General features: G+C 41.6%; 39 protein-coding genes and 1 tRNA gene. 10 read left to right on the top strand and 30 right to left on the bottom strand.

Annotated elements, in window-relative coordinates; all coding sequences use genetic code 11:
• Positions 1-549: 549 nt before the first annotated feature.
• The 3 genes from NDN60_RS08415 to NDN60_RS08405 form a co-directional block, all read right to left on the bottom strand.
• Positions 550-2,157, bottom strand: coding sequence for a bifunctional aspartate transaminase/aspartate 4-decarboxylase (locus tag NDN60_RS08415; RefSeq protein ID WP_056947364.1), 1,608 nt, complete (start codon positions 2,155-2,157; stop codon positions 550-552).
• A 93-nt stretch (positions 2,158-2,250) separates the two neighbouring features.
• The gene (locus NDN60_RS08410) at positions 2,251-3,795 is read right to left on the bottom strand and encodes an ABC-F family ATP-binding cassette domain-containing protein (RefSeq protein WP_011374015.1); all 1,545 of its coding nucleotides are present in this window, start codon (positions 3,793-3,795) and stop codon (positions 2,251-2,253) included.
• A gap of 314 nt (positions 3,796-4,109) precedes the next feature.
• On the bottom strand, positions 4,110-4,460 hold the full coding sequence (locus tag NDN60_RS08405) for a hypothetical protein (RefSeq protein ID WP_056947362.1): 351 nt from the start codon (positions 4,458-4,460) through the stop codon (positions 4,110-4,112).
• 298 nt (positions 4,461-4,758) lie between these two features.
• Here NDN60_RS08405 and NDN60_RS08400 point away from each other — a divergent pair, with 298 nt between their 5' ends.
• Positions 4,759-5,868 carry an SLC13 family permease gene (locus NDN60_RS08400; RefSeq protein WP_099947613.1) on the top strand — a complete coding sequence of 370 codons (1,110 nt, stop codon included), beginning with the start codon at positions 4,759-4,761 and terminating at the stop codon, positions 5,866-5,868.
• A gap of 47 nt (positions 5,869-5,915) precedes the next feature.
• Here NDN60_RS08400 and NDN60_RS08395 read toward each other — a convergent pair whose 3' ends face one another.
• From NDN60_RS08395 to gnd, 4 genes are all read right to left on the bottom strand, one after another.
• Entirely contained in the window at positions 5,916-7,094 is a 1,179-nt protein-coding gene (locus NDN60_RS08395; protein ID WP_099947612.1) for a GNAT family N-acetyltransferase, read from the bottom strand.
• A gap of 136 nt (positions 7,095-7,230) precedes the next feature.
• Positions 7,231-8,583, bottom strand: coding sequence for a gluconate:H+ symporter (locus tag NDN60_RS08390; RefSeq protein WP_056947356.1), 1,353 nt, complete (start codon positions 8,581-8,583; stop codon positions 7,231-7,233).
• Between the two features lie 90 nt (positions 8,584-8,673).
• Positions 8,674-10,230, bottom strand: a complete 1,557-nt coding sequence (gntK, locus tag NDN60_RS08385; protein ID WP_025016194.1) for a gluconokinase — start codon at positions 10,228-10,230, stop codon at positions 8,674-8,676.
• Positions 10,231-10,267: 37 nt separating this feature from the next.
• The gene (gene gnd, locus NDN60_RS08380; protein WP_076631982.1) at positions 10,268-11,167 is read right to left on the bottom strand and encodes a phosphogluconate dehydrogenase (NAD(+)-dependent, decarboxylating); all 900 of its coding nucleotides are present in this window, start codon (positions 11,165-11,167) and stop codon (positions 10,268-10,270) included.
• Positions 11,168-11,315: 148 nt separating this feature from the next.
• Between gnd and NDN60_RS08375 the strand changes: the two genes are divergently transcribed.
• Positions 11,316-12,158, top strand: coding sequence for a MurR/RpiR family transcriptional regulator (locus NDN60_RS08375; protein ID WP_011374006.1), 843 nt, complete (start codon positions 11,316-11,318; stop codon positions 12,156-12,158).
• Between the two features lie 55 nt (positions 12,159-12,213).
• Here NDN60_RS08375 and NDN60_RS08370 read toward each other — a convergent pair whose 3' ends face one another.
• Positions 12,214-12,567 carry a hypothetical protein gene (locus NDN60_RS08370; protein WP_011374005.1) on the bottom strand — a complete coding sequence of 118 codons (354 nt, stop codon included), beginning with the start codon at positions 12,565-12,567 and terminating at the stop codon, positions 12,214-12,216.
• Entirely contained in the window at positions 12,564-13,160 is a 597-nt protein-coding gene (locus tag NDN60_RS08365; RefSeq protein ID WP_025016195.1) for a DUF4767 domain-containing protein, read from the bottom strand. The genes NDN60_RS08370 and NDN60_RS08365 overlap by 4 nt, the downstream gene beginning before the upstream one ends.
• 203 nt (positions 13,161-13,363) lie before the next feature.
• Between NDN60_RS08365 and NDN60_RS08360 the strand changes: the two genes are divergently transcribed.
• Positions 13,364-13,675: a helix-turn-helix domain-containing protein gene (locus NDN60_RS08360; RefSeq protein WP_011374003.1), complete on the top strand. Its 312-nt coding sequence runs from the start codon at positions 13,364-13,366 to the stop codon at positions 13,673-13,675.
• Between the two features lie 50 nt (positions 13,676-13,725).
• Here NDN60_RS08360 and NDN60_RS08355 read toward each other — a convergent pair whose 3' ends face one another.
• The 8 genes from NDN60_RS08355 to NDN60_RS08320 form a co-directional block, all read right to left on the bottom strand.
• The gene (locus tag NDN60_RS08355; protein ID WP_011374002.1) at positions 13,726-14,496 is read right to left on the bottom strand and encodes a (S)-acetoin forming diacetyl reductase; all 771 of its coding nucleotides are present in this window, start codon (positions 14,494-14,496) and stop codon (positions 13,726-13,728) included.
• 71 nt (positions 14,497-14,567) lie between these two features.
• Entirely contained in the window at positions 14,568-15,590 is a 1,023-nt protein-coding gene (locus NDN60_RS08350; RefSeq protein ID WP_056947351.1) for a sugar kinase, read from the bottom strand.
• Between the two features lie 134 nt (positions 15,591-15,724).
• Positions 15,725-17,212 (bottom strand): glutamate--tRNA ligase, encoded by a 1,488-nt coding sequence (gene gltX, locus NDN60_RS08345; protein ID WP_056947348.1) that lies wholly within the window; start codon positions 17,210-17,212, stop codon positions 15,725-15,727.
• Positions 17,213-17,494: 282 nt separating this feature from the next.
• Positions 17,495-19,858, bottom strand: coding sequence for a phosphoketolase family protein (locus NDN60_RS08340; RefSeq protein WP_011373999.1), 2,364 nt, complete (start codon positions 19,856-19,858; stop codon positions 17,495-17,497).
• A 174-nt stretch (positions 19,859-20,032) separates the two neighbouring features.
• Positions 20,033-20,764, bottom strand: coding sequence for a GntR family transcriptional regulator (locus tag NDN60_RS08335; protein ID WP_011373998.1), 732 nt, complete (start codon positions 20,762-20,764; stop codon positions 20,033-20,035).
• Between the two features lie 131 nt (positions 20,765-20,895).
• Positions 20,896-20,967, bottom strand: a tRNA-Gln gene (locus NDN60_RS08330).
• A 101-nt stretch (positions 20,968-21,068) separates the two neighbouring features.
• Positions 21,069-22,304 (bottom strand): NupC/NupG family nucleoside CNT transporter, encoded by a 1,236-nt coding sequence (locus NDN60_RS08325; RefSeq protein ID WP_011373997.1) that lies wholly within the window; start codon positions 22,302-22,304, stop codon positions 21,069-21,071.
• Between the two features lie 144 nt (positions 22,305-22,448).
• Complete coding sequence (locus NDN60_RS08320) at positions 22,449-23,636, bottom strand: LCP family glycopolymer transferase (RefSeq protein ID WP_099947230.1); 1,188 nt, start codon at positions 23,634-23,636, stop codon at positions 22,449-22,451.
• Between the two features lie 199 nt (positions 23,637-23,835).
• Between NDN60_RS08320 and pepF the strand changes: the two genes are divergently transcribed.
• A complete protein-coding gene (gene pepF, locus NDN60_RS08315) occupies positions 23,836-25,635 on the top strand; it encodes an oligoendopeptidase F (protein WP_172952570.1) in 1,800 nt (599 codons plus the stop codon).
• A gap of 36 nt (positions 25,636-25,671) precedes the next feature.
• Here the strand turns inward: pepF and NDN60_RS08310 are convergent, their stop codons facing one another.
• From NDN60_RS08310 to guaB, 9 genes are all read right to left on the bottom strand, one after another.
• The gene (locus NDN60_RS08310) at positions 25,672-26,448 is read right to left on the bottom strand and encodes a metal ABC transporter permease (RefSeq protein ID WP_011373994.1); all 777 of its coding nucleotides are present in this window, start codon (positions 26,446-26,448) and stop codon (positions 25,672-25,674) included.
• 34 nt (positions 26,449-26,482) lie between these two features.
• The gene (locus NDN60_RS08305; RefSeq protein WP_056947332.1) at positions 26,483-27,163 is read right to left on the bottom strand and encodes a metal ABC transporter ATP-binding protein; all 681 of its coding nucleotides are present in this window, start codon (positions 27,161-27,163) and stop codon (positions 26,483-26,485) included.
• Entirely contained in the window at positions 27,160-28,047 is an 888-nt protein-coding gene (locus tag NDN60_RS08300; RefSeq protein ID WP_056947329.1) for a metal ABC transporter solute-binding protein, Zn/Mn family, read from the bottom strand. The genes NDN60_RS08305 and NDN60_RS08300 overlap by 4 nt, the downstream gene beginning before the upstream one ends.
• 149 nt (positions 28,048-28,196) lie before the next feature.
• A complete protein-coding gene (locus NDN60_RS08295; RefSeq protein WP_056947326.1) occupies positions 28,197-28,817 on the bottom strand; it encodes a hypothetical protein in 621 nt (206 codons plus the stop codon).
• A gap of 23 nt (positions 28,818-28,840) precedes the next feature.
• Positions 28,841-30,382, bottom strand: coding sequence for a UDP-N-acetylmuramoyl-L-alanyl-D-glutamate--2,6-diaminopimelate ligase (locus NDN60_RS08290; RefSeq protein WP_099713111.1), 1,542 nt, complete (start codon positions 30,380-30,382; stop codon positions 28,841-28,843).
• A gap of 149 nt (positions 30,383-30,531) precedes the next feature.
• Complete coding sequence (locus tag NDN60_RS08285; RefSeq protein WP_231953059.1) at positions 30,532-31,845, bottom strand: serine hydrolase; 1,314 nt, start codon at positions 31,843-31,845, stop codon at positions 30,532-30,534.
• 11 nt (positions 31,846-31,856) lie between these two features.
• Positions 31,857-33,056: a sensor histidine kinase gene (locus tag NDN60_RS08280; protein ID WP_056947319.1), complete on the bottom strand. Its 1,200-nt coding sequence runs from the start codon at positions 33,054-33,056 to the stop codon at positions 31,857-31,859.
• Positions 33,056-33,742, bottom strand: coding sequence for a response regulator transcription factor (locus NDN60_RS08275; RefSeq protein ID WP_011373987.1), 687 nt, complete (start codon positions 33,740-33,742; stop codon positions 33,056-33,058). Before NDN60_RS08275 ends, NDN60_RS08280 begins: the two co-directional genes overlap by 1 nt.
• Before the next feature lie 158 nt (positions 33,743-33,900).
• Entirely contained in the window at positions 33,901-35,382 is a 1,482-nt protein-coding gene (guaB, locus tag NDN60_RS08270) for an IMP dehydrogenase (RefSeq protein ID WP_076631972.1), read from the bottom strand.
• Positions 35,383-35,630: 248 nt separating this feature from the next.
• Here guaB and NDN60_RS08265 point away from each other — a divergent pair, with 248 nt between their 5' ends.
• From NDN60_RS08265 to NDN60_RS08250, 4 genes are all read left to right on the top strand, one after another.
• Positions 35,631-36,428 carry a tyrosine-protein phosphatase gene (locus NDN60_RS08265; protein WP_056947313.1) on the top strand — a complete coding sequence of 266 codons (798 nt, stop codon included), beginning with the start codon at positions 35,631-35,633 and terminating at the stop codon, positions 36,426-36,428.
• 442 nt (positions 36,429-36,870) lie between these two features.
• Positions 36,871-37,818: a UvrD-helicase domain-containing protein gene (locus NDN60_RS08260; RefSeq protein WP_099947227.1), complete on the top strand. Its 948-nt coding sequence runs from the start codon at positions 36,871-36,873 to the stop codon at positions 37,816-37,818.
• Positions 37,787-38,440 carry a UvrD-helicase domain-containing protein gene (locus tag NDN60_RS08255; RefSeq protein WP_099947226.1) on the top strand — a complete coding sequence of 218 codons (654 nt, stop codon included), beginning with the start codon at positions 37,787-37,789 and terminating at the stop codon, positions 38,438-38,440. The genes NDN60_RS08260 and NDN60_RS08255 overlap by 32 nt, the downstream gene beginning before the upstream one ends.
• A 3-nt stretch (positions 38,441-38,443) precedes the next feature.
• On the top strand, positions 38,444-38,920 hold the full coding sequence (locus tag NDN60_RS08250) for an ATP-binding domain-containing protein (RefSeq protein WP_099947225.1): 477 nt from the start codon (positions 38,444-38,446) through the stop codon (positions 38,918-38,920).
• Between the two features lie 176 nt (positions 38,921-39,096).
• Here the strand turns inward: NDN60_RS08250 and NDN60_RS08245 are convergent, their stop codons facing one another.
• Together NDN60_RS08245 and NDN60_RS08240 are read right to left on the bottom strand one after the other, a co-directional pair.
• Entirely contained in the window at positions 39,097-40,890 is a 1,794-nt protein-coding gene (locus NDN60_RS08245) for an ABC transporter ATP-binding protein (protein ID WP_056947304.1), read from the bottom strand.
• Positions 40,891-40,893: 3 nt separating this feature from the next.
• Positions 40,894-42,606, bottom strand: coding sequence for an ABC transporter ATP-binding protein (locus NDN60_RS08240; protein WP_099947611.1), 1,713 nt, complete (start codon positions 42,604-42,606; stop codon positions 40,894-40,896).
• A gap of 142 nt (positions 42,607-42,748) precedes the next feature.
• On the opposite strand from NDN60_RS08240, the gene NDN60_RS08235 reads away from it, so the two are divergent.
• Complete coding sequence (locus NDN60_RS08235) at positions 42,749-43,420, top strand: TetR/AcrR family transcriptional regulator (RefSeq protein ID WP_056947300.1); 672 nt, start codon at positions 42,749-42,751, stop codon at positions 43,418-43,420.
• Positions 43,421-43,472: 52 nt separating this feature from the next.
• On the opposite strand, the gene NDN60_RS08230 is transcribed toward NDN60_RS08235, so the two are convergent.
• The gene (locus NDN60_RS08230) at positions 43,473-44,609 is read right to left on the bottom strand and encodes a multidrug effflux MFS transporter (RefSeq protein ID WP_056947296.1); all 1,137 of its coding nucleotides are present in this window, start codon (positions 44,607-44,609) and stop codon (positions 43,473-43,475) included.
• 644 nt (positions 44,610-45,253) lie between these two features.
• Positions 45,254-45,523 (bottom strand): 30S ribosomal protein S14, encoded by a 270-nt coding sequence (gene rpsN / locus NDN60_RS08225; RefSeq protein WP_025016208.1) that lies wholly within the window; start codon positions 45,521-45,523, stop codon positions 45,254-45,256.
• Positions 45,524-45,727: 204 nt separating this feature from the next.
• On the opposite strand from rpsN, the gene NDN60_RS08220 reads away from it, so the two are divergent.
• A complete protein-coding gene (locus NDN60_RS08220; RefSeq protein WP_056947293.1) occupies positions 45,728-46,261 on the top strand; it encodes a PadR family transcriptional regulator in 534 nt (177 codons plus the stop codon).
• The last annotated feature ends 251 nt before the right edge of the window (positions 46,262-46,512 follow it).

Here is a 46,512-nt window from a genome sequence, read left to right as displayed (position 1 = left end):
TTCGTCCTGAGCCAGGATCAAACTCTCGATTAAAAGTTTGTAGCTCTTGTTTTGTTACTTAATTTATTTGCTAGCGAAATTGACTTCGCAAATATGTTGCGCCCCGAAGGGCGACCCTACACATTTGGTTTATCAAAACTTTGTTCAGTTTTCAAAGATCTACTGTGTTGAAACAGCATTTTAATTATATCATATAACTAATCGTCTGTCAAACACTTCTAAAAATTATTTATCACTTAGAAGTTATAGCTCCGTAAGCAACATATAACATGTTATCACGATTAGAAATAAATAACAAGTGTTTTTCAAAAACATTTTAATTATTTATTTCCTTACTCATTACTGAGTGACTCGCTTTTGACAACTTTTATATCTTACCAACTTAATACGGCTAGGTCAAGCACTTATTACTAAAAAATTGATTAAATGATTAATTTATTCCTATAAGCATTAAATCCAACTAATACCTTCTATATAAAATTCTACTGAACGGGACACAAAAAGGGCGTTAGAACAACTTATCATTGTTCTAACGCCCTTCATTACAACTTACCGTGCTTTAGATTGCAAGTATTTAGTATAGTAGCTTGCGAGTAAGTCAGAAATCCGACCGCCGACTGTTTCATAGTCCTTATCTGGACGGTTAGCAAGCGAGATTCTTAAGTACCCCGCCTTGGTTCCCATCCCAGCACCATCCATTACAACAACCCCATATTCCGCTGCGAGGCGCCATTCAAATTCAAGATGATTACAGTTTTGTTCGAGATATGCTCTAAAATCTTTAGAATATTTCGATTCCGCTAATTTATAGATACTAAAAACAGTATAGTATTCTGCATTTTCCTCACTTGTCTTAACGACTAACCCTAACGATTCCCAAAAAGCCTTGTAACGGCAGCTAACAATTTTCTTGGATGCTGTCACATACGGATCTTCTTGCCCTTCATAAATCAGATTCGTCAAACTAAAGAGTGCCATGGTAATTTGTTGCGGTGTTGATAACCCGGCTGCATGGTATAACCCAATGTTTCGACTATCCGCTACCGTTCGATCGATAAAACTCATTTCGTGCGGTTTATTTGTAACGTACGAATATCGTTTTCGGAAAGCTTCTCTAATAACAGGATCTTCTGCTGTCATTTCTTCAATCAACTTATCGAAAATATTATCGTCATGCATCGCGATTAAACCAATCCGTTGACCAGTTGCCCCATATAATTTAGAGAATGAGTACACTAACAATGTATTATGTGGCACAACTGAATAGATAGTCTTAAAATCATCGACAAACGTGCCATAAACATCATCCGTAATAATCACGAGGTTCGGATTGGCTTCAACGACTTCTTTCAACTTATCTAGTGCATGGTCACTAAAAGCTCTAGAAGTTGGGTTGGTTGGGTTCACCACGAAAAAGGCTTTAACATTTGGATCCTTCAACTCTTCAAATTTATGATCGACCAATTGCCAGTCATCAGATTCATCAGAACTAACGTTAAACTCTTGTAGTTTAAATTCATTTAGTTCTGGAATCTGCAAGTACGGTGTAAAGATTGGCGTATTAATCGCAATCGTATCACCCGCCTCTAAAATATGGCTGACCTTTAGCTCATTAAAGAGATAGACCATCGCAGCTGTCCCACCTTCAGTTGGAAAGACCTTCGTCTTATCTGATAGATGTTCACCGCGATAGAGATTCACTTCTAGATACCGGTTTAAAATCTTTTCAACATTCACTAAACTGCGTGATGGTTCTGGATAATGGTTGCCAATAACGCCATCGACCCATTCAAAGACCAGCTCATCTTGGTTGATATGCATGACGTCTCGGGTGTAAGCCAAGGCCTGCTTCAAAAAAGCATCCACCGGATTATCACCATCTAAGAACTGATTGAAGCGTTCCGCGATACCTGTTTGATCGGTGTAGCCAGCAAGATTACCATCGTCTAAGTTAATTGTTTGTAAGGATTCTTTCATCCCAAATTCAACAATCCGATTAAAGGCAAATCTTGCTTGTGTATTAATCCAATTCGGATTGCCGCGCCCGACATTAATCGCCCGTAAACCACGACTGTTTGTCAGTGCATATTTATAAAAGAGCGCTGCGACTTCAAAGTTCGACATCTGGGTTAATTTTGTTACATCAATTTTATCCATATGACCTCCGCCAATATTAGTTAAGTTAGTCATTTATCCCCATAAGCTTAACACTTGTCTGTTATAGATACAGTATATATTAAAAATAAATCATCAAGATTTAATCAAGGACTCAACATCCAGCACTTTATCGATCCAATCGCCTTGATAAAAGTCCTCTTCATGGGTCACTAGCAAGACGCCGCCCTCAAATTCTTGGATGGCTTTGCGCAATGCGTTCTTCGTATCATCGTCTAAATGGTTCGTTGGTTCATCTAATAGAAGGAAGTTACTTGAGGTTAAGAGCAATTCGGCGATTTTAACCTTTGATTGCTCGCCACCGCTGAGTTGTTTCAACGGCTTCATCGCCTCTTCAGCAGTTAGTCCTGTCCGGGATAATACTTGGCGAAGTTCCTTTTGCTTTTGCTCTGGATATTCACCTTGTAAATATTGGAGTGGGGTTGCCATGTTGTTAGGCCACTTCAAGTCCTGCTTGAAGTAACCAAACTTGACCGTGCTGGCAATTTCAAAGTCACCGCTAATCGCTGGAATTTCTTTAATGATAGTTTTAATCAGCGTTGACTTACCAATCCCATTAAACCCTTTGAGGACCACTTTTTGATCCCGACCAATTGAGAAGTTTAAGGCTGGCAATAGCGCATTTTCGTAACCAATCTCTAGATCATTGGTCGTCAATAGAATCTGACTGGCTGTTGCGTGGTATGGAAAACGGAAGTTAGCCTTCACGCGATTACTTGGGGGCGTCAAAATATCCATATGGGCTAATTGCTTTTCACGACTCTTGGCAATTGTTGACCGTGAACCAGCTTTATACTTACGGATATAAGCCTTTGTCTTTTCAATTTTCTTTTGTTGATTCTCATAAGCCTTCATATAGCTAGCTTGGTTATCGGCTTTTTGGCGGAAGGCCTGTTGGAGCGTTCCGGTATATTTGGTAATCTTCCCAAATTCGATATCGGCAATACAGGTTGTTACCCGTTCTAAGAAATCATAATCATGGGAAATTGTAATGAAGGCCCCTTCGAAGTTATTCAAATAATCACTGAGCCAATCGATATGATTGGTATCCAAATAATTGGTTGGTTCATCCAATAACAACATATCCGGTTCTTCTAATAGTAACTTCGCTAAAATAATCTTCGACCGCTGGCCCCCACTAAGTTGTGAAACGTCATGGTCCATCCCCAGCGCATCAATCCCCAAACCAGTTGCAACTTGCATAACCCGCGTATCAATTTCATAGAAGTTCTTGGCTTCTAGTAACTCTTGAATCGCACCCGCTTTTTCGAGTAGTTGGTCATCTAAACTCGTTGCGTAGTCGGCGTAGTATTGACTCATCCGTTCTTCCTGAGCATACAAATCTGCAAAAGCTGTTTTTAGGAATTCAAAAATGGATAAACCCGGCGCTAATTTGGCGTATTGATCCAAATAACCAATCTTGATGTTCTTTTGCCAGGTTACTTTACCCTCATCTGGTAAAATAGCGCCTGTTAAAATGTTAATCAAGGTACTTTTACCGACCCCATTTTGACCGGTAATCCCCATGTGTTCGCCTTTATTGACCTGGAACCCGGCGTCATCATAAAGTTGTTTGTCTAAAAATTGTTGACTTAGTCCTTCGACTTTTAAAATGCTCATTGTCTTTTCCTACTTTCTTTCCAATAAAAAACAGGGGTAGCATCTAGCTACCCCTGTCGCGATTACAATCACTGACTTTATCGACCGCCATCTATAAAAGACACCACAAAATAAGCAACCCAAAAGTCGCATATTACCGTGAGCATTCTTCTATAGATGACTTTTAATCAATATTAGGCTCTACACGCTGTGTCATCTTCAAATGTGTAGAGCAAAGCTTCATAATTAATGGCCGTTCAATTGTCATTGTTCTCGACACCTTTTCAATAAGTTAGGTTAATGTTAACACAGTTCTAATTGGGAAGCAAAATCGCTTAGCCTACCCGATCACGTAGCTTAGCCAATAATTCCGCACGTTTCCGCCGTGGAATAATCAAGCGTAAATCACCACGAATAATAGGATAGTCCTTGGCATTCCCGTGCATCAATTCAGCTAAATCCTTGCTGTCCAAGCCTTGATTGATAACCTCAATTTTAATCATTTCGGCTAAATAGGTACTATAAAAAGTGTTATAGCCTAGATAGAGTCCAATAATGACACTCGCTAAAATTGAAAGCCACAAACTGATGTGTAAAATACTGTACAAAATTAACATACCACAGATGATTGAAATCACTGCAGCGACAATTCCTAATATGACCGTATGTCTTGGGGCATCTTTCATGTGCGCCACCTTCTTCTTAAATAATCAATAATAATCCTAATATAGCGGAGTTGCGCTCAAGAAGCAATCAAAAATTAACCGCTTCCTTCTATTACTATTATACTGAATTACGCAGCACTTTAGCAGTTAAATGACTTAAAAATTGCTTAAATAGTCATCCGCCTTTAGTAAAATGGGATTCTAGCTATTGTAAAAATTATGTATATATTGTAAATTTTTCTGTTTTTATCGCCAAAAACAGTCTAGAATTGGAGTAGTGCTTTTTTAATCTTAATATAAAGAGGATAACTTAAACGATATGAAAAACATTGCTTTGAACATCCGAGATTTTTTCTTAGATGACAAATTACTTCTCGCCGCAACGATTGCAGCTATTGTCACCTCATTTTTCAATCGACCCCATCTTAGTTATGTTAATTTTCACGTGATCGTCAGCGTCTTTTGTATTATGACACTCGTCCAAGTTTATCAACGACTACATGTGCTCGATTACTTCGCACGGGAACTGATTATTAAGAGTCATTCCAAACGTGCTTTAATGCAGATGCTTTTAGCACTGACCTTTGTTGGGGCAATGTTTCTAACCAATGATATGACGGTCTTAACTTTTGTACCGTTGTTCATCCTAATTGCGCGGCAACTTGATTTTTCACCGATTTTACCTGTCACGTTAATCACGATTTCGGCTAATCTCGGTTCATCCCTCACACCATTTGGGAGCCCGCACAATATTTTCCTCGTATCGTTCTACCATATGACGATTCGCCATTTCTTTGAATATTCAATCCCGGTCTTAATTGTTAGTATCATTATGTTGACCGCCACAACGTTTCTTTTTCCAAAGGAACCCATCAAACTCCATGGTCTCCATCCAGTTGAAGTTGAAAAAGGGCCTTTATGGTATTTCGTCCCCCTCACAGTGGTTGTTTTCTTAGCAGTCTTCTCATTGATTCCATTATGGGTCACACCTATCTTGGTCATCATTGCGATTTTAGTATTTGATGCGAAGCTTTTCAAAACAGTCGATTATGGTTTATTGTTAACTTTCTTCTGCTTCTTCATCGCAGTTGGTAACTTAAGCCACATCCCAACAATCGCAACTTTCATGCGTTCGCTTGTTGGTACTGCTAAACAAACCTATCTTACAGGCCTCATTAGTTGTCAATTAATCGCTAATGTCCCAACTGAAATTTTACTATCAAGCTTTACCAACCACAGTCACGCAATGTTCTTAGCCATCAACATCGGTGGGGTCGGCACAATGTTCGCCTCACTTGCTAACTTAATTGCTTACAAACGTTTCAAAAAAGGCTGGGGTAAAGATATTGGTAAATTCTTAGTCGTCTTTACTGGTATGAACTTCTTGTTCTTAATCATCTTAGGAACATTTGGCTACTTCTTAATCTAATCACAAAGAGCACCAAGACATTAGTCTTGGTGCTCTTTTTATTTGTGTTAAAAATAGTCCCACAACATCGGTTGCGTCTGATTGAAGGCCGCGCTTAACTGAGCGATTTTAGCCGCATCACCACTGAACTGACCGTAATGCGCTTGCGATGCCAGTGTGCGATAGCCCATCATCGCCTTGGTGAGCTGTTGAATAATTACCGTGATATCCGCCGTTTGGCTCGCCAATTTCGTTACCGTCGGTTGGCCCGCGTGTAAACTTAATTGCCAAACACCACTATTCTCGGGTAAAAAGTCATCGCTAACAGCAATCTTCACTGCCTCAAGGTCTGCTACTTCATACGGATAACGTGCTAAGAAATCAGCCAACGACACAATCCGCGCCATCATATAGGGTATCGTTGTTGTTTCAACAATTGTCGGATCCGGTAATAAATCACCCAAGTTAGTTGTCAAACCACTCTCGTAGCGAATGGTTTGATAGGCCGATTGATGTTTAAAAATGAACTTAACCAGTTGTTCCTGACTGGCAACCGTTGATGTCAATAACTCTTGAATCTCTAAAGTTGTCGCCTGACGGCTATAAATCACATAGCCTGCTACTTTTTGGTCGCCGTCAGTATAAACGGCTACTTCCCAATCAATATGCTTCAAACAATTATACTGCCACCACCACGCGGCCCGTTGGATACCGCCAACCTGGTTATGCGGATGTTGCTGTTGGAAGACACTGATTAATGGCACAGCGGCGCTTAACGATAATCGTTCAACGTGCCCTTGATCCGGCGCAAATTTAAGACGCGGCAAGTCCGCCGTTTTAATCTGATAACAAGTTTGCTCGAAAGCTTGTTCATAACCAAACCGCCGATAAAAAGGATACGAAAAAGGCGCTAAATAAGATAACGTGACGCCATCTGCTTGCATCCGCTCAAAAGCTAAGTGCATTAAATCAGAGATGCCACCTTGGCCCGAAAATTCTGGGTAACTGGCAACATAACCAATACCACTCATCTTAAATGTTTGTCCCTTGAAATTAACATTAAACGGCGTCGCTAATAAACTACTCTTCAAATGACCCTGATCAAAAACGCCAAAACCGACACTGTTCTGATACAGTTTTTGGAAGAATAACCGCCGTTGCTCACTATCCGGTTTATTAAAGGCGTATTGGGCGAGGTTGTAAAATGCTGGTTCATCAGTTGCTGAGAGTACTCTTTTTTCAATCATACAATAACCCTCCTGAGTTTACTTCTCCTTAACTATAGGGGAGCGTGCCACTCGTTGCAAGCGCTACCGCTTAATCGTAAAAAAAAGAGCTGGGCTAAAATGAATTTTGCCGCAACTCTTTTGAATAATAACTTTTTTAGACAACTAAACTCAATAGTAAGACGCCCACTAAACCGACAATTGAAATTAATGTTTCTAAGACGGTCCACGTTGCCAATGTTTCCTTAACGCTTAAGTCGAAGTATTCCTTAAACATCCAGAAACCAGCATCATTAACGTGTGATGCTGCTAAACTACCAGCACCGATTGAAAGCACCATCAAAGCAGGGTTCACGCCTGCTGATTGCATCAATGGTAATACTAAACCGGCTGCTGTTAATGAAGCAACGGTTGCTGAGCCAAGCGCGATCCGCAAGACAACGGCGATTAACCAACCTAAGACAAGTGGTGATAAGCTCGCATGCGCGAATAATGTTGTCACGCTATCGCCAACACCGCCATCGATTAAGATTTGTTTGAAGGCCCCGCCCCCACCAATTACTAAGAGTAACATAGCGATTGATTTAACCGCTTCTTCAATTGTTTTCATGATTGCTGGTGTCTTAATACGACGACCCCAGCCCATTGTGTACATCGCTAATAGCAATGAAATGGTCATTGCAATCGCTGGTGTGCCGATAAAACCAATGATTGAATCTAATAAGGTTGGGTTCTTTGGTAGTGAACCACCGTTGAATAACATTTGGTAAACCGTTGTGATCGCCATTAAGATTACTGGGAATAATGAGGTCACAACACTAATACCGAAACTAGGTGTTTCTTCTAATTTAAACGTTTTCTGAGGACCAAGTGCCGTCAAGTTCCCTTGACGTGCAAAGGCGTCTGGAATCATTTTCCGCGCCACTTTTGTAAAAAGTGGGCCTGCAATAATCACAGATGGAATCGCAATAATGACACCGTACAATAAAACATGTCCCGCATTAGCACCTAAAGCAGATGTAATCGCAGTTGGTGCTGGATGTGGTGGTAAGAAACCATGAGTCACAGATAAAGCGGCAGCCATTGGAATCCCCAAGTATAAAATCGGTACGCTCGCTTCAACGGCAATCGCAAAGACGATTGGGACTAATAGGACCATCCCAACTTCGAAGAATAAGGCAATCCCGATAATAAATGACGCCAACATAATCGCGATTTGGAGTCGTTTCTTACCAAATTTATCAATTAATGTGTGGGCGATTCTAAACGCCCCACCAGCATCAGCGACGAGCCGGCCCATCATGGCACCAAACCCAAAGACAATTGATAATTCACCTAATTGTCCGCCAATCCCATTTTGAACACTAGTTGCAATTTTAGTCAGTGGCATCCCTAAACCGACACCCACAACCATTGCTGTTAACACTAACGAAACAAACGTGTTCAGTTTGAACTTAATAATGAGTAGTAATAATAACATGATGCCTAATAATAAGACTAAGAGTTCCATAACCATTCCCACTTTCTATTTTGTTTGCGTTTACATTGAACTAATAAATTAAACGCTCAATCCCACTTTTGGTGATTGAACGTTTAATCTTTAATCCTTAGTTGCTTCTTTAACTTGCATATGTCTGCGTTGGAAATCAGCAATTGCACTGTATTCTGGACTCAATTCCCGAGTGAGGCGAATCCAAATTGGAATTAGTTCGCGGTAAACATCGAAGTTTTCTGCTTTTGGTTCGTGAACATTTGTCACACCAATCATGTCTTTAACAGCTGAGAGATCATCCACTAAACCTAATGAATACATCCCTAAAACTGCGGCGCCTAAACATGAACTTTCAAAACTTTCTGGAATTGTCACATCTTGTTCGAAGATATCAGCTAACATTTGACGCCATAATTCTGAGCGGGCAAAACCACCAGTTGCTTGAATACTCTTAGGTTTGCCAGCAACCCCTTCGATCATTAACATCACCATGTAGAGATTATAAACAATCCCTTCTAGTGCTGCACGTACCATGTGAGCCCGTGTATGTTGACGTGTTAAGCCAAAGAATGAACCACGTGCATCAGAATCCCAAATTGGTGCTCGTTCACCGCCCAAGTATGGGTGGAATAATAATCCATCTGAACCGGCTGGAATCTTTTCAGCAATTTGCGTCAAGAGATCATAGGTTGACACTTGCATCTGTTCGGCCGTTAATTTTTCAGGCGCAAAGAGTTGGTCACGAACCCAACGGAAGACAATCCCACCGTTGTTAACAGGTCCACCGACAACCCACTTGTCCTTAGTTAAAGCGTAACAGAATAATCGACCATTTGGATCAACGACTGGTTTATCAACCACCACTCGAACTGCACCACTCGTCCCAATTGTCACTGCCAAAACACCAGGATCAATTGCATTAACCCCTAAGTTAGATAAAACGCCATCGCTCGCACCAAAGATAAATGGAACATCACTACTGATTCCCGTTTCTTGGCTGTAAGTTGTATCTAAACCTGTAATTTGTGCAGTTGGTTCAACTAATTCTGGTAATTGGTCACGGGTAATTCCGGCAACTTCAAGGGCTTGTTGATCCCAATCTAGATTGAAGATGTTAAACAAGCCAGTTGCTGAAGCGATTGAATATTCCATCTTATAAGTATGGAATAATTTTTGGAAAACATATGTTTTAATATCAATGAATTGTGCTGCTTGTTTAAAGAGGTCTGGTTGTTCGTGACGCAACCAAATGATTTTTGATAATGGTGCCATCGGGTGAATAGGCGTTCCGGTATGTTGATAAATCTCGTGCCCTAATCCATTGGCTTTTAATTCGTTACTATATTTAGCAGCGCGGTTATCTGCCCAAGTAATCGCCCGTGTCAACGGTTGATGATTACGATCCATCAAAATTAAACTATGCATTGCAGCTGAGAAACTAACACCTTGTAATTCGCCAGCTTGTACATGTCCTTTGCGCATTACTTTTCCCAGTACTTCTACAACAGCTTCGAAGATTTCATCTGGATCTTCTTCCGCCATATCAGGTACATTTTGGTATAGTGGATAGCCAACATTAGCGTAGGCCTTCACATTTCCCTTTAAATCATATAGGACAGCTTTAGTACTTGTTGTTCCAATATCGGCACCAATCATATATTTCATCATTAATTACCTCGTTTGTTTGTTGTTTAAAACCGAATTATTTCTTATCGACAGCGTGGCCACCAAATTCGTTTCTTAAAGCGGCAACAACTTTGCCTGTAAAGGTATCATCTTCAAGTGAGCGATAACGCATCATCAATGATAACCCAATTACTGGCGTTGGTACTTGTAATTTCAAGGCTTCATCCAATGTCCATTGGCCTTCACCTGAAGAATGCATAATGCCTTTTAAAGATTCTAATTCTGGATCTTTAGAAAAGGCTGATTGTGCTAATTCCATTAGCCAACCGCGAATTACTGAACCGTTACTCCAAACCTTGGCAACTGCTTCGTTGTCATATTCGAAACGGCCGTGTTCTAAGACATCAAAACCTTCTGCGATTGATTGCATCATCCCGTATTCAATCCCGTTATGGACCATCTTCAAGTAATGACCACTCCCAGCTTTACCTGTGTAAAGGTAGCCATCTTCTTGGGCAATTGATTTAAAGATGGGTTCGATTGTCTTGAAGGCTTCGGGGCTGTCGCCACCAATCATGAAGTTCCCGTTAGCGTTGGCACCACTCATCCCGCCTGAAGTACCAGCGTCGAAGAAATGAATCCCTTGTTCTTTTAAAAGTGCATTATGGCGTTCTGAATCTTCAAAGAATGAATTACCACCGTCAATCACCATATCTCCGGCATTCATTTTTTCACTTAATGTTTGAATCGTGGCATCTGTTGGTTTACCAGCTGGTAACATGACCCACACAATTCGAGGACTCGTTAATTGTGCTAAAACATCGTCTAAATCCGTTGCCGCTGTGGCACCTAAGTTAACGGCTTCTTCAACCGCTGCTTGATTTAAATCAAAAGCCACAACTTCGTGACCGTTCCGTCGTAAGTTGGCTACTAAGTTGATACCCATTTTGCCTAAACCGACCATTGCTAATTTCATTTTTAAGTCCCCTATCTGCTTATCCTTTTATCTTACAAACTCATTATATGTAAATTTTTTTCACAATGCAAGCGTTTTATAGAAAATTATTTTCGTATTTTTATTTTTATGCTATACTAGGGCTAATCATTACTAGGGGGTCCCGACAATGGCGCAAGCAATCGATTCATTATTACGATCTTATTATGATAATTTTAGCGAAAAATATAAGCAAATCGCTGACTACATCTTCCAAGAATCACAATTCAATCAGCGTTTAACGATTCAAGAATTTGCCGCCAACTGTGGGGTCTCCACCGCGACAATTTCACGTTTCGCTAAAATATTGGGCTTCGATAATTTTCAAGCCTTCAAGATGGCACTCCTGGCCAAAGAAGCCAACACCTCACCACTTTTTCATGAAATCAATGCAAACGATACTTTTACAACGATGGCCGAAAAAATCTTCAGTTCTAACAGCAACGCGCTAAAAGCTACTTGGTCGCTATTAACTGAAGAACAACTTCAAAAAGCGGTCGCCTTAATCAACCGCGCCCATCTGCTTAGTTTATTTGGTTTGGGGGCTTCCGGGATTGTGGCCCAAGATGGTTACCACAAATTCCTCAGAACCAGCATCCCCACAGTCTTCAACCAAGATTATCATCTACAACTCATGCAAGCGACAAAACTAACTAATCAAGATTGCGCGATTATCATTTCACACAGTGGTCAAAATAAGGACGCTTTAGAACTCGCCCGCATTCTAAAAGAGCGCCAAGTCCCACTGATTGTCATCACCAGTTTCGGTAATTCAAGTCTTGCCAAGCTCGGCGATATCACCTTACTTTCAATTTCAGAAGAAACTAATTATCGGGCCGAAGCGCTGCATGCTTTAATCGCCCAAATCAGTCTTATCGATAGCCTCTTCATGATGGTGGCCGTCAATAATGGTCAAGAAACAGAACAAAGCTTTAAGGAAATCAGAGCCGAAATCGATCGAACCCGACAATAAAACGAGAACTATCAAAAAGAGGTACCGACAAGAAATTGTCGGTACCTCTTCTTTTTTAGCGATCAACCGTGATATTTTGGGAAATGGGTGCCGTCTCACCGGCTTGGCCATCTCTAAGAGAACCATTTTGAACGGTGATGTTAACCTTGTTCCCCGGTTTAGGAGTTAGCTTAATAATATCGATACCTTGTGCGCCAGCGTATTGCTTTAGAACAATACCGCCACCTGCTAAGCTTGTTTTATTCCCCGCAGGTTCTCCTTGTTCTTCTCTGTATTGGATGTTTTGCGCGGCCACTATCGCTTGTGCTTCGGCTGCCGAAATAGGACTCACCGCACTAGTCGTCGGTTGACTCGTATTTGCCTGTCCACTGCCTTGCCCACTAACAATATTGGCAAAGCCCGTCTTCAAATCCGTATTAGCAGTGACGCTGAAATGGAGCCGGTTATCTGGTGTCCCCTTATCAAGACCACTGGTTGCCCATTATGGAACGTAAATAAGTATAAGTGACCCCCAACTGTCCCGCCATCGACATCGCAATAGATTGCAACAACGTTATAGTCCGCACTACCGGTACCATCAGTACTCCAAGCCGCCGTCACTGGCGTATCGTCGACCGCTAAATCGGTCTGGGCTAACTTACTAGGAAAATGAATACCAGCATAATCAGTATCCCGTGTTAAATCGTAAGATTGATACGTTTGGCCCATCGTCGTTCCCCAACCACTCATAAAGGTTGCCAAGGCTTGTTTCTTGCTACTATCCCACAACGCCTTTGCTTGTTTGGTCTGCGACTGTGATTGTGCTTGCTGTTTTGTCCGCGACACACTCGAAGTCGTTTCTTTACGGACTTGCTTTTGACTGCTGGTTACTGATGTCACTTTTTTAGAATGGCTGGTACTAGTACTAGTTGATTTGGTTGTTTGTTCACCTTTAGCTGAACAAGCGCCCAATAAGCTAACCACCGCAACCGTTAAGATAAGACTGTAACTCTTTTTCATCATTAATATCCCCCAATATCATTTTTAACCACCAGTTCTTAAAATTGACAGTCCCCTGCTTAAAATCTGATAATTAATAGTTGTATTATACCGTTAACAAATCATTATTGCTACTTTTTTTACAAAAAGATAGCTTTTACGCTCTTTTAACAATTTAAAGAAACCTCTATCGTTAAAGTTAGATAATCATGATAGGAGCTTACCGAATGCTAGATACAATTAGTCAGATGATTCGCGAACACCGTAAGCAGCTAGGGCTAACCATTGAAGAACTGGCCGAGAAATCTGGCAGTTCTTACAGCTTTATTTCTCGGATTGAACGCGGTGAAGTTGATAACTTAAAAATTAAGAAACTCAACGATATTGCCGAAGCATTGGGGATTGAGCTAATTGACTTTTTTGGCGATCCAGCACTATCAGGTGCTCAAACCTTAAAGTTGGTGCATTACCTAACGCAACTCCCTGAAGATAAGCGTGAAGAAGTATCGGCTGCACTTTTAAAAATCATTCAACTCTAACCTAAAAAGGGCACGTACAAGTTAGCTTGTACGTGCCCTTTTTAATATTTTTAATTGAAAACCATGCCGCCATCGATAATTAAAGCTTGACCAGTCATATAATTAGAATCTGGTCCAGCCAAATAAGCAACACAGGCTGCCACATCTTCTGGTTCTGATAAGCGACCTAAAGTGATGTCTTTGGCAAATTGTTGCATGCCCCATTCATCATCTTTGCCCGCATTTTGACCAACTTTATGTGCGATATCCATCATCATTGGTGTTTTAACGATCCCTGGACAATAAGCATTAACCGTAATCCCTTGATCAGCTAAATCACGGGCTGCAGTTTGTGTAATCCCCCGAATCGCAAATTTAGTGCCACCATATAAAGCAAGTTCTGGATTACCGACTTGCCCAGCTTGTGATGAAGCATTGATGATTTTGCCACCATGACCAAGGTCTCTGAAGGCTTTAACGGCTGCTTGAATGCCCCAGTAAACACTACCAACATTAATCGCATATACTTTTTCAAATTGTTCTGGTGTAATGGTTTCGATTGGGGTTGTTGGGCCGACACCTGCGTTATTCACAACAACATCTAACCCACCCAGTTCAGCAACCGTTGTTTCAACTGCTGCAAATACTTGATCACGATCAGAAACGTCAACCTTAACTGCGATAGCCCGGCCCGTTTCGTTAATTTCAGCTGCAACTGCTTGGGCACCTTCTAAATTGAAATCAGCGATGGCAACTGCAAAACCGTCATTTGAAAGACGGTGCGCGATGGCTTTACCAATTCCTTGTGCTGCACCTGTAATAAACGCTACTTTTTTTGTCATAATCAGTACCTCCTAATTGTATAAGTTAATTATACAATTAAAACGGTTACATTGATAGCGCTAACCATTATTTATCGTGATAAGCGGGCACCGCCGCCACTTTGTGCGATTGCTTCAATTTCTGCTTCACCAATTAAATTAAAGTCGCCAGCAATCGTCAATTTGGCCACACTAGCTGCTAAGCCGAATTGCAACATCTCATCAGGCGTAAAGTTATTTAATAACCCGTGCATTAAGCCCGCGCCAAAGGCATCTCCGGCAGCGACCCCTTCCATAACGTGCATTTGATAAGTGCCCGTTTCAAAGAATTGGTCATCCTTTAATAACAATGCTAGCCACTCGCTATCTTCAACGGACCGAATATTCCGTAAGATGCTGGCAACCATTTGGCAGTTAGGGAAAATCTGCCGGACTTGTTGCATCGCTGCTTTAAAAGATTCTTTTTGCGCGATACCGTGACTCTCATCCCCATCAAAGGCTTGAATTCCGAGTGTTGCTTCAAAGTCTTCATCATGAGCAATACAGATCGTGACATACGGCATTAAGCGTTTAATCGTTGCTTGCGCCTGTTCTGGTGACCATAACTTCCCGCGGTAGTTTAAATCACAAACTACTGGAATATCGTGAGCTTGACAATATTGGCAAGCTGTCTCGGCTGCTTGCGCCAATTCAGCCGAAATGGCGGGTGTAATGCCTGAGAAATAGAAATAATCAATGTCTTCAAAAATCGTTTTCCAATCAAATTCACTAGCGGCCATTGTCGCAAAACTACTATGTGCCCGATCATAAACAACATTAGTTGAACGAACACTGGCACCTTTTTCAAAGAAATATAAGCCTAAGCGGCCATCACCATATTGAATCTTAGTCGTATCAACACCGTATCCTCGCAAAGTTTGCATGCCCTTTTGCCCTAATAGATTCTCCGGCAGCTTCGTTAAATAAGCGACCTGATCCCCTAAAAGTGCCAACGAAACAGCGACGTTCGCTTCTGCACCACCATATGAGGCTTCAAAACTATCCGCTTGTAATAAACGTTGATTCCCCGGCGTCTTCAAACGCATTAACATTTCACCAAAAGTTAAAACTTTCATCCTAAATCCCCCTACTGACGCTATTTGATTTCTAGTATACCGCTAAATGTAAGGGGTTACACTGAGTGCTTGCAAAATCTTAATATCTGATACAAAAAAAGTGTCACAGATTAGTTATCCGTGACACTTCTTCTTTATTTAATTTCGGCTAATGTTTTTTCAAGATGTGCTAAGACACGGTCTTTACCTAATAATTCGATTGAATCTGGTAATGATGGGCCATGCATTTCGCGCGTCGTTGCAATCCGGATTGGCATGTACAATAGACGACCTTTGATCTTCGTATCTTTTTGGATGCCTTTGACAATTTGCATAATCCGTGGTGCTGTGAATAATGTCAAATCTTTCAAGCGTTCGCTGAATTCCTTCAAAACAACAGGTGCTGTTTCGTTATTTAATTCTTCAAGCGCTTCGGCATCTAATTGTTCAGGTTCTTCGAAGAAGACATCTGACATTTCAACGATTTGAGCTGTGTAACTCATTTGATCTTGGTATAACGCGATCAAATGACGCGCCCATTCGATAGTCTTGCTATCAGGATTTGCGGCGATTTTACCCGCTTTAATCAAGCTATCCAATGAAAGATCCATGATCTTGTTAGGGTCTGATTGTTTAACGTATTGGTTATTTACCCATTCGAGTTTCTTTTGATCGAAACTAGCAGGCGATTTGCTCAAACGTCTTGGATCAAATTGTTTGATGAATTCTTGACGGTTAAACAATTCGCTTTCGCCAACTGGTGACCAGCCTAATAAAGCAATAAAGTTAAACATTGCTTCTGGTAGGTAACCCAATTCGCGATATTGTTCGATAAATTGAAGCACAGATTCATCACGTTTACTTAGTTTCTTACCTGTTTCAGTATTGATGATTAATGTCATGTGACCAAAAATTGGTGGTTCCCAGCCAAAGGCTTCGTAAACGGCCAATTGTTTTGGTGTGTTGGCGATATGATCGTCACCACGTAAGACGTGTGTGATTTCCATCAAATGATCATCAACGACAACGGCAAAGTTATAAGTTGGCATGCCGTCACGTTTCATGATGACAAAGTCGCCACCTAAACGATCTGATTCAAAGCTGATTTCACCTTTAACGATGTCATCAAACTTATAAACATGATCCTTAGGTAAACGAAGACGAACAACTGGTTGCAAGCCTTTTGCTCTAGCAGCTTCTTGGCTGGCCTTAATTTCATCATCGCTCATACCTTCATATTCGTAAACGTAACGAGGTGCTTCACCAGCAGCCTTTTGTGCTTCACGTTCTGCCGTTAATTCATCTTCTGTTTTATATGATTCGTAAGCAAGACCCTTTTCAACTAATTCTTGAATAAGGGGTGTATAGATTTCGCGACGTTCTGATTGGCGGTAAGGACCATAGTTACCAGGTTTGTCTGGACCTTCATCCCAATCCATGCCTAACCATTTTAAGTTATCTAACTGACTGTTTTCACCGTCTGCAATGTTTCTTTTCGTATCTGTATCTTCGATCCGGATAACGAAAGTTCCCTTATTGTGACGTGCAAATAAGTAGTTAAATAATGCGGTTCTAGCATTCCCAATGTGCAAATGCCCAGTTGGACTTGGTGCATATCGTACACGGATTTTGTTCTTTGCCATAAATAAAAACGCCTCTTTCTAAAATTATACTTGTCTTCTAGTTTACCGTTATTAACCCTAAAAATAAAGGCTCAGTCACTAGGAATCCATAAAAAAAGAGTCTGGGACAAAATTGATTTGTCCCAGACCCTTCTTCTGATAGCAGAATTCTATAGTTTAAACGTGCTTTTTGAACCATCTTCCTGCGCTTAACCAAATTTACCGAATCGACGATTACATCGTCAATTCGTCAAATCCAGTTAATGCTCAGAAGATAACCGGTTCAAACGCACTCTCACTCTGTTAACGGAGTGGTGTCCATTGCCATTCTTCAACTTCAGGTAAATCAGTACCTTCATCACGAATGTATTGGTTGTGTTTAGCAACCATATCATCCATTGATTGTGCGAATTGGCCGGCTTGGTCACCAAGCACGTCAATTGCGACTTCTTTAGATAAGTTGTAACGATCCATTTGGTTCAAGACACGCATGTCGAATGGTGTTGTGATATCACCATTTTCACGATAGCCATGAACATGGAGGTTATGGTTGTGACGATCGAAGAAGATGTCACGCACTAAGCCTTCGAAACCATGGAAAGCGAAGACAACTGGTTTGTCTTTTGTAAAGTACATATCGAATTCTTCATCTGTTAAGCCACGAGGATCCACTTTAGGTGAACGAAGTTTCAATAGATCAACAACGTTAATGAAACGAATCTTCATGTCAGGATATTGTTTGTGTAAGATTGAGATAGCAGCCAAACTTTCAAGTGTTGGTTCTGTCCCAGCAGCTGCAATCACAACGTCTGGTTCAGCATCTTGATCTGTACTTGCCCAATCAATAATCTTCAAGCCGTTTTTAACTAAGACAGTTGCTTCATCAATTGAGAACCATTGTTGACGTGGGTGTTTTGAAGCAATCACTAAGTTAATTTTTTCTTGGCTTTGGAAGACAGTATTCATTGTTGCCAATAATGTGTTGGCATCAGCTGGTAAGTATTCACGGATGAATTCAGGTTTCTTTTCAGCTAAGTGCGTTAAGACACCTGGATCTTGGTGAGTGTAACCATTGTGATCTTGTTGGAAAACAGTTGAAGTTGCAATCACGTTCAATGAAGGATACTTGTTACGCCATGCTTGTTCGTCTGCTTTTCTTAACCACTTGAAGTGTTGTGTTAACATTGAATCCACAACGCGCAAGAATGATTCGTAACTTGCGAAGAAGCCGTGACGACCTGTTAAGACATAGCCTTCTAACCAGCCTTCAGCTTGATGTTCTGATAATTGTGAATCAAGGACACGGCCTTCTGTTGCCATGAATTGATCATTTGGTTCTTTGATTGGTTCCATCCATTGACGGTTTGTCACATCAAAGATGTGGTTCAAACGGTTTGACATTGTTTCGTCAGGGCCAAAGATTCTGAAGTTTTTGTTTTGATCATTGTCTTTAATAATATCGCGGACATATTCACCTAAAACAATCATGTCTTGCGCAACAACTTTACCATGTTCTGTGTTATCCACAGCGTAGTCACGGTAATCTGGCAAGCGAAGTGGTTTAGGATCAATCCCACCATTTGTAATTGGGTTAGCAGCCATTCGTTTGTCGCCCTTAGGTGCCATTGCAGCGATTTCAGGTTTTAATTGACCTTCAGCTGTAAATAATTCTTCTGGACGATATGACTTCATCCAATCAACTAATGCATCGGCATGTTGCATGTCAGTGCTATCAATTGGCACTGGAATTTGATGTGCACGGAATGAATTTTCGATTGGTACGCCATCCCATGTCTTAGGACCAGTCCAGCCTTTAGGAGCGCGGAAGACGATCATTGGCCATACTGGACGTGATGTATCGCCGTTTTCGCGAGCAGCTTTTTGAATCGCTTGGATTTTTTCGATGGCTTCATCCATTGCAGCAGCAGTTGCTGGGTGCATTTTTTCAGGATCGTCGCCTTCAACAAAGATTGGTGCCCAACCGTTACCTTCGAAGTATTTTGTTAATTCTTCGTCACTCTTACGTGAAAGGATTGTTGGGTTAGAAATCTTGAAACCATTTAAGTTCAAGATTGGTAAGACAGCACCATCATTTTTAGGATTGATAAATGTGCTTGATAACCATGATGCTGCCAATGGGCCAGTTTCAGCTTCCCCATCACCAACAACAACAGCTGCGATGACGTCTGGGTTGTCTAAAATTGCACCAACACCGTGTGATAATGAATAACCAAGTTCGCCACCTTCGTGGATTGAACCAGGTGTTTCAGGAGCAGCATGAGAAGCAACACCGCCTGGGAATGAGAATTGTTTGAATAATTTCTTCATCCCATCAACATCTTGAGAAATTTCTGGGTAGATTTCTGTATAACTACCGTCTAAGTATGAATTTGAAACCATGACTTGGCCACCATGACCTGGGCCTTCAACGTAGAACATGTTCAAGTCGTACTTGTTAATGGCACGGTTCAAATGTGCGTATAAGAAGTTTTGTCCTGAGATTGTGCCCCAGTGTCCGATTGGTTTAACTTTAACGTCTTTTGCTTCTAAGGGACGTTGTAATAATGGATTGTCTTTTAAATATAATTGGCCTACTGAGATATAGTTAGCTGCTCGCCAAAATGCATCAACTTTAGCAAGGTATTCTTTACTTGAATAATCTGTCATCGTAATAGCACTCCTTTTTTTAAAAAAGCTTCTGATAGGTTCACTTTATGAATAAGTTGCGTGATTTGCAACTTTTATGTTTCTGCTTACATACTTATCATACTAGATAAAAACTAAAAGTCAACCATTTATTATATTGGGTCGTACCAATTTTAAGAAGATAAAAATAACGGTCTATTCCCGACCGCTGACTGAAACAAAAGTATTGTATTTCATGTACTGATAATGAAGTCGCATTGTTGAAAATTCAAATGGTGTCCCATCATCCAAAAAGAAGATGCCTTCCATGATGCCCACGGGTTCAGTTGGCTTTAGTTGCAGCTGATCTTGATCATCTTGCGTAGAAGGTTCTGCAAAAATTGATAAGAAGGCGCGCGTCACTTCTTGATTTTTTTCCGTTTCTAAATAATTAAAAATTGAACCGGAAATAATTTTTTCGGTCAGTCCCGGCATAATCTTAATGGGGATAAACCCGGTTTCAATCATGAACGGTTCGTCATCAAACAACCGGAGTCGCTTGATTTCGTATACAAAATCATCTGGTTCCAAAAATAAGTCCCGTTGCAATTCTGCACTGGGCTTGATGACTTGGAAATCTAATAACTTAATTCCCGGTTTTCGATCGCCAGCCTTAAAGCTATCGGTAACCCCTAGATTAGAGCCGCTGTAATTAAAAAATGAACCACTCTTTAAATATAAAGGATTAATAAAGGTGCCTGAACCGCGTTTCTTAAAAATGATACCTTGATTAGCCATAACGTTTAACGCCCGCTTCACCGAACTACGACTAACCTGATAATGTTCCGTCAACGTTCTTTCGTCGGGTAATTTCATGCTGGGATAAGCACCCGCATTAATTGCCTTTTTTAAATCTGCAATAATTGTTTGATAAACTAAATCAGCCATGCCAAACTCCTTTTAAGTCCTTTTTAGTTCCTGCCTCATTATACAGGATTCTGTCCGGGCGTCTACTTTTTTAGCGTACAAAAAAAGTGTTAAATAGTTATCTACTTAACACTTCTTCAACGATTCTTGAGTTGGGCTAGCTGGATTCGAACCAGCGCATGACAGGATCAAAACCTGTTGCCTTACCGCTTGGCCATAGCCCAATAAAGTATGATGTTATTGCAACTTCGCAATAGCACCCTACTATAATACTATTTTATGCTGAATTTGTCACTACCAAATCCAGTTTTTTTGTTATTTTTTTCTACCAAACGAATAAACCAACCGTTGCGGCAGAGAGTAATGAGACTAAAATCCCAGATAAGAGCATGTAGCCGACGTTTTTAGCAATCATATCATTCTTTTCACGATCAACTAAGCCCTTGAAGGCGCCGATGATCATGCCGACTGTTGAGAAGTTGGCAAATGATGTGACAAAAACGGTTAAAACTGCTTGATAATGTGGTGCAAAAGTTGTGATTGAATTTTGAACTTTACCCATGACAACGAATTCGTTCGTTACTAACTTCGTGCCCATATATTGTGCAAATTCAAAGGCATGGCTGACATCTAAGCCCATCAACCAGGCAAATGGAAACATCACGATTCCTAGAAGATGTTCAAGGGTAATCCAAGGGTTAAATAATTGTAATACTTTATCAATCAACGCTGCCAAAGCAACAAAGGCGATGACGTTAGCTGTGATGATTAAAACTAATTTACCGGCATTTAAAATTGAATCACCTAAGAATGAGAAGAATGGTTCGCGTTCAATCTTACCGTCAGCGGCTTCTTCTTCGCCAACTGCTGAACCACTACCACCCATTTTGGCGATTGTGTCTTCTTCTGGTGTCACTTTAACCGGATTTAAAATGTTGGTCACAATAATAGCGTTAATAATATTGACCGGAATAGCGGTTAAGATAAATTGTCCTGGCATCATTTGTGTGTAAGCCCCGATAATTGAAGCCGTCACACAACTCATTGACATCATCGCAAGCGTCAATGTCCGTTCTGCCTTCATTTGTTTCAATTGTAAGCTTGAAACAGCTAATGCTTCTGTATTCCCTAAAAACATCATTTCAACTGCGAAAAATGATTCGAACTTAGGTTGTCCCGTGATTTTAGCTAAACCACGACCTAACCATTTGATAATCCATGGTAAGACACCGATATAAGTTAAGATATCAAATAATGGAATAATCATTAGGATGGGGAGTAACACACTGGCTACGAAATCCATCTGTTTAACATTTACCCAACTTGGTAATGCGAATGCAATCCCCGTGTAAGCAACTTGAACGAGCCAATTAAACCCGTTGGCAGCACCTAAAACGATGTCCCGACCAACTGAAAAACTTGTTAAGAACCAAGCTAATACAAGGTTAATCACTAACATAATTAAAACTGAGCGCCAATCGATATCCTTCTTTTTCTTTGAAAAAAGAAAGCCGACTCCAATAAAAACTAATAACCCTATCACATTTACAAGCAAATACACGTTCCGCCACATCCTTTGTTTGTCTTTTTGTACCATTACAAATAATACCGTTATCGGCACTAAAAGTAAACTGGTTATAACAAAAACAGCGTCATCAAGTAAACTTGATGACGCTGTTTTTGACTGTTATTTTATCAAACCATCTTAGTAACTACTTTGCCACTGAGACTGCTCCTGTTGGGGCTGTTGCCAGTTTGACTGTGGTGCACTCTGGGAATATTGGGTCGTATTATCTTGGGTGGTTGTTGTGCTGGCGGCTTCACTGGTTGTCGTGCCATCTTTTAGGACACTTTCTGGATAAATCGTAAATTCATCTTGATATTCCGTTGCCGCAAAGTTCGTGTTTAATGCATTTTGTTTTGTTTCCGCATTATCAATATTCGTTTTCTCTAACCCAAGTGACGTCCGTAAAACATCTGACACGCGTTGAATTTCACTGGTTGTTGGCACTTGGTATGATGAGCCATCGATTGTTGCATTACGCCCCTTGAGGTAATCAGAGGTAATTGATTTCGCCGCTGTCCGGTAATCAGATTGAATGGCCACCATGTCATCAAAACTTAGATCCGTTGCGACGCTATCTTCTAGCGTCTTCAAGATTGATTCATAATTGGTGAGGGACTTGAAGGAAACTGCTGATTTAATCAACGACGTAATGACTTGGCGTTGCCGTTTTTGACGGCCATAATCGCCTTCTGGATCATCGTAACGCATCCGTGAATAATCTAACGCTTCTTTCCCGGTTAGATGCATCTTACCCTTTTTGAAGGTTGTATTATATTTGAACGAGAATGGGACGTTAACATCAACGCCGCCAACAGCATCAACGATTTTCGATAAGGCCCCCATGTTAATCGTTACGTAATAGTCGATAGGAACATCAAACATCTTCTCAACAGTTTTTTTAGCCATTTTAGAGCCGCCAACATTATAGGCTGCGTTAATTTTTTGCATATCAAAAGACTTCGTACCTTGTAGTTCCGCTAAAGTATCCCGCGGAATACTGACTAACTTAACTTGTTCTTTTTTAGGATTGACGGTTGCAACAATCATTGTATCTGAATTACCTTTATCAATTCGCCCTTCAGCACCGGTATCAACACCTAGTAATAAGATTGAAAAGGCCTTTTTATTTTTAATCGCTTTAGAAGTGGCTTCCGATTTATTGATTTTATCGGCTGCAGACTTCAATTGGCTACTGACCCGCATCGCATACGCGCCACCTGAAAAGACGAGAATCACGATGATTAATAGGAATATTTTTAGTTTTCGATGGCGTTTGCCTTTTTTGTATTTATCTTCTCTTGAGCCAAAAAAGTTAGAATTCTGCATAAGTGGTTCCCTTCTATGTTGTACTAGCGCGAATGTTATGTATGTTGTCATTATAGCCGAATTATCAAAGCAAACAATCGTTTTTAAGAAAAGTTATACAATTTTAATATTTATTTTGAAAGGTTTCGTGGCTGAATTATCTCTGAACTATGCTAGAATATGTTTAATTATTCATATTTTACGGAGGTTTATTATGGCAATTCACAAATTACCCACACGCTCTGAAGTCCCTGAAAACTTAACCTGGGACCTCAGTACCATTTTCAAAAGCGACTCAGATTTCGAAGTAGCTGTCGCAACGCTCAAACAGGCACTACCAGCACTTGAACAATACAACCAACCGTTTAAAACGGCTGATCAACTCGTAACAACGATTGAACAAGTGCTAACGCTCTTTAGACAGTTAGAAACGGTCTACGTTTACGCTAGCATGAAAAACGATCAAGATACAGCTAATACCACTTATCAAGGTTATCAAGCTCAGGTCGATGCTTTAGCAGCTGACGTTTCAGCGGCGGCCGCCTTTTTAGAACCCGCTATCCTCGAAATTCCCGTTGACCAATTAACTGACTGGCAGACCAATGAGCCAGCACTTAAAAGTTATCAACATTTTATCCAGACTATCACTGATAGCCGCGAACATGTCTTATCAGGTCAAGAAGAAGCCCTAATTGCCGCTGCTGGCGATATCTTTGGTGCTGCTAGCCAAACCTTCAGTGTTTTGGATAACTCAGATATTCAATTCCCAGACGTTGTCGATGAAACCGGCCAAACGCATCAATTATCAAACGGCCTCTATAGCCAATTGTTACAATCAACCGATCGCCAGGTCCGCCAAGACGTCTTTGAAGCACTCTACAGCACTTATGATCAGTTCAAAAATACATTTGCGACAACCCTTGCGACTGAGATCAAAGGGCACAACTACCTCGCTCAAGTCCATCACTACGACAGTGCGCGCCAAGCAGCCCTCGCACCTAAAGCCATTCCTGAATCAGTCTACACGACCTTAGTCGACCAAGTGAACCAACATTTGCCATTATTACATCGTTATGTTAAATTACGTCAAAAGCAATTAGCATTACCGCAATTGCATATGTACGACTTATACACACCACTTTTAGGCAAACCCGCTTTGAGCTACACTTATCCACAAGCACAAACAACAGCGCGCGAAGCATTAGCCGTCTTAGGGCCTGAATACACCCCAATTGTGGACCAAATCTTCGATCAACGGCAAATTGATGTCGTTGAAAACAAAGGCAAGCGCAGCGGCGCTTACTCTGGTGGTGCTTACGATACCAATCCGTTCATTCTCTTGAATTGGCAAGACGATCTTAACAACTTATACACACTGGTCCACGAAACTGGCCACAGTGGCCACAGTTATTTAACACGTCACAATCAACCTTACGTTTATGGCGATTATCCAATCTTCGTCGCTGAAATTGCGTCAACAACGAATGAAAACCTGCTTACTGAATATCTTTTGAAGACCCAAAAAGATCCCAAAGTTCAAGCCTACTTGTTGAACTACTACCTTGATGGTTTCAAAGGGACTGTCTTCCGTCAAACACAATTTGCCGAATTCGAACACTATATTCACGATGCAGCAGCCAATGGAACCCCTCTAACGGCTGACTTCATGTCAACTTACTACGCTGACTTAAACGCTCACTACTATGGCGATGCCGTCGCCAAAGATCCTCAAATTGCCTTAGAATGGGCTCGGATTCCCCATTTTTACATGAACTATTACGTTTATCAATATGCAACTGGTTTTGCCGCTGCGACGACGCTCGCTGATCAAATCAGTACGAACCAACCGGGTGCACTCGACAATTATCTCGCCTACCTCAAAAATGGGAGTGCCAGTTACCCAATTGAAACGATGCAAAAAGCCGGTGTGGATATGACTAACGCCGATTATCTCGAACACGCTTTTGATGTTTTTGAACAACGCCTCGATCAATTAGAAGCATTACTTGCTGATATGTAACTATTAAAAAAAGTCTGGCCAGTGGCCAGACTTTTTTTAATGACTAACATGTTGATGATATAAAAGTGCAATAAAGTAAAAGATGAATTCTAGCGTTGCGATGAAGAAGGTCACTGGCCAATTGGTAATATACCCTAACCACAAACCTAACCAAACGCCTAATAAAGCCGCTCCGACAGAAACTGCCAACATCGCCGGTACACTCTTCGCAAGATATTTTGCAATAAAGGCTGGTAAGGTCACTAGGATAAAGACTAATAACGAACCCACGATTTGGGCCGCGATACTAACACTAATAGCCAAGAGGATTAGGAAATAAATCGATAACCAATTGGTTTTTAATCCTTGTGCTTGGGCGCCAATTGAATCGTATGAATCAAAGACCAAGTAGCGGTAAAAGAGTAAGATGCCAACCACAATGACTGCTGACAACGTAATTAACTGGTAAACATCCGTTAAACTGATCCCGATAATTGAACCAAATAAGATATTTGTTGCGTAACTCGCATTGCGGTTAGATAGCGACAAGAATAAAATGCCTAGACCGACAAACAAACTTGAAATCGCACTAATCGACGCTTCTCGTCTTGATTCCTTGGCACTCATCTGGCCAATTGTAATCGAACTAATCATCGTAAACAATAACATCCCGTTTAGCGGTGCGATGCCTAAGAAGACACCAAATGAAGCACCTGCAAAGCCAATCTCGGCAAGCGTATGCGCTAAAAACGACATATTTCTAGCGACAACAAAGACCCCGATTAAACCACATGTAATTGCAATAAACGTACTGGCGACAAACGCATGCCGCATAAAATCAAAAGTTAACACTCAACCGTCCTCCGCTTTAATCTAATTCTAGGTTAGGGTCTAATTGACTCATTGGCCCCATTTCGTATTGACCGCGCTTTAAGAATAAATATTGATCCGTATACTTACGCGCTAAATCTAAATCATGAGTGACAAAAATCACGGTTAAGCCATGCAGACGATTTAGCTCTGCCACTAGCGCCATCACTTCTTCTTTAGTTTCAATATCCAAACTGGCTGTTGATTCATCTAGAATCAAGAGATCCGGTTCACTGATTAAAGCTTGCGCGAGGTACGCCTTTTGTTTTTCGCCACCAGAAGCATTGCCAACCGTTGTTTTTTGAAGGGCCGTTAAATGCGTCTGGGCCAAAATCTTATCTAACGCTTGGCGCTCTGACTTCGTATGCCAAGGCAGATGCTTGGTTAATTGATTAAGGCTGACAAAGCTCCGAATAGAGAGCGGATATTCCGCTTCTAAATTCCGAAATTGCGGCACGTACCCAATATTTAAACTTTGCTTGTCTGGCGAAAAAGTCAACTCGCCGGCGGTCGGTTGCAAACTACCGATTAAGATTCGCACGAGGGTTGTTTTGCCAACACCGTTAGGGCCAATCAAACTCGTCATGCTACCACGTTCAATTTTAAAATTAAGATCCTTTAGAACCTGACGATTACTGAAGGTCATTCCTAAATTTTTGACACTTACTAATTCTGTCATTTTACGTTTTGAGCCTTTCCTACTGCATCAAATTGCTGCTGCATCCAAGTTAAATAGGTTTGTTTAGCTGGTAGTGTTTCTGTCACCTGAACAACTGGCACTTTTTCCTTCGTTGCTAATTGGTGCATCTCTTTAATTGTCCGACTTTCTTCTTGCTTGTTAACAACTAAAAAGGCAATTTGATGTTTTTTAATGAGTTGACGCATAGCGTCGATATCTTGTGGTGATGGATCCGTACCGTCTTCGATAGCTTTAGCAAAATGTTGGTTAGCAACTTGATAACCCATTTCTTTCAACGCATAATCGAAGACTGGTTCACTGACCGCCACTTTTTGGCCCTTAGCTTGCGCCTTGAGCCCTGCCAATTGTGTTTTCAAACCCGCTAATTTCTTCAAGTAAGCTTGACCGTTATTTTGAAAATCAGCTTTATGTGCTGGATCAATCTTACTAAAACGCGTGATTAATTGTTTAGTGAGTGTTGGCATGGTCTCTAAATCATACCATAAATGTTCATTGTCGCCATCTGTTCGTTTCATTAGTTTATTGACCGTGATCATTGTTTGCTGATCTGAATCCGAACTGGCTGCCACCTTGGATAACCACTGGTCATAGCCCAGACCATTTTCAATCACAACATCGGCTTGTGCAACCTTCTTAGCATCTTGAGTTGTTGGTTCGTATGAATGGGGATCTAAACTAGGGCTGTTAATAATTGACGTTACTTGCCCGTGCTTGCCTAAGACCGCTTTTGCAGCTTCACCGTAGAAATCTAGTGACGAGACCACCTGAATGCCTTTGGTGGTCTGTTTAGTCTGACCACAACCGGCAATCACCATTGCGACCATTAATAAAAGAGCGACTATGCCCAATCGTTTTTTATTCATCTCTTTCTCCTTTTTAAATCGTAATAGTTACGCTTTACTTGAATTATTTTACAGGAGTCCGCCCGTTTGTCAATCTTTTTCAGAAAAGAACGTCATCAAAAAATAGGAATTGCGACAAAATAATTTCTGCCTCAACTCCTATTAGTCGATTACCAAATTTGTTCAACCTGACCGTCTTGGGTTACAAAATAGCCTGCCCGAGGTGAATCTTCGTTAGGGGCGTAGCAATTAATTAAATAACCTTGTTGTGCATTACGTGTGATCAACCCGTTATTTAAGTAAGATAAATGCGCTTGTGTTTGACCAACTTGTTGCATGACTAAGCGAATCGCTTGATTGCCATCCACAGTTGTTGGTTGACTTGTTTGTGGTTGGTTAGTCGTTGCTGATGATTGGCTATTAGCTGATGACTGTGCGCTTGATTGTTGCGCACTTTGACTCTGTGTGCCCTGCGATTGACTCGTTTGACTACTTTGACTAGTTGTTGCTTGACTAATTTGCGTTGAAGCGGATTGACTGCCTGCTGATGTCGAATCAGTTGCACTTGGTGTTTGACTACTTTGGCTCGTCACTTCAGAATCACTTGTTGATTCTGAAACAGATTCTTCTGACGATTGACTTTGTGCTTTCTTTGAATGACTTGTCTTTTTAACACTTGTCACTTTTGATTCAGATGAAGATGAGCTCTTTGCTTCTTGCTTTTGACCGCAAGCACTCAATAATAACAATCCTGAAACTAACACCGTACTCATTACAACTGATTTTTTCATCATAAACCCTCCACATTCTTTTTTTAGCTTAAGTATTGTGCCACTTGTTTGGCAATCACCATATCAGTTGGGTAAGGTGTATCGACACCACGCACCTTCTGATAGGCATCCGCCCCTTTAGCAGCCAATACAACAATGTCCCCTGGTTGGCTTTCTTCGATAGCTTGTTTAATCGCTGTTGCACGATCAATTTCAACCGTCGTGGCAACCTTATCTTGATCGATACCGGCTAAAATTTCCGCCGCAATGGCAGCTGGATCTTCATAACCCGGATCATCGGTCGTTAAAATCGCGCGATCTGCATATTCGTTTAAGACTTGCGCAAAACCAGCCCGTCTTGAAACCCCCTTATCGCCAGGACTCCCAACAACCACTAGTAACTTAGGTTGATTGTATTCCTTTTGAAGGAAGCTCAATAGTGCCTTCATGCTAGCGTAATTGTGGGCGTAATCCACGTAAACTTGACCATGACCTTCAACCGCTAGGGTTTCCATCCGGCCTGGAATCTGCAAACGACGAATACCTTGTTGGGCAGCGATTAAATCAGCACCGCCTAAGGCTGCACCAATAATGGCCGCCGTCGCATTACTTTCGTTAAAATCGCCAATCAGCCGTAATTGATAATCTCCAGAAACGCCTAATTGAATCGCTTTTTTAGAAACGGCCGTCACTTTAAAGCGACTTTCAGCTAAGGTCATGGCTTGATTTTCAAAGCGGAAATCAATGTCCACCGGTTGTGCTGGTTGATAACTCGTGTCCGCAAATAAGTAGATATTTTCTGGTTCAGTTGTCGTTGTCGCTGCAGCGTACACATCACCGAAGTTTTGTGTTTGCGCGTTAATCACACAGTGCCGTGAATTAACGAGTAATTGCAATTTACAGTGTAAGTAATCTTCAAAGTTAGGATGTTCATTAGGACCAACATGATCTGGTGAAATGTTCAAGAAGAAGCCAACATCAAATGTTAAACCGTAAACCCGATTTTTCTTATAGGCTTGTGATGACACTTCCATTACCAAATGCGTCATGCCGTTTTCAACAGCCTGGCGCATATCGTGGAACAAGTCCAAACTTTCGGGCGTCGTTAAGTCTGACTTAAACCGGTCCTCAGGTTTAGGCCCCAGTACCCGATCGATTGTTGAAAAGAGTGCTGTTTTTTGGTTAGTAGCCTCTTGTAAGATTGATTGTGTAAAGTAAGAAGCAGTCGTCTTCCCCTTAGTCCCCGTGTACGCCACGATGAAGAGGTCGTCTTGTGGGTAATCGTAAAAGGCAGCTGACAAGACAGCCATCGCCTTTTGCACATTCGTCACGATTAACGCGTTCATCCCATTGCCTTCAACAATTGGTTGTTCTGCAACGTAAGTGACCGCACCCGCTTCTTTAGCGTTCGTTAAGAATACGGGGCGGAAGTTTCCTTTACAGAAAAAGAGGGTATCTGCTGTCACCTTACGTGAATCATAGGCAATCCCTGTCATATTCAAGTTTGAATCCCCGTTGAGGGCTACACTTTTTAGTAAATAATGCTCTTTTAAAATTAATGTACATGCATCCAATGTTAAAGCCATTTTCGTCCTCCTAGACTCATTATGAATTGGTTTAATTATAGCATATTCAAGCCTAAACCGATTGAATAATGCTGACAAATCGGCGTTATTATCACTAAAAAAAGAATGCTTAAACGATCGATTCTCGCTTAAGCATTCCTCTGATTTAATTAGAATAAATTAGTGAAAAATTCACGAACACCCGTACCTATTAAGACAAAGACATTAGCTTTTGGATCAGCCGTCTTGGTTTGTACTGTATATTGCGGTGTCGTCCCTAAGTAACGGTTTGTCACGCCCGCAATCTTCGGTGTCACTTTACCGATGACGGCCGCCTTCTTAACAGGAGCCGTTAGTTGGCGTTTTTGACCACCTTGAACCACTTGATAATCCCAATCAACATTAGCAACTTGTGTGCCTTTAGGAACCCACATTGCAATTGCTTGCGGTGTTTCAAGTGCGACAGTCTTCGTCCGACCATACTTCACATCAGCCGTTGCAAAAGGTTTGATGGTTGCCCCTTTTTTGACGAGTTGCGTTTGTTGCCAGTTATCAAAAACATATTGCATCACTTTATTGGTTTCAATAAAACGACGCCCTTTGTCACTACCATTAGCGTGCATTACAACGGTTAAAATCCGTTGGCCATCTTTAGTAGCCGTCCCGGTAAAACAATCGCCAGCTTTATCAGTTGTCCCGGTCTTCAAACCGTCGACAACGTAATCTTTGGGCGCATTATTTTGGCCTGGTAACATTAAGTTCCAAGTGGCCATCTTCGTTTCGTCGATCGTCTTAGGACCAAACGTAAAGGCCGTTTGTTTAGTTGTTTCTAACACTTCTGGGAAAGTCTTCAATAAGTGTTGGGCCACGATTGCGACTTCTGAAGCACTCATTTCGTTTTCCGCATCAGCGGCACTACCTGGATACGTCTCTCCTGTTAAATACTGGTTATTCAACCCTGAAACGGAATATAACTTAGCATCCTTAATGCCCCATTGACTGACTTTTTGGCGCATCAAATCAACGAAGTTCTTTTGTGAACCAGCCACTAAATTGGCTAGCATCATTGCTGCATCATTTGCTGAAGCAATCAACATCGCTTGATATAATTCACGAACGCTATACGCCTTATCAGCTTGAAGTGGGACGTTTGTTAATTCCTTGTCCTGGCTCAACTTATAAATGGCAGCGTCTGGTTTAGTGGTTTGCTCCCACTTCAACTTACCTTGTTTAATTTGATCTAAGACAATATAGGCGGTGATCATCTTAGTCATCGATGCAATCGGTAAGACTTGGTCAGCATTCTTTTCATACAAGACCTGTCCTGATTGGGGGTCGATTGCAATTGCGGCGCTAGCGTCAACCTGCGGTGCGCTAGTGGCCGTAGCCGCTTGAACACCCTGTTGCGTTGCACTTGTCGCAACAGCCACTGGGGTCACTAATAAAAGGCCAGTCATTAAAACCTGTAATATTCTTTTAAACACAATGCTACTCCTTAACTGTTTTTAGCGGCGCCATTTTGAGGTTCAATCTGACGTCCTAGTTTTAAAGGTAAGTGTATCACAAAACTAGTCAGTTCTGGGGTGGAATCTGCATAAATATAACCGCCGTGCAAGGCTACAATACTTTGCGTGATCGCTAAACCGAGCCCCGTCCCGCCCGTTTCTTGTGAACGTGATGCTTCCACGCGATAAAAACGATCGAACAATTGATTTAATGAGTCACTTGGAATTTGTTGCCCATCATTGGAGACTTTAATGATTGCCTCTTGACCAACCTTTTCGGCTGATAAAATGATTTGCTTGCCACCTTTGCCATACTTCAATGCATTGGCAATCAAATTATTGAAAACTCGGCCCAACTTTTCGGTGTCAGCTTCCATCATCAATGGTGCAGGTTGGCATTCTACTGTAATCTGCATATTTTTCTTCTGGGCTTCTAATTCAAAGCTAGCCGCTAGTTGTTCCAGCATTTGTTCCATATCAAAAGTCGTTTTAGCAATTGGCGTTGAAGTTTGCCGAACCTTTGTGTATTCGAATAAATCTTCAACTAAGACCTTCATTTGTTGGGCCTTCACATAGGCCGTATGTGTGTACTTGGTTAATTCATCCTTGGTTTGATACTGATTATCTTCAATTAAACCTAGGTAACCAATAATGGACGTTAATGGTGTGCGTAAATCATGACTGACGTTAGTGATCAGTTCATCCTTACTCTTTTCAATTTTGCGTTCTTCTTCCATTGAGCGGACCGTGCTATCAACCAGTGTATTGACACTATCAATCACGCGTTGCAAATCGCGATTAACCCGCAAGTTGATGCGGTGTTCTAGATGACCATCAGCGATGTAATGTAATTCACCAATAACGTGCCACATCTGCATTTGGTGATAGCGGCGAATTAAGCGCCAATAAACCACTAGCACATCCGCAATTCCCATCAAAATCACAAACCAGTTTTGCCAACTCCAGATATGCCAACCATTAGGGCCAATCGCAATCGCATTTTTAATCATCCAAACGCCACCGCGCAATTGCGGATTATTAACGATTGCTTGTTGCAATAGGACCATAATTGATAAATTTAACAACAACAAAAGGATCACCGTAATGATCCCCTCAGCAAACAGCTCACTCTTCTCTTTGGCAGTGAGTTGTACTTTTTTAAAATCTTGTCCGACTTGATATTCGTTCATTAGACCTCGACCTTATATCCGACACCCCAGACGGTTTCAATCACTTTTTCCCCGTCAGTTGCTTCTTCGATTTTATCCCGTAAATGACTAACATGGACCATCACGGTTTTAGCTGACACGATACTTTCTTGCTTCCAAACCCGTTCAAAAATATCATCCGCTGAAAAGACCCGGTTAGGATGGCTCGCTAAAAGATATAAAATCCCGAATTCAAGCGCCGTTAATTGGATTTGTTTGCCCGCAATCGTTGTTACCTCATGTGAATCGCGCTTAATCACAAGTGGCCCAACTTCTAAGATATCCGGCACTTCGTTTGTCACCTGTTGTTGGCTGCGCCGTAATAATGATTTCACACGTGCCATCACTTCAAGCGGGTTGAATGGTTTAGACACATAATCATCCGCACCTGTGATGAGGCCTTGGATTTTGTCCATATCCGTTGTTTTGGCAGAAACCACCAAAATCGGCACTTGTGAATCCTTGCGAACCGCTTTGATAACTTCAATCCCGCTCATATTAGGCATCATAATATCTAAAATCATTAAATCAATGCCCGGGTTAGTGGCAATTTTAGTCAAAGCTTCCTTGCCGGTAAAAGCTTGAATGGGTTCATAACCTTCATTTTTGACATAAATACTGAGTAGTTCAACAATTTCTTTATCATCATCAACAATTAGAATTTTCATATTAATTACCTCATTTAATTTAAACACGTTTGAGTGATTCGCTATTATTGTAACAAAGAATCGGATTGGTAAGGGTAAAGAATTCTTTAAATCCATCCATAAAAAAGACGCCGGCGACAAAATTAAATTTGCCCCAGCGCCTTCATTTTAACATAGGTTTATCTTGCTGAATAATTAGGTGCTTCTTTTGTAATTTGAACATCATGTGGATGTGATTCTGTTAAACCAGCGTTTGAGATTTGAACAAATTGTGCATTGTCCTGTAAATCACGGAGGTTAGCAGCACCAACATAGCCCATCCCTGAACGTAAACCACCAAGTAATTGGTAGATAACATCGCCAAGTGCGCCTTTGGCAGCTACGCGACCTTCGATACCTTCTGGGACTAACTTGTTTGCTTCATTCACGCCACTTTGGAAGTAACGATCTGATGAACCGTGTGACATGGCAGCCAAGCTACCCATCCCACGATAAGTCTTGAAACGACGACCTTGATAGATTTCAAATTCGCCAGGTGCTTCGTCAGTACCGGCTAACATGCTACCAAGCATAACGGCATTACCACCGGCTGCAAGAGCTTTAACAATATCACCTGAATACTTAATGCCACCATCAGCGATAATTGTCTTACCATATTCACGGGCGACACTAGCAGCATCATAAATGGCTGTTAATTGTGGGACACCAACGCCGGCGACAATCCGAGTTGTACAGATTGAACCAGGGCCAATCCCAACTTTAACAACATCCACACCAGCATCATATAAGGCTTTTGTGCCTTCAGCTGTTGCGACGTTTCCTGCAATCAAGGTTGCTTCTGGGAAGCGAGCCCGGATTTCGGCAATTTTACGTAAAACACCAGCTGAATGACCATGCGCTGTATCAATGATAATGGCATCAGCACCAGCTTTTAATAGGGCTTCTGCACGGTCAAAAGTATCACTTGTGACACCGACAGCAGCAGCAACTAATAAGCGACCATATTGATCCTTAGCAGCCTTAGGGAATTCTTGAACTTTTTCAATATCTTTAATCGTGATTAAGCCCGCTAAGCGACCATCATCACCAACTAAAGGTAATTTTTCAATTCTGTTTTGTTGGAGGATTTGTTCAGCTTCTTCTAAAGAAGTGCCCACAGGTGCTGTTACAAGTGCTTCGTGAGTCATGACCGTTCCGATTTCAACAGAGAAGTCAGAGATGAAGCGTAAATCACGGTTCGTAATAATCCCGACTAACTTAAGCTCATCGAGATTTGAAACGATTGGGACACCACTAATGCGGTATGTGCGCATCAAATCTTCAGCAGCACTGACAGGTTTGTCCGCTGTTAAATAAAACGGATCAATAATAACACCGTTTTCTGAACGTTTAACCTTCAATACTTCATCTGCTTGGCGTTCGATACTCATATTCTTATGAATAACCCCTAAACCACCTTGACGCGCCATAGCGATTGCCATTGGTGCTTCCGTAACGGTATCCATGCTGGCACTCATAATTGGTGTGTTCAACTTGATATTCTTAGCAAGTTGAACTCCTAGATCAACCTCATTTGGTAATACGTGACTTTCCGCTGGTACTAATAAGACATCATCGAACGTAAACCCTTTTTTTGTAAATTTTGATTCCCACGCAGACATAATCTTCCTCCATTCATGAACTTAATCGGCCATCAATCAACTAAATGTTCGTATTAACCATCATGATTAACTGATTTAAAATTTGATAAAATATTAGCAGATTTTTCAGTAAAGGTCAATGGGCTCTTACTAAAAACTTATTTTACGATCAATTGTCTTTAAACGGTTTCCGAACATTCAAAATAAAGGTGCATATCATCAATCTTCGTTATACAATAGAAGTAACTTATTACAAAGGATGGATTGGCATGCAAGAACAACAACGGGTTTTAAATTTAACACGTAGCTATAATCTTCGCGAACTAGGTGGTTATCCAACCGTTGACGGTAAGACCGTTAAATGGCATAAATTACTGCGCTCAGGCAGTCTTAACGCACTAACCGCAACAGACATTGAGGACCTCCTAAATTACGGCGTTGCTTACGATGTTGACTTCCGTTCCCGTCATGAAATTAAGGTTGCCCCAGATCCATTTGACGACAGCCAATTAACCTATCACCGTCTTTCGGTATTTCCGTTCACCGATCAAGCAGACGCCCCTAAAAAACCAGCGAAAAAGGGATTATTTCATCTCTTCGGTAAAAAAGAACCTGCTACACCCGAACGTTCAAGCATGGACCGAATGTACGAACAATTAGTCACAGACTCTCACGCACAAGCAGCTTACCGCGACCTATTTACCGTATTATTGAATAACCATGGCAATGACGGTGCGGTCCTTTATCACTGCTCAGCTGGCAAAGATCGAACTGGGATTGGTACAATGCTCATCCTCAGCGCATTAGGCGTAGACTGGGCAACCATTTCAGATGATTTCGTCCTTTCAAACGAAGTCCTAGGCTTAACCACAACGGCACCCACTCGCATCAGCAGCAATGACGCCCAAGTCGCGGCAATGAATGGCAAGAGCGTTTCAAAAGCCCATCTCGAACTCGTCAGAGAAACAATCGAACACCATTACGGCAATATGGACAACTACTTAGCCCAAGCAATGGCCCTCAAATCAGAAGAAATAGCGCAATTAAAGAAGGACTACTTAGAATAGAGTGCCTTTGCAAGTGTTTAGATTTTGAGCATTTGCCTAGGCCAGTGAATAAGCGACGCAGTCGATTATTTGCGGGACGTAGCAAAGCGCAGAAATCTACTTGCAATGACACGTTTTAGCTAGAGTGCTCTTGAAGCTTGGTCAGATTTTGAGCATTAACATAGAGTGGCGAATTAGCGATGTAATCGCTAGTTTGACAATCGTCGTTAAGCGCAGAAATCTAGCTTCAATGGCACGTTTCGACTAGCGTGCCCCCTTTCAAAGAGACACCAAAAGAGGTGCTCCCAAAGTTAATTTTGGGAGCACCTCTTTTTACCGTTTTTAGAGCAATTACCACTCTTCCATATATTAATTATGCACGCTTTTTCATGTGATTACAAGACTGTTCTTTTCATATTGGACTTGCTACACTAGGTAAACAACTTTATAAGGGGCTGATTGTATGACAACCGATTTTGAACAAGAACAAACCCACCTAACCACAATTTATCAACAACTAACAGCCACTTTAGCGGCCATCAACGATGCCCAATCGCAGAATCATCAGGCTGGCAACACCATCAAGGCCCAGATTACCGGTGAAGCTAAACTCAATTTTGATTCATATGCTGATAACCTCGACACCTTTGCCGCTCTAGAAACCATCAATAAAGAAATCGATATGCTCAACCTCAAAACTGATTCATTGCTCGCTAGAAAAGACGAAACGTTACGCCTCTTAGAACAACCCTACTTTGCCAAAATCACACTAACCTTCCCGGAAGAAACTGACAGTGAGGACTTCTATCTTGGTTCAGCTAGTTATACCAATCAAGATGGCGAACCTGTTATTTTTGATTGGCGTTCACCAATCGCTGATGTTTATTATCAACAGACATTCGGCCCCACGAGTTACCAAGCTAATGGCCGCCAAATCCCGGTAACTTTAAATCAACGACGCCAATTTCAAATTCAAGCTGATCAATTAATTGATTTCTTTGATACCCAAATCGCGATTGAAGACCCACTATTATTAGCAACGTTAAAAGAAGCTAAAACAACCCAGATGAGTGCCATTACCGCGACAATTCAAAAAGAACAAAATACGATTATTCGCCAACAAACGACTGACCACCTTCTAATCGATGGCATTGCCGGCAGCGGTAAAACGTCCGTTATTTTTCAACGAATTGCCTATCTCCTCTATCGACAACGTAAGGAACTAGCGCTCAACGAAGTGTTGATGATTTCACCTAACCGTCTTTTTCAGGATTACATTGCCCAAGTTTTACCAGATTTTGGTGAACAAACACTGGTCAACCTCACTTTGCAACAACTATTAGCGCAGTTGCTGCCAGAAGAGTTGGCAGATCTTCCGATTGCAGCACAACCGGTTACCCCTAGCAATTGACCAACTAACATTGCAAGTAAGCGACTTCCAGTCATTAAATAGCGGTTTACCCTTCACAATTGACGCCGCCACTAGTTATCAATTTTTCTTGAAGACGCCGGTGGATGCACCATTGGACAAACGCATTCAAGCCACCCAACAACAACTCACAAGTTATCTACAGGAACAATTAATGACAATTGCCAAAACCCCCACGACTTTAACACGTTTAGAAAGCTTAACGGAAACCGAACAGCAACAAACCTTCGGACGCTTAATTCGCGAAGACGAACCATTAGCACCGCTCGCTTTAAAAATGGTCCGCTATGATTACCAAGATTTATCTGAACAATTGCACGATTATCAGTGGTTAGCCTTTGACCAAATTATTGCGCGCCAATCAACTGTGGATGCCGTGATTGCGGCACAAGTTTACGGTTATTTAACGCAGCGCGTTTTCCCAAAAGTTAAACAAGTCTTCATCGATGAAGTGCAAGACTATCACGCTAGCTCATTACACCTTTTTAAACAGCTTTTCCCCAAGGCGCAATTCACCGTCTTCGGTGATCAACATCAAAGTCTCACACCCCATAAAATTCAATTCAGTAAACTGCCCGCGATTTTTCCTAATCTAAAAACCTAAGCATTGCGGACGAGTTACCGCTCATCCGGTGCGATTACCGCGTTATTCAGTCAGCTATTCCCTGACTTAACCGATGTTCACGCGGTCCAACCGCACGATGTTCAACCAACTTATCTGAGTGCGACTAATGATACGGACTACCTGGCACAAATCCAAGCGCAAATCGAGCAACTGCCTACTGACCAAACATTAGCGATTATCACCCCCGCCGGTCAGTTTGATGAGCGCCTTTTAAAATTAAAAGATGTCCACCACTTATCCACAGAAACGACCACCCTCCCCGAAAGTGGGGCCTTCACATTACCATTAACACTCGCTAAAGGTTTGGAATTTGATAACGTCTTGTTATACGACTTAATCAATGACTACTACACTGAACCAACAGTGGGGCGTAACCGCCTCTACACCGCTATTTCAAGAGCGACACACCGCTTAACGCTCAGTGCACTTGGCACCTTACCGAATGCATTAAACGCATAATCAAAAAATCCCGATTCAGCCAATATAAAATGGCTGAACCGGGATTTTTTGGAGGCTTGAAACGTGTTCCTTCAGCCATATCCTTCCGGTTAGCTACGAATCACAAATGATCGACTTCGTCGCTCATTCGCAATCCACTGCTAATCCTCAGGATATAACCGGCTGAACTCACACTCTTATTCAAATACAAATTGATTGTTATACAATTCTGCGTAGAAGCCTTCTTGTGCTAGTAATTCTTGATGATTGCCTTCTTCGATAATTCGGCCATCTTTTAAGACGATAATCCGATCCGCATTTAGGATGGTTTTCAAGCGATGGGCGATCACAAAACTAGTCCGACCCTGAATCACGTTTTCCATTGCTTTTTGGATATGGCTTTCAGTCACCGTATCAACGTTACTTGTTGCTTCATCCAAAATCAAAAGCGCTGGATCCGTGATAATCGTCCGCGCAATACTGATCAATTGTTTTTGACCCGTACTAAAGATGTTGTCTTCTTCGCTAACCTTCGTTTGATAGCCATCTTCCAACGTCATTATGAAATCGTGAATGTGCGCTTGTTGCGCCGCTGCAATCACTTCATCGTCAGTCGCATCTGGTTTTCCAAAGACGATGTTATCGCGAATCGTCCCTGCAAATAAGACTGATTCTTGAAGAACAATCCCCACGTGTGACCGTAACGTATCCAAATCCATATCACGGATATCAACGCCGTCAATCTTAACGGCGCCTTGATCCACATCATAGAACCGGTTCATCAAGTTCATGACCGTCGTCTTACCAGAGCCAGTTGGTCCAACCAACGCAATCATTTGGCCCTTATCAACCTCAATATTCACGTCGTGCAGGATTTGTTTGCCTGGTAAGTAACTAAAATCAACATGTTCCATCGTTACTGAACGTTCAATTCCGTTGAATTGTTGCCCATCAGTTGGACGAATTTCATCATCTTCATCAAAGACTTCGTTGACCCGGCGCGCACCGGTAATTGCCAATTGAATCATGCTGTAACTTGATGAGAGTTGCGCAATTTGATTATAGAATTGTTGTGAATATTGCACGAAAGTCACGACTAATCCTAAAGCAACGGATTTTTTGATATCCCCGTTGACCGCTAGCCAGCTCCCAAAGAAGATCACGATCGCCGTATTAACCAGTGACATCCCTTGCATCAATGGGAAAATCATCCCTGAATAAATTTGGCCTTTCAAGGTCGCTTTCCGGACACTTTCGTTATGTTCAACAAAACCATCAATCGTTTCAGCTTGTAGGCTGTTGGTAATAATCACTTTTTGACCTGTGATTTTTTCATTGATATAACCATTTAACTTACCCACTTCATCTTGTTGCACATTAACGTATTTTTGCGCTTTGTTGATAATGATCCACGCTAAAATAAACGAAATTGGCACTGACGCGATTGTGACCCACGCCAATTGGGTATCTTTTCTAAACATCATAATTAGCAAACCAATCAATAAGGCCGTCCCCGACACCAATTGGCTTAACACTTGGTTCATCGCGTTATAAATATTATCTAAATCACTCGTAAAACGGCTAAGGATATCGCCATCTGAATGGCGGTCAAAATATTTAATCTGCATCTTTTGTAATTTATTGAATAACCCAATCCGCATCCGGTTGGTCGATAACGCATTGACGCGTGAAAAAGCGGCGCTTGAGACAAAAGTTGCCGCTGAACTCAAGACGTAAAAAAGGACTAACGACACAATGACATCAATAAAAGCATCTTTAGAAGCCCCACTGGTTGGTAAATGCTGGGCTTTTAAAACCTGAAACTTCGTGGCGTATTTAACCAGTTCATTCAGTGCATCCCCAATATATTCGGGCGCCTTGACTTGTAAATAAGTGGCAAAGACGGTCATCACAAGGATAATCGCAAAAGATGGTTTATAGCGTTTTAAATAATGGTAGAAAAAGACCATGGCACGTTTAAATTCTTTCATAATTTAGCCTCGCTTTCCCTTTTGAGTTTCGAAAATTTCGCGGTAAACAGCACTTGTTTCTAACAACTCATGATGCGTTCCGACACCGACTAGGCGACCTTCATCTAAAACCAAGATTCGATCAGCATTGACCACTGATGAAATCTTTTGCGCAATAATCAACGTCGTTGTATCGGCTAATTCTCGATCAAGGGCTTCTTTTACCAGTTTTTCAGAATGGGCATCCAGCGCACTCGTACTATCATCTAAGATTAAAATCTTAGGTTGGCCAATCACACCACGTGAAATTGAAAGGCGTTGCTTTTGCCCGCCTGAGAAGTTGGCACTGCGTTCTTCAACCGGTGTATCATACGTATCGGCTAACTTCTCGATGAATTCCTTGGCTTGCGCAATGCCAGTCGCGCGATCCATATCAGCCGTACCAGCATCTTTTTTACCATGCTTCAAGTTCTGGGCAATCGTGCCTGAGAAAAGAATCGCTTTTTGAAGCACGAATGACACTGAATCGTGTAAGTTATGTTCGTTCAATTCCTTAATTGGGACCCCACCGATACGAATCTCCCCTTTTGTTGGATCGAACAAACGCGGAATTAATTGGGCCATCGTTGATTTACCGGCACCAGTTGCGCCGACAATCCCGATCATTTCACCCGCATTAATTTCAAAACTAATATCGTTCAACGTATCATGATCATCTTCTGGATAACGGAAGCTGACATGCTCAAAAGCTAAGGTCCCAGCTAAGTCTTGATCTGGCACATCAGGGTACACAATATCAGGATCTGTGGAGAGGATTTTTTGGAGTCGTTTCAACGAAACCGCCCCACGAGAAGCCATCATCATCATCATGCCGCCCATAATAATCGACATCATGATTTGCATTAAGTAGTTCATAAATGAGGCAATTGCAGCGATTGCTTCCGGATCTGTATCGACTAAGTTGCCAACAAAATAAATTGAAGCAACAACTGCCAAGTTAGCAACCAACATAAATGATGGAATCATCACTGAAAAGAGCATTCCAACAACCGCCGTATGTTTTTCTAATTGGTCACTGGTTTTTGAAAAGCGATTAATTTCATTATCTTCTTGGACAAAGGACTTCACAATCCGCGTGCCCATTAAATTTTCTTTAGCGAGGTTGTTAATCTTATCGATTAAATTTTGAATCGCACCAAAGTGCTTCCCCATTGAGCCCATTGATAAAAAGGTAATCACAAAAACGAGGACCACTAAGAGGATGATAATCCACCATAAGCTCGGAATTGAGTTCATCGCTAAAATAAAACTCCCGACAAATAGAATCGGAATCCGGACCAATGTTTGGAGGGACATCATAATCACATTTTGAATCTGGGTCATATCATTCGTTAAGCGCACAGAAAGATTCCCAACTGAGAATTTCTCAATGTTAGCAAATGAAAAAGTTTGAATCTTTCTAAAAGTCGTTTCCCGAATATCGGCGGTCATCCCTTGTGCGGTAATCGCCGACGTAATCGTATTGACCACCCCAGCAATTAAACCGACAACGGCAATCACGATGAGATAAATCCCAATTTGCATCACTTTATCTTGATCATCTTTCATAATGCCTTCCAAAACGTTTTGTAATAGTTTTGGTTGCCATAGTGAAGACGCAACAGATATAATGGTGGCTAATATAGATAGGCTAAAAACGCCTAGATATGGCTTCAAGTGCTGTTTCAATAACGACATGCGCATCCCTCTTTTTCCTATAAGTTGATTAGCCTGTACAAGTCATGTACAGTATAATCGAACAGTGTTCGAGTTAATACTTTAACAAATTTTAAAAATAATTACAATTCTTTTTTCTGAAAAATAAAGGCGGTTTATTAAGATGGTTAAACAAACAATTTCAGCAGCCCAAATTACGGCCGCTGCCTTTGAAATTATGCAAACAGGCGGGACAGTTGAACAACTCTCAATTCGTAAAATTGCGGCCAAGCTCCACATTGGTGTCGCGACTTTTTATTGGCACTTTGAAAACAAACAGGCCCTCCTTCAAGCAATGGCTGACGAGATTATCGCCGGGATTCAATTTCCACCAACGACGACGGCTATGCCTTGGACGAAACAAATCAAGCTGATCTTCAAAACAATTTATGCCACCTACCTTGAACAGCCTTACGCAGCCGAATTAATGTTGCGGACCGTCCCTGCGACCAAAATCCGCCTAAGTCTCATTAACCGCCTCTTACAAATCTTATTAGACGCCGGCTTCACACCCGAACAAAGTAACCTGGCGATTGAATCCATCGACCACTTCATGTCAGGCCTCTTCGCTGATATCGCGGGGAAAATTGAGATGAAGCAACGCGCGCTCAGTCAAACTGATCCTTATCTCGCACAACTCCCGCTGAAGATGAAAACAATCGCTGCCGACAATCATTTCGACGCTTTTTTAAAAACGTTCGAACACCACCGGCAACAGCAGCAACACTCCGCCGAAAAATTCATGTTGGGCTTAGATATTTTCCTAGCTGGCCTTGAGCAACAACGCCATTCTTAACCATCAAAAAAGGACTTGGGACAAAATTGCTTTTGTCTCAGGTCCTTTTTAATTACTCTTCGTTATTTCGGATCACTAACCCATACCAAAGTGCCATGATAGCGACAATCGTTACGATATACAATGGCAATCGACTGATTGCGCCTGTATGCAACAAACTCATGCCGTAAGTCAAAGCACTGATTGCAAGGTAATAACCAAAACTAAATAGCCCACTGGCAGTGCCAATCACCGCTTCATAACCGACTAATGCCAGGTTTAAAACAACTGGTAAAGTCGTATTCAACCCCCAAAAGACGATTAGAATTAAGATGACCATCAACAACAGCTGATCATAATAACTGGCAACCAACAATAATAGACTCCCTATTAAAGCGAGTACTAAGCCAATTTTAGCCATCATCACCGCGCCAAACTTGGGTGCGCCGTAATTGGTAGTCATTGCGCCTAAAATGCTAGCAGCGGCTAACACAAGGCCTAACCAGCCATATTGAACCGTGCTGAGATGGAAATGATTGATAAAGATAAACGGCGCTTCAGCATAATAACTGAATAGAATGCCGTTGATGCCGCTAATCACGGCCCCGTAAACCCAGACTTTTTTATCCGTTAGTAACCGTTTCGTCACTGCCCCGATATTGACCTGTGCCGGCACACCAGCTGGCCGCGTTTCTGGTAAACACGCACCCGCGTATAAAATCGCGCCAACCGCCATCATAATTAACACCGAGAAAACTTGGCGATAACCAAAATAGGTTTGGACAAGACCGCCAATCAACGGGCCTAAGGCTGGTGCAAGTGCCATGGCCGCACCAACTTTGGCAAATACTTGGGCCCCGCGCACACCACTGAAGGATTCACGCATAATGGTTTGTGTCACCACTGAACCAACACTCGCGCCAAAAGCTTGCACTAATCTCGCTAGAATTAACCAACTAAAATGACCGGCTAATAGCAGGCCGCCATTACCAAGCAGATAGACACCGATTCCCAACAACATGGTTAGTCGTCGCCCAATCTGATCGGATAACCAACCCCAGAATAAAACACCAAAGGTAAAGGCCATAAAATAGGTGCTCATCGTCAATTGTGCCGTTTGCGCACTGACGTGAAAGGCCCGACTAATCATCGGTAAGACGGGTGTAAAAATTGATTCGCTAATTTGTGGAAATCCCACCAACACAATCATTAATAGAATTGATGGGCTTTTTTTGAGACGTTTTTCATTTTAAAACTCCTAATTAATTTAATCTGCTGAAAAACGTCTTTAGTCACTTACGGTCGCACTTTGGATAAATTGTGAATAACTCATCTTCAACCCTCCTCATTTAATTTAGTTGACTTGTTAAACAATTCCTACCAATATATCAAAAAAACGTTGCAAGTTCAAGACATAGAAAAAGAGGTCTCGAAGAGACCTCTTTAACATGTTTTTCAAGTTAGGTTCCTGTGCTTAGCTTTTAACGTGCTTCCAAAGCCAACTTACTGCGTTTAGCACCATTAGCCAAACAACCAGCAAAGCTGGTTATTCGTCTAATTTTGCTAATCCTCGTAAGTTAACCGGCTTTTCCAGCACTCATTCTTTTAACGTGCTTTTCAGCATATATTTTTCCGGTTAGCTACGCCACGCAAATAAGCGACTTCGTCGTTTATTTACGCAGCTATGCTAATCCTCGAAATATCCCTATGCTGGAAACCACTTACTTTTTTAACGTGCTTTTAATTCACAACTTTCTGCGCTTTGCTACATCAGCCAGACAATCGCCCTTGGCGCTTATCCGTCTGATTATGCAAATCCTCAAAAGCTAACCGTGAATTAACGCACTTACTTTTTTACCAGCTTGCTTTTTTGACGCCTGGGATTTGGCCTTTGTGAGCTAATTCCCGGAAATTGATCCGGCTCATGCCGAATTTACGCATAAAACTTCTTGGTCGGCCATCAATTAAGTCCCGGTTACGTAGACGCACTGGACTTGAATCCTTTGGTAGTTCTGCTAAAGCAGCGTAGTCGCCTTCCGCTTTTAAAGTCGCGCGTAGATCCGCATATTTTGCGACCAATGCGCGTTGTTTTGCTAATTTTGCAATCTTTGATTTCTTAGCCATTAAATGGCCTCCTTCTATTATTAGTATTATTGCTATCTCCCTCAGAAAATAGCCTGATTAGACACCCAATTCAGCTATCCTATACCAAACTGACTCGAAATTCAATTAAAAAGACTTACAAAAAGTAACTATATTCTAATTGCAACGATTTCGCTCCCCTATGCTATACTTTAACTAAGATTTCGCTCAGAAAGGAACTTCTATATGGCACAGAAAAATATTCTCCAGTACTTGCTCCTCGGTCTATTAAATCAGGCGCCCAAAACTGGATACGACCTCAAACGCGTTTTTGAAAATGAAATTGGTGAATTTTGGCAGGCCAAACACAGTCAAATCTATCCCGAACTAAAACGCCTTGAAACCGAAGACCTGATTACCCATATCGAACTCATTTCTGGCACTAAACTCATGAAGAAACAATACACAATTACCCCTAGTGGCGTTAGTTATTTCAACGAGTGGCGCTACTCACCCACCAGTGAAATTCTCGCTAGCAAGGATGAATTCATCCTCAAACTCTATTTTATCGAATCAAAAAATGATCAACATTTACCTGCTATGTTTGCGGAACAAACAACCTTGCACACCGATAAGCTCACCCATTTATTGGCCCGCAAAGCGCTTGTCTTCCCTAACCAAGCAACGATTACTGCCAATTATGGCCACTATCTGATTTTAGAACATGCGATTAATCGTGAACAGGATTACCTAAAATGGCTTGCCACCGCTGATTGCTAATCTTTTTAATCCACCCTTAACAAATCTCAGATAAGTGCTATGCTATAAGAAGAAGTAAATCAAGTTAGGCTGTTTTTTCATTTGTATACGTTATAATAACGCGCTTGTACAGGTGGTCAGTTGACCAATTGTATGGGCGCTTTTTATTTTGACGGCAAATTACAAGTTTAATCCGAACAAGCCCGGAATCTTTCAATGGCAGTCTGTTGATGATGTATTTTTAATGGTCGTTGATTAATTAGTTCAAGTGC

Source organism: Latilactobacillus sp. (assembly GCF_033176295.1).
Taxonomy (GTDB): Bacteria; Bacillota; Bacilli; order Lactobacillales; family Lactobacillaceae; genus Latilactobacillus; species Latilactobacillus sakei.
This window is presented reverse-complemented; position numbering and strand designations above follow the sequence as displayed.

Excerpts from the sequence above, each read along its gene's own strand:
- gntK (WP_025016194.1), bottom strand. The coding sequence starts at position 10,230 with ATGAAATATATGATTGGTGCCGATATTGGAACAACAAGTACTAAAGCT.
- NDN60_RS08235 (WP_056947300.1), top strand. The coding sequence starts at position 42,749 with ATGGTTAAACAAACAATTTCAGCAGCCCAAATTACGGCCGCTGCCTTT.
- NDN60_RS08360 (WP_011374003.1), top strand. The coding sequence starts at position 13,364 with ATGCTAGATACAATTAGTCAGATGATTCGCGAACACCGTAAGCAGCTA.
- NDN60_RS08390 (WP_056947356.1), bottom strand. The coding sequence starts at position 8,583 with ATGGAACTCTTAGTCTTATTATTAGGCATCATGTTATTATTACTACTC.
- NDN60_RS08295 (WP_056947326.1), bottom strand. The coding sequence starts at position 28,817 with ATGAAAAAATCAGTTGTAATGAGTACGGTGTTAGTTTCAGGATTGTTA.
- NDN60_RS08405 (WP_056947362.1), bottom strand. The coding sequence starts at position 4,460 with ATGAAAGATGCCCCAAGACATACGGTCATATTAGGAATTGTCGCTGCA.
- NDN60_RS08310 (WP_011373994.1), bottom strand. The coding sequence starts at position 26,448 with ATGCGGCATGCGTTTGTCGCCAGTACGTTTATTGCAATTACATGTGGT.
- NDN60_RS08220 (WP_056947293.1), top strand. The coding sequence starts at position 45,728 with ATGGCACAGAAAAATATTCTCCAGTACTTGCTCCTCGGTCTATTAAAT.
- NDN60_RS08260 (WP_099947227.1), top strand. The coding sequence starts at position 36,871 with ATGACAACCGATTTTGAACAAGAACAAACCCACCTAACCACAATTTAT.
- NDN60_RS08415 (WP_056947364.1), bottom strand. The coding sequence starts at position 2,157 with ATGGATAAAATTGATGTAACAAAATTAACCCAGATGTCGAACTTTGAA.
- gnd (WP_076631982.1), bottom strand. The coding sequence starts at position 11,167 with ATGAAATTAGCAATGGTCGGTTTAGGCAAAATGGGTATCAACTTAGTA.
- gltX (WP_056947348.1), bottom strand. The coding sequence starts at position 17,212 with ATGGCAAAGAACAAAATCCGTGTACGATATGCACCAAGTCCAACTGGG.
- NDN60_RS08275 (WP_011373987.1), bottom strand. The coding sequence starts at position 33,742 with ATGAAAATTCTAATTGTTGATGATGATAAAGAAATTGTTGAACTACTC.
- NDN60_RS08400 (WP_099947613.1), top strand. The coding sequence starts at position 4,759 with ATGAAAAACATTGCTTTGAACATCCGAGATTTTTTCTTAGATGACAAA.
- rpsN (WP_025016208.1), bottom strand. The coding sequence starts at position 45,523 with ATGGCTAAGAAATCAAAGATTGCAAAATTAGCAAAACAACGCGCATTG.
- NDN60_RS08340 (WP_011373999.1), bottom strand. The coding sequence starts at position 19,858 with ATGACAGATTATTCAAGTAAAGAATACCTTGCTAAAGTTGATGCATTT.
- NDN60_RS08410 (WP_011374015.1), bottom strand. The coding sequence starts at position 3,795 with ATGAGCATTTTAAAAGTCGAAGGACTAAGTCAACAATTTTTAGACAAA.
- NDN60_RS08305 (WP_056947332.1), bottom strand. The coding sequence starts at position 27,163 with ATGACAGAATTAGTAAGTGTCAAAAATTTAGGAATGACCTTCAGTAAT.
- NDN60_RS08240 (WP_099947611.1), bottom strand. The coding sequence starts at position 42,606 with ATGTCGTTATTGAAACAGCACTTGAAGCCATATCTAGGCGTTTTTAGC.
- NDN60_RS08335 (WP_011373998.1), bottom strand. The coding sequence starts at position 20,764 with ATGGCTGATTTAGTTTATCAAACAATTATTGCAGATTTAAAAAAGGCA.
- NDN60_RS08230 (WP_056947296.1), bottom strand. The coding sequence starts at position 44,609 with ATGATTGTGTTGGTGGGATTTCCACAAATTAGCGAATCAATTTTTACA.
- NDN60_RS08300 (WP_056947329.1), bottom strand. The coding sequence starts at position 28,047 with ATGAATAAAAAACGATTGGGCATAGTCGCTCTTTTATTAATGGTCGCA.
- NDN60_RS08350 (WP_056947351.1), bottom strand. The coding sequence starts at position 15,590 with ATGAAAGTTTTAACTTTTGGTGAAATGTTAATGCGTTTGAAGACGCCG.
- NDN60_RS08355 (WP_011374002.1), bottom strand. The coding sequence starts at position 14,496 with ATGACAAAAAAAGTAGCGTTTATTACAGGTGCAGCACAAGGAATTGGT.
- NDN60_RS08365 (WP_025016195.1), bottom strand. The coding sequence starts at position 13,160 with ATGATGAAAAAGAGTTACAGTCTTATCTTAACGGTTGCGGTGGTTAGC.
- NDN60_RS08290 (WP_099713111.1), bottom strand. The coding sequence starts at position 30,382 with ATGGCTTTAACATTGGATGCATGTACATTAATTTTAAAAGAGCATTAT.
- NDN60_RS08320 (WP_099947230.1), bottom strand. The coding sequence starts at position 23,636 with ATGCAGAATTCTAACTTTTTTGGCTCAAGAGAAGATAAATACAAAAAA.
- guaB (WP_076631972.1), bottom strand. The coding sequence starts at position 35,382 with ATGTCTGCGTGGGAATCAAAATTTACAAAAAAAGGGTTTACGTTCGAT.
- NDN60_RS08375 (WP_011374006.1), top strand. The coding sequence starts at position 11,316 with ATGGCGCAAGCAATCGATTCATTATTACGATCTTATTATGATAATTTT.
- NDN60_RS08395 (WP_099947612.1), bottom strand. The coding sequence starts at position 7,094 with ATGATTGAAAAAAGAGTACTCTCAGCAACTGATGAACCAGCATTTTAC.
- NDN60_RS08280 (WP_056947319.1), bottom strand. The coding sequence starts at position 33,056 with ATGAACGAATATCAAGTCGGACAAGATTTTAAAAAAGTACAACTCACT.
- NDN60_RS08245 (WP_056947304.1), bottom strand. The coding sequence starts at position 40,890 with ATGAAAGAATTTAAACGTGCCATGGTCTTTTTCTACCATTATTTAAAA.
- NDN60_RS08265 (WP_056947313.1), top strand. The coding sequence starts at position 35,631 with ATGCAAGAACAACAACGGGTTTTAAATTTAACACGTAGCTATAATCTT.